General features: G+C 71.0%; 40 protein-coding genes (1 of these 40 only partly in view). 8 read left to right on the forward strand and 32 right to left on the reverse strand.

Annotation, left to right across the window (positions count from 1 at the left end; translation table 11 throughout):
• From FF100_RS02030 to FF100_RS02060, 7 genes are all read right to left on the reverse strand, one after another.
• Positions 1-771 carry the 5' portion of a CobW family GTP-binding protein gene (locus FF100_RS02030; protein ID WP_139033884.1) on the reverse strand. 270 nt of this gene lie to the left of the window's left edge, so only the first 771 of its 1,041 coding nucleotides appear in the window; it begins with the start codon at positions 769-771; the stop codon falls past the left edge of the window.
• A complete protein-coding gene (locus FF100_RS02035) occupies positions 768-2,378 on the reverse strand; it encodes an amidohydrolase family protein (RefSeq protein ID WP_139033885.1) in 1,611 nt (536 codons plus the stop codon). The genes FF100_RS02030 and FF100_RS02035 overlap by 4 nt, the downstream gene beginning before the upstream one ends.
• 90 nt (positions 2,379-2,468) lie before the next feature.
• On the reverse strand, positions 2,469-3,296 hold the full coding sequence (locus FF100_RS02040; RefSeq protein ID WP_139033886.1) for an ABC transporter permease: 828 nt from the start codon (positions 3,294-3,296) through the stop codon (positions 2,469-2,471).
• Positions 3,297-3,447: 151 nt separating this feature from the next.
• Positions 3,448-4,473 (reverse strand): extracellular solute-binding protein, encoded by a 1,026-nt coding sequence (locus FF100_RS02045; protein WP_139033887.1) that lies wholly within the window; start codon positions 4,471-4,473, stop codon positions 3,448-3,450.
• The gene (locus FF100_RS02050; protein WP_139033888.1) at positions 4,470-5,531 is read right to left on the reverse strand and encodes an ABC transporter ATP-binding protein; all 1,062 of its coding nucleotides are present in this window, start codon (positions 5,529-5,531) and stop codon (positions 4,470-4,472) included. The genes FF100_RS02045 and FF100_RS02050 overlap by 4 nt, the downstream gene beginning before the upstream one ends.
• The gene (locus tag FF100_RS02055; protein ID WP_139033889.1) at positions 5,531-6,394 is read right to left on the reverse strand and encodes an ABC transporter permease; all 864 of its coding nucleotides are present in this window, start codon (positions 6,392-6,394) and stop codon (positions 5,531-5,533) included. The genes FF100_RS02050 and FF100_RS02055 overlap by 1 nt, the downstream gene beginning before the upstream one ends.
• Before the next feature lie 136 nt (positions 6,395-6,530).
• The gene (locus FF100_RS02060; protein ID WP_139033890.1) at positions 6,531-7,184 is read right to left on the reverse strand and encodes a TetR/AcrR family transcriptional regulator; all 654 of its coding nucleotides are present in this window, start codon (positions 7,182-7,184) and stop codon (positions 6,531-6,533) included.
• A 231-nt stretch (positions 7,185-7,415) separates the two neighbouring features.
• Here FF100_RS02060 and FF100_RS02065 point away from each other — a divergent pair, with 231 nt between their 5' ends.
• Positions 7,416-8,660, forward strand: coding sequence for a metal-dependent hydrolase family protein (locus FF100_RS02065; RefSeq protein WP_139033891.1), 1,245 nt, complete (start codon positions 7,416-7,418; stop codon positions 8,658-8,660).
• 176 nt (positions 8,661-8,836) lie between these two features.
• Here the strand turns inward: FF100_RS02065 and FF100_RS36855 are convergent, their stop codons facing one another.
• From FF100_RS36855 to FF100_RS02110, 10 genes are all read right to left on the reverse strand, one after another.
• Positions 8,837-8,980 (reverse strand): hypothetical protein, encoded by a 144-nt coding sequence (locus FF100_RS36855; RefSeq protein ID WP_171070015.1) that lies wholly within the window; start codon positions 8,978-8,980, stop codon positions 8,837-8,839.
• A 423-nt stretch (positions 8,981-9,403) separates the two neighbouring features.
• Entirely contained in the window at positions 9,404-9,721 is a 318-nt protein-coding gene (locus FF100_RS02070) for a winged helix-turn-helix domain-containing protein (RefSeq protein WP_246101871.1), read from the reverse strand.
• The gene (locus FF100_RS02075; RefSeq protein ID WP_139033892.1) at positions 9,721-10,305 is read right to left on the reverse strand and encodes a hypothetical protein; all 585 of its coding nucleotides are present in this window, start codon (positions 10,303-10,305) and stop codon (positions 9,721-9,723) included. Before FF100_RS02075 ends, FF100_RS02070 begins: the two co-directional genes overlap by 1 nt.
• A gap of 179 nt (positions 10,306-10,484) precedes the next feature.
• The gene (locus FF100_RS02080; protein WP_139033893.1) at positions 10,485-11,264 is read right to left on the reverse strand and encodes a DeoR/GlpR family DNA-binding transcription regulator; all 780 of its coding nucleotides are present in this window, start codon (positions 11,262-11,264) and stop codon (positions 10,485-10,487) included.
• Positions 11,265-11,269: 5 nt separating this feature from the next.
• Positions 11,270-12,268 (reverse strand): 4-hydroxythreonine-4-phosphate dehydrogenase PdxA, encoded by a 999-nt coding sequence (gene pdxA / locus FF100_RS02085; protein WP_139033894.1) that lies wholly within the window; start codon positions 12,266-12,268, stop codon positions 11,270-11,272.
• On the reverse strand, positions 12,265-13,533 hold the full coding sequence (locus tag FF100_RS02090; protein WP_139033895.1) for a four-carbon acid sugar kinase family protein: 1,269 nt from the start codon (positions 13,531-13,533) through the stop codon (positions 12,265-12,267). The genes pdxA and FF100_RS02090 overlap by 4 nt, the downstream gene beginning before the upstream one ends.
• A 3-nt stretch (positions 13,534-13,536) precedes the next feature.
• Positions 13,537-14,550 carry a 2-keto-3-deoxygluconate permease gene (locus tag FF100_RS02095; protein WP_139033896.1) on the reverse strand — a complete coding sequence of 338 codons (1,014 nt, stop codon included), beginning with the start codon at positions 14,548-14,550 and terminating at the stop codon, positions 13,537-13,539.
• A gap of 308 nt (positions 14,551-14,858) precedes the next feature.
• Positions 14,859-17,186 (reverse strand): TonB-dependent receptor family protein, encoded by a 2,328-nt coding sequence (locus FF100_RS02100; RefSeq protein ID WP_139033897.1) that lies wholly within the window; start codon positions 17,184-17,186, stop codon positions 14,859-14,861.
• Positions 17,187-17,247: 61 nt separating this feature from the next.
• Positions 17,248-18,618 (reverse strand): PepSY-associated TM helix domain-containing protein, encoded by a 1,371-nt coding sequence (locus tag FF100_RS02105; RefSeq protein WP_139033898.1) that lies wholly within the window; start codon positions 18,616-18,618, stop codon positions 17,248-17,250.
• A 45-nt stretch (positions 18,619-18,663) separates the two neighbouring features.
• Complete coding sequence (locus FF100_RS02110) at positions 18,664-19,029, reverse strand: hypothetical protein (RefSeq protein ID WP_139033899.1); 366 nt, start codon at positions 19,027-19,029, stop codon at positions 18,664-18,666.
• Between the two features lie 569 nt (positions 19,030-19,598).
• On the opposite strand from FF100_RS02110, the gene FF100_RS02115 reads away from it, so the two are divergent.
• Positions 19,599-20,243 carry a hypothetical protein gene (locus FF100_RS02115; protein ID WP_139033900.1) on the forward strand — a complete coding sequence of 215 codons (645 nt, stop codon included), beginning with the start codon at positions 19,599-19,601 and terminating at the stop codon, positions 20,241-20,243.
• Positions 20,244-20,267: 24 nt separating this feature from the next.
• Here the strand turns inward: FF100_RS02115 and FF100_RS02120 are convergent, their stop codons facing one another.
• Both FF100_RS02120 and FF100_RS02125 read right to left on the reverse strand, forming a co-directional pair.
• Positions 20,268-21,215 (reverse strand): 2-hydroxyacid dehydrogenase, encoded by a 948-nt coding sequence (locus FF100_RS02120; RefSeq protein ID WP_139033901.1) that lies wholly within the window; start codon positions 21,213-21,215, stop codon positions 20,268-20,270.
• Between the two features lie 140 nt (positions 21,216-21,355).
• Positions 21,356-22,564: a pyridoxal phosphate-dependent aminotransferase gene (locus FF100_RS02125; RefSeq protein WP_139033902.1), complete on the reverse strand. Its 1,209-nt coding sequence runs from the start codon at positions 22,562-22,564 to the stop codon at positions 21,356-21,358.
• Positions 22,565-22,762: 198 nt separating this feature from the next.
• Between FF100_RS02125 and FF100_RS02130 the strand changes: the two genes are divergently transcribed.
• A complete protein-coding gene (locus tag FF100_RS02130; RefSeq protein WP_246101872.1) occupies positions 22,763-23,572 on the forward strand; it encodes an alpha/beta hydrolase in 810 nt (269 codons plus the stop codon).
• 244 nt (positions 23,573-23,816) lie between these two features.
• Here the strand turns inward: FF100_RS02130 and FF100_RS02135 are convergent, their stop codons facing one another.
• From FF100_RS02135 to carB, 8 genes are all read right to left on the reverse strand, one after another.
• Positions 23,817-25,145: a dicarboxylate/amino acid:cation symporter gene (locus tag FF100_RS02135; RefSeq protein WP_139033903.1), complete on the reverse strand. Its 1,329-nt coding sequence runs from the start codon at positions 25,143-25,145 to the stop codon at positions 23,817-23,819.
• A gap of 117 nt (positions 25,146-25,262) precedes the next feature.
• Positions 25,263-26,678 carry an aspartate ammonia-lyase gene (gene aspA, locus FF100_RS02140; protein WP_139033904.1) on the reverse strand — a complete coding sequence of 472 codons (1,416 nt, stop codon included), beginning with the start codon at positions 26,676-26,678 and terminating at the stop codon, positions 25,263-25,265.
• A 183-nt stretch (positions 26,679-26,861) separates the two neighbouring features.
• Positions 26,862-27,761 (reverse strand): LysR substrate-binding domain-containing protein, encoded by a 900-nt coding sequence (locus tag FF100_RS02145; protein WP_139033905.1) that lies wholly within the window; start codon positions 27,759-27,761, stop codon positions 26,862-26,864.
• A 141-nt stretch (positions 27,762-27,902) separates the two neighbouring features.
• The gene (locus FF100_RS02150; RefSeq protein ID WP_139033906.1) at positions 27,903-28,178 is read right to left on the reverse strand and encodes a P-loop nucleotide/nucleoside kinase family protein; all 276 of its coding nucleotides are present in this window, start codon (positions 28,176-28,178) and stop codon (positions 27,903-27,905) included.
• A 70-nt stretch (positions 28,179-28,248) separates the two neighbouring features.
• On the reverse strand, positions 28,249-28,893 hold the full coding sequence (locus tag FF100_RS02155; RefSeq protein ID WP_139033907.1) for a glutathione S-transferase family protein: 645 nt from the start codon (positions 28,891-28,893) through the stop codon (positions 28,249-28,251).
• A 136-nt stretch (positions 28,894-29,029) separates the two neighbouring features.
• Positions 29,030-29,533 (reverse strand): hypothetical protein, encoded by a 504-nt coding sequence (locus tag FF100_RS02160; RefSeq protein ID WP_139033908.1) that lies wholly within the window; start codon positions 29,531-29,533, stop codon positions 29,030-29,032.
• Between the two features lie 86 nt (positions 29,534-29,619).
• Entirely contained in the window at positions 29,620-30,096 is a 477-nt protein-coding gene (gene greA / locus FF100_RS02165; protein WP_139033909.1) for a transcription elongation factor GreA, read from the reverse strand.
• A 124-nt stretch (positions 30,097-30,220) separates the two neighbouring features.
• Positions 30,221-33,694 carry a carbamoyl-phosphate synthase large subunit gene (gene carB, locus FF100_RS02170; protein ID WP_139033910.1) on the reverse strand — a complete coding sequence of 1,158 codons (3,474 nt, stop codon included), beginning with the start codon at positions 33,692-33,694 and terminating at the stop codon, positions 30,221-30,223.
• Between the two features lie 193 nt (positions 33,695-33,887).
• Here carB and FF100_RS02175 point away from each other — a divergent pair, with 193 nt between their 5' ends.
• Both FF100_RS02175 and FF100_RS02180 read left to right on the forward strand, forming a co-directional pair.
• Positions 33,888-34,661 carry an SDR family NAD(P)-dependent oxidoreductase gene (locus tag FF100_RS02175; protein WP_139033911.1) on the forward strand — a complete coding sequence of 258 codons (774 nt, stop codon included), beginning with the start codon at positions 33,888-33,890 and terminating at the stop codon, positions 34,659-34,661.
• 95 nt (positions 34,662-34,756) lie between these two features.
• Positions 34,757-35,221 carry a GtrA family protein gene (locus FF100_RS02180; RefSeq protein WP_246101873.1) on the forward strand — a complete coding sequence of 155 codons (465 nt, stop codon included), beginning with the start codon at positions 34,757-34,759 and terminating at the stop codon, positions 35,219-35,221.
• Positions 35,222-35,350: 129 nt separating this feature from the next.
• Here FF100_RS02180 and FF100_RS02185 read toward each other — a convergent pair whose 3' ends face one another.
• Positions 35,351-36,712, reverse strand: coding sequence for a glycosyltransferase family 4 protein (locus FF100_RS02185; RefSeq protein WP_205824733.1), 1,362 nt, complete (start codon positions 36,710-36,712; stop codon positions 35,351-35,353).
• 276 nt (positions 36,713-36,988) lie between these two features.
• On the opposite strand from FF100_RS02185, the gene FF100_RS02190 reads away from it, so the two are divergent.
• The 3 genes from FF100_RS02190 to FF100_RS02200 are packed head-to-tail and all read left to right on the forward strand — an operon-like array spanning position 36,989 to position 40,075.
• On the forward strand, positions 36,989-37,651 hold the full coding sequence (locus FF100_RS02190; protein WP_139033913.1) for a NeuD/PglB/VioB family sugar acetyltransferase: 663 nt from the start codon (positions 36,989-36,991) through the stop codon (positions 37,649-37,651).
• 5 nt (positions 37,652-37,656) lie between these two features.
• Positions 37,657-38,550 (forward strand): glycosyltransferase family 2 protein, encoded by an 894-nt coding sequence (locus tag FF100_RS37540; protein WP_139033914.1) that lies wholly within the window; start codon positions 37,657-37,659, stop codon positions 38,548-38,550.
• A 49-nt stretch (positions 38,551-38,599) separates the two neighbouring features.
• Positions 38,600-40,075, forward strand: coding sequence for an oligosaccharide flippase family protein (locus FF100_RS02200; protein WP_171070016.1), 1,476 nt, complete (start codon positions 38,600-38,602; stop codon positions 40,073-40,075).
• Positions 40,076-40,386: 311 nt separating this feature from the next.
• Here FF100_RS02200 and FF100_RS02205 read toward each other — a convergent pair whose 3' ends face one another.
• From FF100_RS02205 to FF100_RS02220, 4 genes are all read right to left on the reverse strand, one after another.
• Complete coding sequence (locus FF100_RS02205) at positions 40,387-41,841, reverse strand: HlyD family type I secretion periplasmic adaptor subunit (RefSeq protein WP_246101874.1); 1,455 nt, start codon at positions 41,839-41,841, stop codon at positions 40,387-40,389.
• The gene (locus FF100_RS02210; RefSeq protein ID WP_139033916.1) at positions 41,838-43,988 is read right to left on the reverse strand and encodes a peptidase domain-containing ABC transporter; all 2,151 of its coding nucleotides are present in this window, start codon (positions 43,986-43,988) and stop codon (positions 41,838-41,840) included. Before FF100_RS02210 ends, FF100_RS02205 begins: the two co-directional genes overlap by 4 nt.
• A gap of 12 nt (positions 43,989-44,000) precedes the next feature.
• Positions 44,001-44,315 carry a hypothetical protein gene (locus tag FF100_RS02215; RefSeq protein ID WP_139033917.1) on the reverse strand — a complete coding sequence of 105 codons (315 nt, stop codon included), beginning with the start codon at positions 44,313-44,315 and terminating at the stop codon, positions 44,001-44,003.
• Positions 44,316-44,416: 101 nt separating this feature from the next.
• Positions 44,417-45,859 (reverse strand): DUF4082 domain-containing protein (locus FF100_RS02220; RefSeq protein ID WP_171070017.1); only part of this gene is annotated, 1,443 nt, incomplete at its 5' end.

Genomic DNA, 45,859 nt, shown 5'->3' on the forward strand with positions numbered 1-45,859 from the left:
GAGCCGCTCGCCGAGATGGCCGGCGAGGTTGTCGAGCCAGGCCGCCAGATCGTCGTAGGGGAGGGCGGTGGTCGGCCGGGCGAGCCAGACCGCGACGCGGGGATGGGCGCCGCCGGGTTCCGAGGCCAGCAGGGCTGGATCGAGGCCGGCGCCTGAGAGCGGCGCGAAGGCCGCCGCGACCGCGCGTCTGCGGTCGGGGTCTGCCACCGTCTCGGCGAGCGGGTTGAGGCCCGCCACCGCCGCCCGGGCCTCCGCGAGCCGGCCCGGCGGCGCGGCGTCGAGCTTGGTGAGCACGATGCGGTGGGCGGCGGCCCACTGCGCCGCGGCCTCCTCGAACCCAGCCGTCTCGGGTCCGCGGAGCGCATCGTAGGTGGCGACGACCGAGACCCGCATCGGGAACCCGGCGAGGCTCGCGAGCTGGCGCAGGACCGGGCCGGGCTTCGACAGGCCGCTCGTCTCCAGCACGATCCTTCGCAGCGGGCCCGAGGCCTCCGGCCGCTCGGCGGCGAGCAGCGCCTCGACGGTGCGGGCGAGATCGCTGGTCATCTGGCAGCAGACGCAGCCATTCGCCAGCATCGTCATCGGCACGTCGAGTGTGACCTGATCTGTGCTCTCGCGCAGGATCAGCCCGTCGAGGCCGATCTCGCCGGCCTCGTTGACGATGATCGCGGTGTCGGCCGCCTCCGGCCGCGTGAGGTAATCGCGCAGGAGCGTCGTTTTCCCTGAGCCGAGGAAGCCGGTCAGGACGACGAAGTCGAGGATGTCGGTCACGGCGCCGCCTGATCGGTCTTGGCGTATTGGCTCGGCACCGCCTCGTCCCAGGTCGCCTTCACCAGCGCGCGCACGTCGGCGAGCAGCTCGGCGGTGTCGTAGATCACCCCGTCCTTGATCGTGTACTTGAGCCCGCGGTGCCAGGTGGCGCCGTTCGTCGCCTCGTCGAGGCGCAAGGCGCCCGTGCCGTAGAGCAGCTTGAAGTCGGTGAGCGGGTTGTGATCGTGGACCAGGAGGTCGGCGCGCTTGCCGACCTCGACGGTGCCGATCTCGTCCTCGAGCCCGCACAGGGCGGCGCCCTGCGAGGTCGCGGCGCGCACCACTTCGAGCGGGTGGAAGCCCGCCTCCTGCAGCAGTTCCAGCTCGCGGATATAGCCGAAGCCGAAGATCTGATAGATGAAGCCGGAATCCGAGCCCGCGCAGACCCGGCCGCCGCGGTTCTTGTACTCGTTGATGAACGCCATCCAGAGCCGGTAGTTCTCCTTCCACTCGATCTCGTTCTGGGTCGACCAGCGATACCAGTACGAGCCGTGGCCGCCGCGCTGCGGCGTGAAGTAATCCCACATCGACTTCCAGGTATACTCCTTGTGCCAGTCGGCCTGGCGCGCCCGCATCAGGTCGCGGTTGGCGTCGTAGATCGTGAAGGTCGGCACGAAGGTGAAGCCGAGTTCCAGGAACCGCTCCAGGGTCTCGTTCCACTTCTTCGAGCCGGGCTCCGCGCCCTGGCGGAACATCTGGCCGGAGACCGAGAAGCGGAAATACTCGTCATTGTAGTCATAATCGAGCGGGAAGTTCTGCACCACCCGGTCCTCGAACAGCGCCTCGGGCAGCCCGTAATAGTGCTCGGCACTGGTGAGGCCCCAGCCGGCGGTGGTGAGCGCGTTCATCCGCGTCACCGCCATCTGGGCGTGGTGGCAGCCCGACTTCAGCCCGAGCTTCGCGCACTCGTCGAGGGCGGCCTCCATGATGGCGGGCGGTGCCCCGAAGAACTTCACCCCGTCGGCGCCGCGCTCCTTGAGCTTGCGCAGCCACGCCCGCCCTTCATCCGGGGTGTGGATCAGCTTCAGCATGTCGTTGACGGCCGGGAAGTAGCTGTAGGCCAGGAGCCGCGGCGCCGCGATCTCGTTGGCGTCCGCGCGCTTCTTCTGGTCGAGCATCCAGTCGAGGCCGTTGAACGAGCCCATCTCGCGCACCGTGGTCACGCCGTGGGCGAGCCAGAGCTTGTAGACGTACTCGACCGGCGGCACCCAGCCGTTGGCGGCGTGGTAGGCGACGCCGGCATGGGCGTGGCAATCGACGAAGCCGGGGGTCACCCACTTGCCGCGGCAATCGATCTCGTGGTCGCCGGGCGCGGGCCGGTTGGCATTCGTCGCGAGGTTGCCGGTGACCTTCTTGAGCTGAACGATGCGGCCGTTCTCGACCACGATGTCGGTCGGGCCGATCGGCGGCGCGCCGGTGCCGTCGATGACGGTGGCCGCCCGCAGCACCAGCCGCTTGTGCGGCCCGATCCCGCGGTCGCGGGAGGTCGAGGGCACCAGGGGCGGCTGGCCGGCCCTGGTCCGCTCGGCGGCGAGCTCGTTGCCGGCCGGGATAGGGGCGTCGCTCATGGTGGTCTCCCGTGCTTTTGTTAGATCTAATCGGCCTGCGCCGTGACGGTCACCGGTTCGGCGCCGGGCACGATGCGAGAGCGAGGCCGCTCAGCGGGCGTAGCGGCGGCCGAGGAGGGCGGTGCCGAGCACCGTCAGCAGCAGGGTCGCGGCGAGCAGGATGAAGGCCAGCGCAGCGCCGAACGGCCAGTTCATGCCCCGGGAGAACTGGTCGTAGACGGCGGGCGCCATCATCTTGAACTGCGAGCCGCCGAGCAGCACCGCGGTCGCGTAGGTGTTCATGCACAGGATGAAGACGAGGACGCAGCCCGCCACCGTGCCGGGCAGCGCCAGCGGCCATACCACGCGGCGAAACACCGTCAGCGCGCTCGCCCCGAGATTGGCCGCCGCCTCCTCGACCGCCCGCGGGATGCTCTCGATCACCGAGGACAGGGTCAGGATCATGTAGGGCAGCACCACCGCGATCGTGCCGACCGCCACCGCCCCGGGGGTGTAGATCAGTTGCAGCGGCTGCGAGATCAGGCCGAGGCCGCGCAAGGAGGCGTTGATGAACCCGTCATTGCCGAGCAGCCCGAGCCAGCCCGCCGCCCGCACGACGTTGCCGACGAGGAGCGGGATCAGGGTCATGACGGTGACGAGGCTCTTCCAGCGGCTCTCCATCCGGGCGAGCCGGTAGGCCGCCGGGAAGCCGAGCGCCAGGGTCAGGGCCGTGCAGGCGAAGGCCATGAGCAGCGTCGTGCCCATCACGCCGCGGTAATACGGGTCCGAGACGGCGTTGAGGTAGTTCTGCGCCGTCGTCGCCTCGATCATCAGCTGCGTCGGGCTGTACTGGTTGAGCGAGATGCGCGCGAGCAGCACCATCGGGCCGACCAGCAGCGCGGCGACGACGAGGAAGGCCGGCAGGATGAGGGCGAACACGGCGGACCTTTGGTTTCGAAGGATCGTCGATTGCCGGCGGAGGAGATGCGGTCATCACCCCTCCACCCCATAGGGTCATTCCGGGCTCCGCGACGCGGCCCCGGAATGACGCGGAGGATGGAATGCCTGTCGAGCAGGTCAATCCAACAGCTTACGCCTTGAATTCCTTGTTCCAGAAGTCAGAGAACGCCCCCTGCTGCGCTTGCATCGTCGCATAGTCGAGCGGGCGGAGCTTGGCCTGCTGGGCTTCCGTCAGGCTGATCTGCTTGGCCAGGTCCTCGGGCAGCTTGGCGTCCTTGACGGTCGGCACGTAGCCCATCTTGCGGGCGAAGGCGACCTGGGCCTGCGGGTCGAGCATGGCGTTCAGGTACTTGAAGGCGCCGTCCTTCGCCCGCGAGTTCTTCGGCACGCCGGCTTCGAACAGGATCGGCAGCGCGCCCTCCTCGGGAATCGCCATCTCGACCGGGATCCCGGCCTGCTTCCACATGAAGCCGCGGGCGAGCCACATCAGCGAGATCCACACCTCCTCGGACTTGAGCGCCGCGGCCAGGGTCTCGTTCGAGGGATAGACCTTGGGCTGGAGCGCCTTCAGGTCCATCAGGGCGGCCTTGCCCTTGGTGAAGTCGGTCGGCGTGCCGCCGGCCCCGATATTGGCGCCGGCCATGTTGAAGTTCCAGAGGATGTCGGAGAGGCCGACCCGGCCCTTGTATTTCGGGTCGAAGATGTCGGCGTAGCGGGTCGGCGGCGTCGTGACCTTGCTCGGGTTGTAGAGCACGACCAGCGCCGAGTAGATGTGCGGGATCGAGTGCGGCTTGCGGAAGACGTCGACCACCTGCGACAGCCGCGGCACCTCGGCGACCGGCACGGTCTCCAGCACGCCGAGCTGGCTCAGCATGTAGCTGTCGATGTCGTTGATGCAGGCGACGTCCATGCTGGAGCGGCGGCTGGTGCGCTCGGCGATCAGCTTGGTGCGGCGGGGATCCTGGTTGGCGATGTCCTGCGACACCTCGATGCCCTGCGGCTTCATCAGCGGGACGTCGATGTTCTGCTGCAGGAGCGCGCCGTAATCGCCGCCCCAGGTGCCGACGACGATCGACGAGGACTGCGCCCGGGCGGGGAGGGTGCCGGCGAGGCCGAGGGCGGCGGTGCCGGCGACCAGGGAGCGACGGGTGATCATCGGGCGGGGCTTTCTGCTGCGGGGATGACGCGGGCCGCATCGGCGGCCCAGGTGATGCGGACGGGATCGCCGGCGGCGAGGCGGCGCCGGGGATCGTCGCCCAAGGGGGTGGAGGTCACCGCGACGATCGCCTCGCCGGCGAGGTCCAGGTGATACTCGGTGCGGGCGCCGAGATAGGTCACGGCCCGCAGCCGGCCGGAGCCGGCGGGATCGGGCGCGACCTCGATCCGCTCGGGCCGGATCGCCAGCATGCCGTCCGGGGCGGCCGTGCCGGGCGCGCAGGGGACGGCGGCGCCGCTCGCCAGGCGGAACACCTCGGCGCCCTCGCGGGTGCCGCCGAGCAGGTTGCAGCGCCCGACGAAGCCGGCGACGAAGGTGTTGGCCGGGCGCTCGTAGAGGTCCTCGGCGCTGCCGACCTGGAGCACGCGGCCGTGCTCCATCACCACCAGCCGGTCGGCCATGGCGAGGGCTTCGTCCTGGTCGTGGGTGACCATCAGGGTGGTGAGGCCGAGGCGCGTCTGCAAGTCGCGGATCTCGAGCCCGACCTCGGAGCGCAGCTTGGCGTCGAGGTTCGACAGCGGCTCGTCGAGGAGGAACACCGCCGGGCTCACCACCAGCGCGCGGGCGAGCGCGACGCGCTGCTGCTGCCCGCCGGAGAGCTGGCGCGGCAGCCGGTCGGCGAGCGCGTCGAGGCGGACCAGCCGCAGGGCCTCGGCGATGCGCCGGTCGCGCTCGGCCTTGCCGACCTTCCGCATCTCGAGCCCGAAGCCGACATTGTCGGCGACGCTCATATGCGGGAACAGCGCGTAGGACTGGAACACCATGCCGGTGTCGCGGGCATAGGGCGGCAGCCGCGTCACGTCGCGCCCGCCGATCACGACGCGGCCGGCGGTCGGCTCGATGAAGCCCGCGACCATCCGCAACGTCGTGGTCTTGCCGCAGCCGGAGGGGCCGAGGAGCGCCACGAGTTCGCCCTGGCGGATGTCGAGGTCGACGCCGGCGACGGCGGTCGCCTCGCCGTAGCGCTTGGTGACGCCGTCGAGGAGGAGCGTGCCCATCAGACGATCCGCGAAAGCTTCACGAACCGGTCGGTGACCAGCATCAGGATCGTCACCATCAGGATCTGCGCGGTCGCGACGGCGGCCAGGGTCGGGTCCATTCGGAATTCCAGGTAGCTCAGCATGGCGACGGGCAGCGTGGTGCGACCCGGGCCGACGAGGAGGAGGTTGAGTTCGAGGTTCTCGAAGCTCGCCACGAAGGAGAACAGGGCCGCCGCGACGATGCCGGGCCGCAGCATCGGCAGGGTGATGCGCCGGAACACCGTGAGCGGACGGGCGCCGAGATTGGCCGCCGCCTCCTCCGCCGCGCGGTCGAGGCCGGACAGGCTCGCGGTGACGAGGCGCACCGTCCAGGGGATCGTGATCAGCACGTTGGCGGCGACGAGGCCGCCCAGCGTCGCCTTGATGTCCAGGTCGAGCCAGTCCTCGGCCCGGAGGTAGAACATGTAGAGGGCCGAGCCGGCGACGATCGCCGGCACCGCGAGCGGCGCCAGCAGGAAGGTGCTGATGATACCGCGGCCCGGGATGTTGCCCCGCACCAGCGCCAAGGCCGCGGCCGTGCCGAGCGGCACCCCGATCGCGGTCGCGGCGAGCGCGATCTGGAGCGAGGTGAGGAAGCCGCGGGCGAAGTCGCGCTGCGCCCAGGCGTTGAGGTACCAGCGCCAGGTCAGGCCCTCCGGCGGGAAGGTGACGATCTCCTGGTCGAAGAACGAGGTGACGATCACCATCACGATCGGCGCGAAGACGATCGCGTAGGCGAGGACGAGAGCGGCGGAGACGGCGAGGCGGCCGAGCCGGACCGACAGGCCGGGACCGGCCGCGGCCGGGGCTGTCGCGGCGGAGGAGAGGGAGGCGACGCTCATGCGGTTCACGGTTTGAGGTCGGAAGGCTGCGGCGCAGCTGACCTATTTGTAAGACAGGTGCCGGGCCTGCTGGCAAGACAGGCGTTGGCCTCGTTGGCAAGACGGATGCCAAGCGGCGGCCCGGGATCCGGCCTGCTCACGCCACCGCCTCGCGGAAGCGCGGGCCGGCGAAGGCGGCGTCGCCCGCCGGGCCGGCGATCAGTTGCGGCAGCACCGCCTTCCAGGCCTCGACCAGGTCGCGGTAATAGTCGGGATCGGGGCGCAGCACCGTCTGCACGCCCATGCCGCGCATCAGGTTCACCGTGAGGTTCAGGATGATCCGGGCCTCCCGGGGCGGCCGCGCGTCGGCATCGCAGAACTCGGCCCAGATCGCGTCGAGGGCGGCGTGGAAATGCTGCACCACCGGGATCAGCGATTCCCGCAGCGCGACGTCCGTGCGCGCCTCGTTGATCAGTTCCAGCGAGAGATGGAAGAACCGGCCGGAGAAGAGCGGCCACAGGAAGTCGAGGAAATCGGCGAGCGGCAGCGTCCCTGAGCGCACGTCCCGCGACACCGACCGGATTTCGGCGGTGCCGTCGTCGAGCAGGGTCTCGAGCGCCGCCCGCACGAGGTCGGCCCGGGTCGGGAAATGGTGCAGCAGCGCCCCGCGCGAGACCTGCGCCCGCGCGGCGATCGCCTGGGTCGTCGCCGCGTGGTAGCCGACGGCGTGGATCTCGTCGATCGTCGCGCGCACCACCCGCTCGCGGGTGGCGAGGCTGCGCGCCTGCGGTGGCCGTCCGGTCCGCGTCACCGATCCTCCGGGCATGGGCGCCTGCGAAAAAAACAAGCTTGCCTGTTTTTTTCGCTCTGTCCAGTGTGTCGCCGGGCGTCGCGCGCCCTCATCCCCCGGTCGCGCCGTACCGGAGCACGACCCGACCGCGCTGCGAGCGGGCGGTGCTCCAAGCTTCCGATTGTCCCGCATGTTCTGCGACGAACCGGTATCCACGTCGTCGGACAATGCTCTGGAGAAGAGACCGCCCGCATGAGCGCCGACCTCGTCCTGTTCAGCAACGCCCGGATCCTCGACGGCACCCACGACACCGCGCTGGAGGGCCAGGACGTGCTGGTCGAGGGCGGTACGATCCGCGAGGTGTCGGACCGGCCGCTGACCGCATCCACGGCCCGGGTGATCGACCTCGCCGGCCGCACGCTGATGCCGGGCCTGATCGACTGCCACGTCCACGTCATCGCGACGATCCCCGATCTCGGCGCCAATGCCGACCTGCCGGACTCGCTCGTGGCTCTGCGCACCGCCAAGATCATGCGCGGGATGCTGATGCGCGGCTTCACCACCGTGCGCGATCTCGGCGGGGCCGATCACGGCCTGGTGATGGCGGTGCGCGAAGGCCTGATCGACGGCCCGCGTCTCGTGATCTGCGGCAAGGCCCTGTCGCAGACCGGCGGCCACACCGACTATCGCGGCCGCTACCATGCCCGCGACGTGAGCCATTACGGCACCAAGCTCGGCGCGATGGGGCGGGTCTGCGACGGGGTCGACGCCGTGCGCCGGGTGGCGCGCGAGGAGATCAAGGCCGGGGCGGACTTCATCAAGATCATGGCCAATGGCGGCGTCTCCTCGCCGACCGACCCGATCGCCTTCCTGGGCTACTCGGTGGACGAATTGCGGGCGATCGTCGAGGAGGCCAACAACGCCCAGACCTATGTCGCGGCCCATCTCTACACCGACGAGGCGATCCGCCGGGCGGTGGAGAACGGGGTGATCTCGGTCGAGCACGGCAACCTGGTGCGCCCTGAGACCGCCCGGCTGATCCGCGAGAAGGGCGCCTACGTGGTGCCGACCAATGTCACCTTCGACGCGCTCGCCAAGGAGGGCGCGTCCCTCGGCTTGCCGCCGGCCTCGGTCGCCAAGATCGAGGACGTGCGCGAGGCGGGCCTTGCCGCCCTCGAGACCCTGCGCGACGCCGGCGTGATGATGGCCTACGGCACCGACCTCCTCGGCGAGATGCACCGCCACCAGTCGGAGGAGTTCGTGATCCGCGGCCGCTGCCTGCCGGCGATCGAGGTGATCCGCTCGGCCACGATCAACGCCGCCAAGGTCGTGCGCCTGGAGGGCAAGGCCGGGCTGGTGGCGCCCGGCGCCTTCGCCGACCTGATCGTGGTCGACGGCGATCCCCTCGCCGACCTCTCGCTGCTGACCGGCCAGGGCCGGCACATGCGGGCGATCATGATCGACGGGCGCTTCGTGAAGGACGATCTGGCCGCCTGACCGGCGCGAGGGCCGCTCGCCCTCCGCAGGGGTGTCCGGGGGAGGTGACGGGCGCGGGATCCTCCTCCGACGGCCTTCCCGCCGGCGGTAAGGGGAAGATCCCGCGCTTCGTCCGGCGATGATGGCGTGCCGTCCCGCCGCGCAGAGGGTCCTGCGCGCTCGGACGGCCCGCGGTCTCAGCAGCAGCCCGACTTGACGCTGCCGCAGGTATGGGCCGGCGGCGGGCAGACCGGCGCCGGCGGCGGGCAGGGCGGGGGGCAGGCCGGCTTGCAGCAGCCGCCGGCGATGGAACCGAGGGACTTGGCGTCGAGCGTCTTCATGATGCCATTCTCTGTTGTCGGCAGATCTCAGGTCGCTGCCGTGGTTAAAAATTCCTTGATTTGACGAAATATGTCCAGGCCTTCCCGAATGCCGTTACATACAGAAAACATTGGAAACATGAGAATGATAAGCTGCGCAATGGCTTGATCTGTTAGATCTTTGCGTACGTAGGTATTCTTTCCCGCGGGGTCGGGCGCACCGCCCGCACCGGCGCCCGTTCGGGCTTGCCTTGCGCCTTCGAACGGATCCGTCCGAAGGCGCGGCGGTATGAGAGCCTTTTCCGACGAGACGGATGCCGGACCGTTGCGGACAATGCGCCACAATCAGGGGCATGCAGCCAGAACACCAGCCGCTTGACCGTGCGGAGGGCCGTCGAGGGAGGCGAGTGCTCCCGCCTCCGGAGGCGTAAGCCGCCGGCGAGGTCAGCCGATATCGCTTCCGTCGAGGATGGCGCGCAGAGCCGCGACATGCGCCAGGTAGGCCGCATAGCCCGCCTTTGTCACGGCGACCCGTGTTCGTGGACGCTTCCCCTCGAAATCCTTGGTCACCGCGACGTAGCCCGCGCCTTCGAGTGTGGCGATATGGGCACCGAGGTTGCCGTCCGTCAGGCCGAGCAGAGCCCGCAGGCGCTTGAACTCCAGCAAGCTCCCCTCAGGACTCGCGGCGAGGGCTGCCATGATCCGCAGCCGTGCCGGCGTATGAATGATCGCGTCGAGATCGCCAGGCATCTGTCCAGACATCAGGTTGGGTCACGCCGCGCCAACAGCAGGCCGGCAGCAACCAGGCCGCCGCCGCCGAGCAGGCCGGCATAGAGCAGGAACCCCGTGGGCGGCATCGCGAAACCCGCGAGGAACAAGGCTGTCAAGGCGCCGCCCAGGACCGCGAGCAACGGCCCGCGCCAGAGTCCGGCGACGAGGTAGGCGAAGCCCGTGACGGTGCCCGCATAGATGCCGACGGCATTCGCATGCCCCGAGAGCAGGACGAAGGCCCAGAGCGCGGCATAGGCGCTCATGAGCATCGCCGAGACGCTGTAGCGAGCGCCGAGCCCGACGCGCCGCTCCCGGCCGGTGCGGCGCTGCACGAGAGCGAGAAGAAGCGTCGTTGCCCAACCCAGGGCGGTCACGGCCAGCCAGATGGTGCCCGTGCGCTCGGGCGCGAGAAAGGTGCCGACGAATCCCGCCATCCAGGCGAGACCCCAGAGCATGAGGTAGGGGCTGGCCCGACCGTAGGTGATGGCGGCAAGCAGGCGGCTCTCGCCGTCATCCGCCGCGGCCAGAGCGAGACGTGCGTCGTCGCGCGCTTGGGCCGAGTTCGGGGTCGTCATGGGATGTCTCCTATCTACAGATAACTCTGTAATACAGAGTGTTCTGCCGCTCAAGATGTCTCGCGACCGACATGGCGGGGGCGTCGCCTGCGAGGCCCGCGCGGCTCTCCGGGGCGACCGGTCAGGGCGGGATGCGCGAACCGCCCGCCTACCCGGATCAGGACGGATCTCTCGGGCGGTCAGGCGGGCGCCCGCACCACCCGCGCCCCCGCCTCCTCGGCCTCCGCGCATTGCGCCTCCGTCGCGCCGGCATCGGTCACCAGGGTCCAGCGCCGCGGCAGCGGCGCCCAGGCGCCTTGCGTCGCGCGGCCGAGCTTGGACGAATCCATCAGCACCACGACCTCGGCCGCCTGCTCCATCATCAGCGACTTGAGCGAGACCTGCTCGATCGCCGCCTCGCACAGGCCGCGGCCGGCGACGAAGCCGTCGCCGCTCACCACCGCCTTGTCGGCGGTGAGACGGCGCAGGGAGGCTTCCGCCAGTGGGCCCAGCGTGCTCATGCTGCCGGGGCGCACCGCGCCGCCGAGCACCGTGAGCGCGAGGCCGGGCATGCCGGCGAGCACGCCCACCAGCGACAGGTTGTTGGTGATGATCGCGTGGCGGCGCCCCACAGCCCCGGCCCCGGCCACGAGCCCCGCCCCGAAGGCCGCCACCGTCGAGCCGCCGTCGAGGACCAGGATGTCGTCCTCGGCCAGCAGGGCCAGGGCGGCCTTCGCGATCGCGGCCTTCTCGGGCCGGGCCTGCGCCTCGCGCTCCGGCAGGCTGGTCTCGGGAAGGGGGTGTGCGATCACCGCGCCGCCATAGGTGCGCCGGATCGTCTTCTCGCTCGCCAGCTGCTGCAGGTCGCGCCGGATCGTCGAGGCGGAGACGCCGAAGCGTTCCGCCAGCTCCTCGACCACGACCTCGCCGGCCTGAAGCGCCTCCAGCAGCAGCGGGTGACGGTGCCGGCCGCGGGTCATGGGCGTCAGACCGCCCGGCGCGGGGCGAGGTCGACCGCCTGGCGCAGGGCCTCGACCAGCGAGCCCTCGTCGGCAATGCCCTTGCCGGCGATGTCGAAGGCGGTGCCGTGATCGACCGAGGTGCGGATCACCGGCAGGCCGACGGTGATGTTCACCCCCGCCTCCAGCCCCAGCACCTTGATCGGGCCGTGGCCCTGGTCGTGGTACATCGCCACCACGATGTCGTAGTCGCCCCGGCCGGCGAGGAAGAACAGCGTGTCGGCGGGCAAGGGTCCCTCGACCCGCCAGCCCTTCGCGCGGCAGGCCTCCACGGCTGGCGTAATCTTCTCCGCCTCCTCGCCGCGGCCGAACAGGCCGTTCTCACCGGCATGGGGGTTGATCGCGCAGACGCCGATCCGCGGATTCGCGATGCCGGCCTTGACCAGGGTGTCGTGCCCCCGGGCGATCACCCGCTCGACCAGCCCCGGCTCGATCCGCGCGATGGCGTCGATCAGCCCGATATGCGTCGTGACGTGGATCACCCGGAGCTTGGGCGAGACCAGCATCATCGAGACCTCCGGCGTGCCGGTGAGCTCGGCCAGCAGCTCGGTATGGCCCGGATACTTGTGGCCGGCGGCGTGCAGGGCCTCCTTGCTCAAGGGGGCCGTGCAGATCGCGGCGGCCTGGCCGGCCTGGACGACCTGGACGGCGCGCTCGATGTAGCGGAACGCCCCCTCGCCGGAGACCGGCGAGACCTGGCCGAACGGATGCCCCGGCGGGATCAGCCCGAGATCGACGCACTCGACGGTGCCGGGGGCGTGGACCGCCTCCCCGGGCGAGGCGATCGGCCGGACCGTGAGGGAGGTCCCGACGATGGCGCCGGCCTCGCGCAGGCGCTCCGCATCGCCGATCACCACCGCCCGGCAGAGCGCCGCGATGTCGGGCCGGGCGAGCGCCTTCATGATGATCTCGGGCCCGATGCCGGAGGCATCGCCCATGGTGATCGCGACGGTCGGTCGGCTCATGTCGGAGACCCTTCGTGTCTGATGGCCCGGAGGTGATGGATAGCGCGCGCGAGCGTGTCCTCGCTGCCGAAGGCGCCGGCCTTGGTGACGATCGGCACCGTGATGCGCCCCCGCGTCACGCCGAGGGAGACACCGGGCTCGATCTCGTCGATCAGCACCAGGCCCTCGACCCCGAAATGGGCCAGCAAAGCCGCCGCGGTCTCGCCGCCGGTGGCCACGAGGCCGCCGAGATGGCGGGCGGTCGGGGCGAGCAGCGCGCCGAGGGACGCGGCGAGGCGCGATCCGACGCGCAGATCCGGCGCCTCGCCCATCGCGACCTCGACCAGCACGTCGTCCCCGACCGCGAGGCGCGCCGCCACGGTCGCGCACCAGCCTCGGCGCTCGTCTTCGTCGGCGCCGAGCAGCCAGTCGGGCGCGACCGGGACGTGGCGCATGCGCGGCTCCGCCGCGAGCTTGCGGGCCGCCGCGCGGGAGATCGCCGCCAGGCTCCCCACGACCACGAGCGTGCCGCCCGGGCCGCTCGCGACGGAAGGGGCCGGGGCGGGCGGTGCCGGCTCGGCCGCCGCGAGGGCGTGGGCGAGGCCGGCGCTGCCGATCCAGAGCGGGCCCTTGCCCAGGGTCTCGTGCGTGCCGAGGGCGAGGCCGGCGGCGGCGATGCGCGCGAGGTCGTCGTCCCGCGCCGCGTCGACCACCGCGACCGCCGAGTCCCGGGCGGCAGCGGCGAGGGCCGCGCGCAACGCGTCGTCCCCGGCCCGCACGGTGTCGAGAGCGATCAGCGTGCTCGCGAGGCCGGCCGCGTCCAGCATCGCGGCGAGTGCGCCGGTCGGGTAGGTGTGGTCGCGGCGCCAGAGCTCGGTCTCCTCGAGCGGACGGCCCGCGACCAGGATCCGCCCGTCCCTCGTGGTGCGCCCGGTCGCCGGGAAGGCCGGCGCCAGGATGCCGAAGGCCGCGCCCGCGTGCTCGCGCACCACCGCCAGGGTGGCGGCGAGTTCCGCCGCCGGCTGCCCGCGCAGGGTCGAGTCGATCTTCTTGAACACCCGCACGTCCGGGCGGTGCAGCCGACCGGCGAGGGCGGCGTGGCGCGAGGCGGCTGCCGCCGCGCCGAGCTGCCGGCTGTCGGCGTCATGGGACACGACGTCCTCCTCCGCCGCGCCGCCGGCCTCGCCCCATTGCACGACCGCCGAGCGGCCGCGCCGGGCGAAGGCGATGGCGCAATCGGCCGCGCCGGTGAGGTCGTCGGCGAGAATGAGCCAGCGGGACGCCATGGCTCAGGCCCGCTCCGGCACCGGCGGAGCCGCGTCCAGCTCGGCCGCGGCCTCGGGCTCGACCGGCTCGCCGAAGTGCCGGGCGGTCCAGGCGGTGGCGAGCGGCGTCAGGATCGCGGTGACCACCACGGTCGCGGCCACCAGCACCGTCGCGGGCGCTGCGGCCTCGGCATAGGCCGGGTTGGCGGCGGCGATGATCGCCGGCACCGCGGCGGCATTGCCGGCGGTCGAGCAGGCGGCGACGCCGGCCACCCCGGTGCCGCCGGTGAGCCGGTCGGCGAAGAACAGCGGGATGCCGGTCACCACCACCACGGCGACGCCGAGCCCGAGGCCGAGCAGCCCCGCCTGCCAGATCTTGGTCAGGTCGAGCCCGGTGCCGAGGGCGAAGGCGAAGAACGGGATCATCACCGGCACGGCGCGGCCGAGGAAGGCGCGCATCTCGCGGTCGAGGTTCCCGAGGATCATGCCGACGACCAGCGGCAGGATGCTGCCGACCATCGTCTGCCAGGGAAACGCCGACAGGCCGGCGACACCGAGGGTCAGCATGGTGAGGAAGGGCCCGGATTCGAGGCACATGATCGTATAGGCGCCGACATCCCGCGGCCGGCCGTACTGGCCCATCAGCGCCATGTAGAGCCCGCCATTGGTGTCGTTCATGGCGGCCACGATCGCCAGCGTCGAGAGCCCGGCGAACACGCCGGCCCCGATCGGCGCCTCGCCGAGCAGCCGGCCGAAGATCACCCCGAGGATCATCGCGACCCCGACCTTCACGACGAGCAGCGTGCCGCCCTTCTTCACGATGTAGGGCGTGGCGCGGAAATCGATGCTCGCGCCCATGCAGACGTAGAACACCGCGAGGATCGGCAGCGCCCCGGTGAACAGGGCCCCGGTGAACGAGCCGAACACCTTCGGGGTGGTCGGGAACAGGGTGGCGATCACCGCGCCGACGAGCAGCGGCACCACCATCATCCCGCCCGGCACGCGCTCGATCGCGCGCTTGATCCGTACCTCGCCCATGCGTTCCTCCTTTGCGCGGATCGCGCATGAAGTGCGCGATAGGCTGCTGTTAGCGCCTGATGGGCGCAATAGCGGAGAGGAGTCAACCCGCATGGTGCGTGATATGCGCGAAATGCGCAGAGGGCCAGGGGTGTGCGACGATCGATGCGCAGTGGCGGATGGTGGGCGGAGGTCCGGCCATCGGCCGATCCGCTCAACGAGCCATGCCACCCTCGGTGTCATTCCGGGGCCGCGCAGCGGAGCCCGGAATGACGCGGAGGATGCGATGACTCGAGGTGACTGGACGTCGCCCGCCGAGGGAACTCACCTCAGAACGCCAGCTTCATCCCCCCGACGACGCTCCGCGGTGCGCCGGCGAAGATCGAGCCGGTGGTGGTGGCGAGCACGCCCGCGCCGTTCTGCAGCCCGGTCACCGCGCTGATCGAGTTCGCCAGCGGCTGGGCCGAGGCGATGTAGGTCGTATTGAGCACGTTGCGCACCTCGACGTAGAGGCTGAGGCGCTTGGCGTACGAGCCGATCAGGTCGGTGTCGTAGTGGATGTTGGCATTGACGATCGTGTAGCCCGGGGCTTTCAGCAGGTTGGCGTTGTCGAGGAAGAAGCCGTCCTGGTAGACCGCCTCGACGAAGGCGCCGGCGCCTTTGAGCGGGCCGGAGGGCTGGTCGTAGCCGATGCGGGCGAGGAGCTGGTGGGCCGGCACGCCGGGGATCAGCCGCCCGGCCCGGTCGAACCGCGCGGTGAGGCTGCCGGCGCTCAATTGCTCGACGTAGCGGGTGTAGAACTGGTCGTTGAGGCCGTAGGCCGCGGTGGCGCGCCAGCCGGGCGAGAACGCCCATTCGGCGCCGGCCTCGATGCCGCGATGCTCCGAGGCCGGGGCGTTGAATGTGTAGCTGAGCAGGCCCGCCCCCGGCGACTGGGTGACGAGCTCGTTGCGGAAGAACTCGTAGAAGCCGGTGAGGCTCAGGCGTAAGTTCGGCAGGGGCGACCAGTCGGCGCCGAGATCGAAGCCGAGATTGGTCTGGGTGCGCAGGTCGGTGTTGTTGCCCGGCACGCCGGCGGGCGTGACGAACAGGTTGCTCGCTGCCGGCGTCGCATATCCGGTGGCGACCCGGCCGCGGAAGGCCCAGGCCTCGTCGGGCCGGTAGACCAGCGCCAGTTCCGGCGCGACGTTGAGGAAGCTGCGGTCGATGTCGGCGAGCGTCGTGCGCGTGCCGGCGGCGGAATAGCTGTAGGTGAAGGTGCGGCCCTTGAGCCAGGTATTCTCGGCCGAGACGCCGAGCACCCCGGTCCATCGGTCCGACAGCGCGATCTCGCCCTGGGCCCGGCCGCCGAGATTCGACTGCACCGCCTCCTGGTTGCTGGTGAGCGCGCCGAGGCGCGGCCCGCCATAGGGCGCGCGGTTGTAGAGCGCGATATGGCTGTCGATGGCGTTGTAGGACAAAGCCGCGTAACCGACCGCCGGCAGGCCGAACACCTCGCCGCGATGGGTGACGTCTGTCAGGACATTGTACGACGGATAGCTGCCGCGCGAGGACGTGGTGTAGAACGGCTGGTCGAAGTTGCGCTCGTCGAAGCCGACCTGCGTGCGCCAGGTCGTGTGGGCGTCGATGTCGTGCTCCCAGCGTCCGGCGATGATCGTGCGCCGGTCGTTGCGGCCGAAGGCGCCCTCGCTCGCCGTCACCGGCACGGTGGCGCCGAAGGCGCCGTTGCGGAACAGGTTGAAGGTGGTGCAGCCCGCGGCCGCGTTGGCGGCGGTGGCGCAGCCGCGCTGGTAGGGGTTGATCCGGTACTGCGCCAGCGACGAGCGGGCGGCCAAGTCGACGTCGACGAGGTTGTTGATCACCTTCAGGGTGAAGCGGTTGTCCGGACTGGGGGTATAGCTCGCCAGCAGGTTGACCGTCTGGGTGTTGGCGCTGGCATGGTCCTGGAAGCCGTTGAGGCGGAAATCGCTGGCGAACAGGCTGATCTCGGTGGGACCGCTCACCCCACCGACGGCAAGGTAATGGTTGAGGTGACCGAAGCTGCCGGCATCGACGCCGATCTCGTAGCCGTCGATCTCGCGGCCGGTGCGGGTGCGGAACGCCAAGGCTCCACCGGTGGCGTAGTTGCCGAACAGGGGGGATTGCGGCCCGCGGAAGACGTCGATGCGGGAATAGGCGCGCGGATCGGTCAGGTCGAAGCGCGAGGCGCCGTCGGCTTGCGTGAGCGGGAAGCCGTCCTCCAGCACCACCATGTTCTTGGTCACGCCGGTCGAGCGGGCGTTGTTGCCGCGGATCGACACCACCACGTCGCGGGGTCCGTTGCCCTGGCGCACGGTCACGCCGGGGCTGTTGACGAGCACCTGACCAATCGTGGTGGCCGGGCGGTCGGCGATCGTGTCCCGCCGGCCGATCGCCGTCACGATCTCGCCGACCGGGTGTTCGATCACGCTCGGGGCCGAGCCCGGCGGGGCGGCGACGCCGAAGGCGGGGCCGGGCGGGCTCGCGCCGGCGACGGAGATCTCGTCGAGGGCGATGGTGTCCGGGGAGCCGGTGCCTTGGGCGAGGGCAGGACCTTGGGCGAGGGCAGGGCCTTGGGCGAGGGTCAGCAGGAGGGCGAGCGCGCGGGGTCGCACGCCGGAACCGGGGAGGCGCGGCATCGGGGAAGTCTCGTCGAGAACAGGACGGAGAGCGGCCGTCGGCCGCCCGCAAAGGGTGGCGTCAGGCCGTCGCCGGCCGCCGGAGGCCGCGCCGCAGGCCGAGGAGGGCCGCGTCGGTCGCGATCATCGCCAGGATCGCCAGCCCGGTCAGCGGGAAGGCGACGCCCATGGCGAGGACCAGGCCGGTGACCCCGGCAACCGCCCGACGGTCGTCCGGCCAGGCCGGCACGCCGAGGCGGCCCTTCGGCCGGCGCTTCCACCACATCACCGCGGCGGAGACCGCGAGCAGGATCGTGGCAAGGCAGAAGGCCAGCATCAGGAGCTGGTTGGGCCGACCCAGATACTCTCCCTTGTGCAGCCCGATCCCGTACTGGATCCCGCGCCCGACGAGGCCGATCTCGCCGAACGAGACGTTGACCAGCGGCCGGCCGGTATATTGGTCGAGGGAGATCATCCGCTGGCGGGTGACGTCGCGCGGATAGGCGGCGGCGGCGTAGACGCCGGTCGGCCCCTCCGGCAGCGCCAGCTCGTAGCCCGGCGGCATGCCGAGCCTGGTCAGGATCTCGGCCGCCCGGTCGATGCCGATCGGCACGCCGTCCTGACCCTGCGAGCGCGGCACCGGCGCGGTCTCGAGAGCCCACCCGGTGGTGTCGAGCACCTCGCCCATCGGCACCGCCGAGGCCGGCACGCCGGCCCAGAGCGCGTTCGGCAAGCCGAGGCCGGCGCGGTTCGAGACCGCCCGGAGCTGATCGCCCCAGACGATCGACCACGGCAACCCGGTGGCGGCGAGGAAGAACAGGCCGGCCCCGGCGACGAAGCCGGTGACGGCGTGCAGGTCGCGCCACCACACCCGCTTGCCCGGATTGCCCCGCACCGAGACCACGCCGCCCGTCTGGCGCCGCGGCCACCACAGGTAGATCCCGCTGAGCACCAGGATCAGGGTGAAGCCGGCCACGACCTCGATCAGCCCGTTCGCCACCGGACCGAAGAACGACAGGCTGTGCAGCCGGCGCACCACCCGCATCGCTTCCGCGTCGCGTCCGACGCGGTCGAGAACGGCGCCGTCATAGGGGTCGAGATAGACCAGGGTCTTCCCCGACGGGCCCGCCATGGTGACGATGGCGCTGCGGTCGGGCGCCTCGGGGCTGGCATAGGTGGTCGGCCGGGCCTCGGGCACTGCGTCGGCGGCGATGAAGACCAGCCGCTCCGGCGACAGGGGCGGCGTCGCCGGCACCGCCACGACGGTGCGGGACGCGAACAGCGTCCGGTCGATCTCGTCCTTGAACAGGTAGAGCGAGCCGGTGACGGAGAGCAGGATCAGGAACGGCAGGCAGAGCAGGCCGGCATAGAAATGCCAGCGCCACACCGCGCGATAGAGGGCGTCGCGCAAGCGCGCGGCCCCCTCGGCGGGGGCGTGAGACGGGACGGGCATGAGACGGGATCCGGGAGGCGGCTGATCGATGGCGACGAGGATCGATCAGGCCTGCGGCGGACCCCGTGGGCTGGTATTGGTATCGGGCGGAGCCCGCGCCGGGCTCTCGTCGGCGGCGGGCGGGAAGCGGTCGGCCGGGCTCGGGCCGTCCCAGGCGAGCCGGGTGAAGGCGAGGAGCACCGGGGCCACGAAGGGCAGGTGGTGGGCCGCGACGCAGCAGGGCAGGGCGCAATGTGCCCCATTCCCTGCCGGATCGCCCGCCTGGTCGGAGTGGCAGATCACCGGGCCGGCGGCGGCCTGGGCGGGCAACGGGGCCAGGGCGCCGAGCAGGAGCTGCAGGCACAGCGCGTAGAGCGCGACCACCGCGATGGTCGCGCGACCGATCGACCATGTCGGCGGGCTGGCGCGCATGGCCTTGGGTAGGCCGGCCGGCCCGGAGCCGTCAACGGCAGAAGCAGGGGTTTGCGGCGGATTCCCGGCGGCCGTGTCGTGATGGCGGATCTCTGCCTCGGGAGGCAGTATGCCGGGGGCCGTCGCCTTCGACACTCCGCGGGTCGTCCGGCCTGTGCGCGATGCGGCCGCGATGTCGCCGGCGCCGGCCGAGCGGCTGCCGAGGCGATCCGGAGCGATCTCGCCACCCGGTTCGATATCGAAGACCTCGCATCCGACACCGAGACAGTCACGATCGCGACGCCGTCGGAGTCGCGTGAGCCGCCCCAGGGCTTCTCATCCTGCTCCGGTCGAATGCCCGGCCGGCGGCGCTCCGTGATGTTAGCTCATTGGCGGTTCTCCGCCGCTTGTCCGCATGCTCTGTACATGTATTGCAGGCTCGTGGAAGGCCGCGTAAAGATCCTGTTTACTTGCCGTGACGCCTTCGCTGCCGCAGTGCCGATCGACTGTTAATGCATTTTTAACCATAATGGAGTAAATATTTCTATATCAGAAATCACCCGACTCGTGGAATTGGTAGGCCATCCGTCATGGGACTCGATGTCTTCGACAACATTCGGGCGCGCCGACCGGGCGACGACAGCGATTGGTTCGAGCAGAGTTTCATCGCGAATCTCGGGGACGTGATTCGCTCGGTCGGCGTGCTGACCGCCCGCGAGGGGCTGCCGCCGGTCGATGGAACATCCCCGGCCCGGGACTGGGACGCATTGATCGCCCAGGTCCGGAGCGTCGCCCAGGACACCCGGCAGGGGGGAGGGCAGGGCAGGCGGCCAGCGTCGCAGCAGGATACCGGGCAAGCCTTGCAGCCGAGGTCGGGCGAGATCGAGATGGGCCTGCGCCAGCGCGAGATGCAGGCTCAGAACCTGCTGCGCAGCGCGCATCGACGGCTCGACGAGGCCGCCGCGCGCATGACCGAGGCCGACGAGAAGGTGCGGGCGGCCGAGGATCGCGCGCGGGCCGCAGAGGCGCGGGCGGCGGCGATGATCGAGGCGGCGGAGCGGCGCGCGGCCCAGGCCGAGGAAGCCGCGCGCAGCGCCCTCGACTGGCTTCAGCGCCTGCGGCAGGCCGCCCCGGCGCCCTTCGCCGCTCAGCCGGCACCCTTCCCCGCCCAGCCGGCGCGCGGGCCCGCCGAGCCGCAGGGAGTGGCGTCGCGTCTGTTCCGGCGCGTCGCCTGACCGGGCGGCCGGAACCCGGCGCCGTCAGTACCCGCGCGCCCGGTCCACCGCCGCCGGGATCCGGCCCGAGGCGCGATAGGCCCGCACGTTGCCGGCGACGACCGCGGCGCTGCTCGCCGGGGTGGTCGGGCCGGAGATGTGCGGCAGCACCGTCACGCCGGGATGGCGCCAGAGGGCCGACTCCGCCGGCAGCGGCTCGACCTCGAACACGTCCAGCACCGCGTGCGACAGCTGCCCCGCATCGAGGGCGGCCAGCAGCGCGTCGGCGACGACGATCGGCCCGCGGCCGAAATTGATCAGGCCGGCCCCCGGCTTCATCGCGGCGAGCTGCCCGGCATCGAGGAGGCCGCGGGTCTCGGGGGTGAGCGGCAGCAGGCAGACGACGATGTCGCTGACGCCCAAAAGTCCGGCAAGACCCTCGGGCCCGGAGAAGCCCGTCACGCCCGGCGCCACGGCCTTCTCCGAGCGGCTCCAGGCCGCGATCCGGAAGCCGGCCTGCGCCAGGCGGTCGGCCGCCGCGCTTCCCAGTGCCCCGAGGCCGAGCAGCCCCACCGTCGTCGTGCCCGGGGGGCGATAGGGAAGCTGGCGCCAGGTTGCCGTCTCCTGCTGGCGGCGATAGGCCGGCATGTCGCGCTGGAGATAATACGTCCAGGCCAGCACCGCCTCGGCCATGGTGCGGGCGAGCTCGGGGTCGATCAAGCGGACGATCGGCGCGGATCCAGGCCCGAGATCGCGCACCAGCCGCTCGACCCCGGCCCACAGGCTCTGGATCCAGGCGAGGTTCGGCAGCTGCGCGACCTCGGCCGGGTCGGGATTGGCGACGATCGCGATCCCGACGCCGCTTCGCTCCGCCTCGCTCAAGGTCCGGAACGGCCGGACGGTCTCCTCCGGCATGGCATGGGCGAGGGCTGCCAGGAACTCGGCCTCCTCGTCGGCGTCGAGGTTGCCCAGGAAGGCGATCGGCTCGGACATCGGGGTCTCGCTTCAGAGCATCCTCCGACGAAGCGGATGCCGGTTCGTCGAAGAAAATGCGACAAATCAAGGATTCGGATCAGGGACCTGGATCAGGGGCCTTGGAGCATCGCCCGACCGCAGCGCGATCGGGCGCTGCGCTAGCGGCCGAGGACGGGGGTGAGGCGCGCCACCGCCTCCCGGGCGAGGTCCGGGCTGATGGCGAAGCACAGCCGGATGAAGCCCTCGCCCTCCGGCCCGAAGGCGGTGCCGGGCGCGACGCCGACTTTCGCCTCGTCGAGGAGCCGGAAGGCGATCTCGAGGCTGGTCTCGTCCGGGCGGGGCGTTCCGGGGCCCGCAACCCGGGCCATCAGGTAGAACGCCCCCTCCGGCACCGACACGGTGACGCCGGGCAGGCGAGACAGCCCCGCGACCAGGATCTCGCGGCTCTCGGCGCAGCGCGCCACCATCTGGCGGATGAAGCCGTCGCCTTCCTCCAGCGCCGTGATGGCGGCGTGCTGGATGAAGGTCGGGATCGAGGTGGTGTTGTACTGGCCGAGCTTGGCGAAGGTGGGGGCCAGGCCGCGCGGGGCGATCAGCCAGCCGGCGCGCCAGCCGGTCATCGCCCAGTTCTTCGAGAAGGTGTTGGTGACGATCAGCCGGTCGTCCTCGGTGCAGATCTGCTGGAAGGACGGCGCGATGGCGTTGCCGTAGGTGAAGTGGGCGTAGACCTCGTCCGACAGGATCCACAGCCCCCGCGCCCGGGCGAGGTCGCGCAGCGCCGTCATCTCGTCGAGCGGCATGGTCCAGCCGGTCGGGTTCGACGGCGAATTCACCACGATCACCCGGGTGCGCGGGCTGATCGCCGCCGCGATGTCGGCGAGCGGCAGGGCGAAGCGCCCATCCGCTTGCACCCGGTAGGGCACCGTCACCGGCACGCCGCCGGTGATCCGCACGGCCTCCGCCAGGTTCGGCCAGGCCGGGGAAGGGATGATGATCTCGTCGCCTGGCTCCAGCAGGGCCTGCGCCGCCTGCATGATGGCGTTCATGCCGCCAGCCGTGACGGCGAAGCGCTCCGGCGGGATTTCCACGCCCCAGTGCCGGGCGTGGTAGGCGCTCAACGCCTCGCGCAGCCGCGGCACGCCCAGCGACGTGGCGTAACGGGTATGGCCCGCCAGCATCGCCCGGTGCGCCGCCTCGACGATGAAGGGCGGCGTCGGCAGGTCGCCCTCGCCGATCCACAGCTTGACCACCTCGGGGTCGTCCCGGCCGCGATCGGCGACGAGGCCGATCTGGCTCGTGCCGATGCCCTGCATCCGCGGCGAGAGTCCGGCGGCGAGGTCCGGTGTGGCGGTCTCCGCGTGGGTCATCGGTGGCTCGTGCCCTCGTGTGATGCCCGGCCAGGGGCAAGCGTGTCGGCAAGCGTGTCGTTGGGTTCCTCCATAGCACCGGCCGTGCCGTGCGCGAGCCGCAACCCGCGCATACGTCGCGGCGAAGCCTCGCCGCTGGATCCGGGCCGGTCGGCCGCTACAACGGGTTCAAGAACGAACAAACGGAGGAAACAGCACGTGACGGTCAACCGCAGAACCGCCCTGGCGGGCGCCACCGCCCTCGCCGCCCTCTCGACGGGCGCCGCGCAGGCGCAGGGCGGACCCAAGCCCCAGGACTCGAAGACCTACGTCCTGGTACACGGCGCCTATGGCGGCGGCTGGATCTGGCGTGACGTCGCCGCGTCCTTGCGGGGCCAGGGTCACCGGGTCTTCACGCCGACCCAGACCGGGCTCGGCGAGCGGAGCCACCTGCTCTCGCGCCAGATCACCGTCGATACCCATATCGACGACGTGGCGGGCGTGATCGCCTTCGAGGACCTGCGCGACGTCGTGCTGGTCGGGCATTCCTACGGCGGCATGGCGGTGACCGGGGTCGCCGACCGCCTGACCGACCGGATCCGCCGCATCGTCTATCTCGACGCGCTGATTCCCGAGGCCGGCGACACCGCCTTCACGATCCTGCCCGCCGGCATGGCGGAGGCCCGGCGCAAGACGGCCCTGGAGCAGGGCGCGGGCGTCGCCCTGCCGGTGCCGGGCCCGGAGGCCTTCCCGATCCCGGCCGGGCCGGCCAAGGACTGGTTCATGCAGCGCCTGCGCCCGCACCCGATCGGCACCTACGAGAGTCCGGTGCGGCTTTCGAAACCCGCCGGTGCCGGCCTGCCGGTGACCTACGTCGCCTACACCGCCCCGGCGCTCGCCTCGATCGAGCCGAGCCGGCAGCGGGCCAAGGCCAAGGCCGGGTGGGAGTACCGCGAGCTCGCCGTGCCGCACGATGTCGAGGTGCCGAATCCCGAGAGGGTGGTCGAGGTGCTGGCGGGGGTGGGCTAGGACGTGCGCGTGCCCTGGCTCCGCGGCCTGCCGCTGCGCTCCTGAAATCCTCCGCGTCATTCCGGGGCCGCGACGCGAAGCCCGGAATCCAGACGCTCGGGACGAGCAGAACGGAGCGGAACGCGGTCCGCTTCCCTCCCGATCTCCTGCGGTTCCGGATCCCGGGCTCCGCTGCACGGCCCCGGGATGCTGGGAGGGGATGTCGGGGAGGGGATGAGATCGCGTCGTTCGCAACGACCCGATCTCACGCCGCCTTGCCGGTCGGCAGGGAAGCGGCGGCGGGCGCCACCGCGACGGTCTCGTCCTCGCCCTCGCCCTCACCCTCCTGCATCTCCCCCTGCCAGCGGGCGACCGCCGCGGTGGCGAGCCCGTTGCCGAGCACATTGGTGACGGTGCGGCCCATGTCGAGGATCTGGTCGACGCCCATGATCAGCAGGATGCCGGCGGCGGGCAGGCCGAACATCGGCACGGTCGCGGCCACCACCACCAGCGAGGCGCGCGGCACGCCGGCGATGCCCTTGCTGGTCACCATCATGACGAGCAGCATGGTCAGCTGCTCGGTGATGCCGAGATGGATGCCGAAGGCCTGGGCGATGAACAGCGAGGCCAGAGCCTGGTACATCATCGAGCCGTCGAGGTTGAACGAATAGCCGAGCGGCAGCACGAAGCCGGTGACCCGCGGCCGCACGCCGAACCGCTCCAGCACCTCGACGGTGCGCGGGAAGGCGGCCTCGCTGCTCGCGGTCGAGAAGGCGACGATCATCGGGGTGCGCAGCAGGCGCAGGAGCCGCACGACGCTGGTGCCGAGCACCAGCCAGCCGGCGCCGATCAGGAGCGCCCACAGGATGGCGAGTCCGAGATAGAACACGGCGATGAACTTGCCGTAATCGACCAGCACGCCGAGGCCCTGGATGGTGACGACCGAGGCCATGGCCGCGAAGACGGCGAGGGGGGCCACCTGCATCACCGCATCGGTGACCTTGAACATCACCTGGGCGAGACCGTTCAGCATGTGGACCATCGGGTCGGCGTAACGGCGGTCGATCGCGCTGAGGCCGAAGCCGAAGAACAGCGAGAAGACCAGGATCTGCAGCACCTCGTTCGTCGCCATCGCCGAGACGATGCTGGTCGGGAAGACGTGGGTGATGAACTCGCGCAGGTCGATCGAGGCGGCCTTCAGGCCGGTCTGCGCGCCGGCGTCCGGCAGCGGCAGGCCGAGGCTGGCGCCGGGCTGGAAGAGGTTGGCGACGAGGAAGCCGAGCGACAGCGAGACGATCGACGCGGTCAGGAACCAGCCCATGGCAAAGCCCGCGACGCGACCGACCGCCCTGGTGTCGCCGAAGCTCGCGATGCCCGACACGATGGTGGCGAAGACCAGAGGCGCAATGATCATCTTGATCAGCCGCAGGAAGATGTCGGTGCCGATGGTGAAATAGCCGGCGATCTCCTTCGCTTCGGCGGGGCTTCCCGCCATGCCGTGCAACACCGCGCCGACGGCGACGCCGAGGGCGAGGCCGATCCCGGTATAGAGCGTCAGCCGGCCCGAGCGTCCGGTCGATTCCACCTGTGCCATGTCTATGGTCCTCCCGAGGGTGAACGGATGTGCGGCAAGGCCCCCGGGCGCGACTGCGCGCGCCCGAGGTTTCCCGCGGATGTCTGGCGTTTCCGTCCGTGACTAAGTGGCGAGGGATCAGATCGCCGTGAGGGCCTGCGGGCGCGTCAGCCGGTCGGGTTGCAGCACCCTGTCGAGCTGGTCGCGGGCCATCAATCGCTTCTCGAGCACGAGGTCGTAGACGCCCCGGCCCGTGGCATGTGCCTCCATAGCGATCGCTGTGGCGTTGCGATAGCCAATATAGGGGTTGAGCGCCGTCACGATGCCTATCGATTGTTCAACGCTGGCTCGCAGCCGCTCGCGATTGGCGGTGATGCCGCGCACGCAATGGAGGTCCAGGGTACGGCAGGCCGCCTCCAGATGGGCGAGGCTGCGGAACAGGCTGTAGGCGATCACCGGCTCGAAGGCGTTGAGCTGGAGCTGGCCTCCTTCCGCCGCAAAGGAGATCGTCACGTCGTTGCCGATCACCTCGAACGCCACCTGGTTGACGACCTCCGGGATCACCGGGTTGACCTTGCCGGGCATGATCGAAGACCCGGCCTGGCGCGCCGGCAGGGTGATCTCGCAGAAGCCCGCCCGCGGGCCGCTCGACAGCAGGCGCAGGTCGTTGCAGGTCTTCGACAGCTTGACGGCGACGCGCTTGAGCACCCCGGACACCTGCACGAAGGCGCCGCAATCCTGCGTCGCCTCCACCAGGTCTTCCGCGGTCACCAGGGGAATCCCGGTGATGGCCGAGAGCCGCTCGCGCACCAGCCCGGCATAGAGCGGGTGGGCGGTGATGCCGGTGCCGATCGCGGTCGCGCCCATGTTGATCTCGCGGATCAGCAATTCGGCCTCGCCCAGCCGCGCCTCGTCCTCGGCCAGCATCCGGGCGAAGGCGCCGAATTCCTGGCCCAAGGTCATCGGCACCGCGTCCTGGAGCTGGGTGCGGCCCATCTTGAGGATGTCGCGGAACTCGTCCGACTTCGCCGCGAAGCTCGCCCGCAAGCCGGCCATCGCCGCGACGAGGCGCCGGATCGCCCCGATCCCGGCGATCTTGAGCGCCGTCGGGTACACGTCGTTGGTGCTTTGGCCCATGTTGACGTGCTCGTTGGGGTGGAGCCGGCCGTAATCACCGCGCGCGGCGCCGAGCAGTTCGAGCGCCCGGTTGGCGATCACCTCGTTGGCGTTCATGTTGGTCGAGGTGCCGGCCCCGCCCTGGATCTGGTCGACGACGAACTGGTCGTGCAAGGCGCCGCCGCGGATCTCCAGGCAGGCTGCCACGATGGCGTCGCAGCGTTCCGCATCGAGAAGCCCGAGCTCGCGGTTGGCCAGCGCCGCCGCCTGCTTGATCGCCGCGAGCGCCTGGATCAGGTCGGGGCAGGTCGCGAGGGTCGTGCCGGTGATCGAGAAATTCTCGACGGCGCGCAGGGTGTGGATGCCGTAATAGGCGGAGGCCGGTACCTCGCGGTCGCCGAGAAGATCGTGCTCGATGCGGGTCGAAACGTCGGACAAGGGACTCTCCTGGCATGCGGCCGCGATCCGGCCTGCCGGATGGCGGGCGGGGCTGAGGCCGCGTCGACGGAATGATCGGGGCCGGGATCGCGCTGGCCGGCTCGAAGACGAGCGGCGGCGTCACCGGATGGCGGTGGGATAAGCCCAGGCGCCGCACCGCGCCAATGCTATGTTTGCCGGCAACTATTCCGGATCCGAATAGTTTGGCGGATCCTCTGCGGCGACTGCCCAGACCTCGTCGAGGAAGGGGCGATGGCGCTCGGCGCTGCGATAGAGCCGGATGTCCATCGGCAGCTCGCGGCCGAGCACCGTCAGGGCGCCGGCGCGGATCTCGGCCTCGATCAGGCTGCGCGGCAGCCAGGCGATGCCGTGGCCGCCGAGCGCCATCGAGCGCAGGGCCTCGGCCATCGAGTTCTCGTTGGTATGGACCGGGTAGGTCGCCGGCGCGTCCTCACCGGATTGCGCGATGGCGGCCAGCCGCCCGAGGAACGAGCCGCGGGAATATTGCAGCAACGGCAGGCGGCCCCTCGCATCCGGCACCAGCCCGCGGGGGGAGACCACCGCCGCCAGGCTGTCGCGGCCGACGATGCGGCAGGGATAGCGCTCGGGATCGAGCGGGATCGGGATGCCCGGATGGTGATAGGTCAGGAGCAGGTCGTAGCCGCCCTCGACCAGCGCCTGAACGCAGATGTTGAAGTTGTCGGGCAGCACCCGGCTCGCCACCGGCCCGAGGGCGTCGCGGATCCGGCCGAGCCAAGCCGGCAGGAACGACAGGCAGAGCGAGTGGAGCGCCGTGATCGTCACCACCGGCAGCCCGGCGCCGTCGCTGCGGGCCCGGAAGTCGGCGCGGCTCAGGGTGAGGAGCCGCACCACCTCCTCGGCGGTCTCGAGGAACTGGCGCCCGTCGGCGGTCAGCGTGATCGGGTAGGTGCTGCGGTCGAGGAGCGCGGTGCCGAGCCAGACTTCGAGCGAGCGGATGCGCCGGCTGAACGCCGACTGGGTGACGGCGCGGGCTTCCGCCGAGCGCGAGAAGCTGCGGGTCTCGGCGAGGCTCAGGAAGTCCTCGATCCACTTGAGTTCCATTGCGGGTCGTCCAGGTGAGCGGGGCTGGCGTTTCCCGCGCCGCCCCACACTACGAGAGCCAGCGAGGCAAGACACCAATCCGCGCCCCAACACCCACCGGGTCATTCCGCGGCCGCGCAGCGGAGCCAAGAAACCGGAATCTCAGATGGACAGGACGAGGCGGAACGCTCGCGACTCATCCGCCATGATCAGCGGTTCTGGATCCCGGGCTCGGCTGCGCGGCCCCGGGATGACCCTGTGAGGCGGGCAGGCGAGACGTCGTTCCGATAAGGAGTCGGCGGGCGGATCCTCGCCGAACAGGCGCGCCATCCACACGTCGGGCGTGAAGCGCACGGCACGGTGGCGCTGCTCCAAGTCTCGCGCCAGGGTCGTCTTGCCCGAGCCCAGGAAGCCGAACAGGAGGTGGGCGGTCGGCATGATCTTCGGGGACGCAGTCAGGTTGCACCATATCCGATACGTCCGCAGCGCGCGCTATCCGCGCCGAGGTTCACTCACGGGCCCTGAGCTCTTCGTACGAGACCATCACGTGCTCGCGAAAAGCCGGCCGCTTCGAAAGCATATCGTAGTATCGACGAAGCGCCGGCCGATCCTGACGGTCGATCGGGATGTCGAAGTAGCGGTAGAGCACGTGCCCAAATTGGATGTCGGCCAAGGTAAATTCGTCGCCGGCCAAGTAGGTTTTGCGCGAGAGTTGTGCCTCCGCGATACTCAAGAGATTGTCCAGCTTTGTCACCGCGTGGCGGATGGCGGTGGGGTCCTGCCTGGAGGGCGGCGTTCGAACGACCTGCCAGAAAATCGGGACCGTGAAGCCGAGGGTGACGTTGATCTTGGACCATTCGGCCCACTGATCGATTCGGGCCCGCACAACGCTGTCCGTCGGCCAGAACGGCGCCGCGCCGTACCGCCCAGCGAGATACCGCAGGAGGGCGCCCGTTTCCCACAGCGGTTCGCCGCCTCCGTCGCGGAGGACGGGTACGGTTCCGTTCGGGTTCATCGCCAGGAAGGCCGGCGTATCGGTGCCGCCGTAGATGTGCCCTGCGTCGTGCCGCTCATAAGGGAGGCCGAGTTCCCCGATGCACCACATGAGCGCCTGAACGTTGGACGACGTCTTCCGTCCCCAGACCGTCAACATCGGTATCTTCCCTGAAGACGGGCCGGCTCGCACGAGCACATCATGCCGACGGGATGGTCGTCTGGACAGGGCGGCGGGTCGGGATTTTCGTCATCGGCTGTCGGTCGGCTCGTTCGACAGCCGCGCAGCGGGATGGCTAATCCAGCCCCAACCCCTTCTTCAACCACGCCGCGTAATGCCCGGCGATATACGTCACCCGCCGACGCTCCGAAGCCGGATCGTACCACGCGCCGCCCGAACTCGCATTGGTGGCCGAGAGCTGCGGATGGCGCAGCAGCACGGTGCCGGCGCGGTCGACCACCAGGGCCTCGCCCTCGAGATAGTCGGTGTTGGTGGCGTTGCCGCCGCCGAAGCGGGTCTCGCTGCCGGCATAGGGATTGAGCGAGACGCCGGTGACCCGCACGACGAGCGTCGGGCCCGGGCCGCCGACGCGATCGGCGAAGGTTCTGGCGAGGGCAGCCTGCAACTCTCCCCGGACATTCTCGGCATAGGGGCCGAGGCCGCGGGCGAGAAGGGGGCGGACATCGACCTGGATGCCTGAGAACCGTGTCGCGGGCGGCAGGGTCGCGTCCTGCGCCAGAGCCGGCGCGGCGACCGCCATCAGGGCGGCCGCGATCAGGGACTGGCTCCAGCGCAGCATCGGCGTCGTCTCCACGGCGGCCGACGGGGCCACCTCGTGCGAGACGAGATAGCCCTAGGCTACCGTTCCGGCAACGCTTCGGCGGGTCAGGCGCCGAACTGGATGCCGACGACCTCGTAGGACTTGCCGCCGCCCGGGGTGACGACCTCGACGGTGTCGCCGACGCCCTTGCCGATCAGCGCGCGGGCGATCGGCGAGGTGATCGAGACCCGACCGGCATGCACGTCGGCCTCGGGCTCGCCGACGATCTGGTAGGTCTTCTCCTCCTCAGTGTCCTCGTCGATCAGCTTGACGGTGGCGCCGAACTTGACCTTGGTGCCCGAGAGCTTGGCGACGTCGATGACCTCGGCGCGGGAGATCAGGCTCTCCAGCTCCAGCACCCGGCCCTCGTTGTGGGACTGGGCCTCCTTGGCGGCGTGGTACTCGGCATTCTCCGACAGGTCGCCGAGCGCGCGGGCTTCCGAGATCGCCTGGATGATCCGCGGACGCTCCTCCTGCTGGCGGCGCTTCAGCTCCGCTTCCAGAGCCGCGAACCCCCGTACCGTGATCGGAACCTTGTCCATCGTCGTCGTCTCGCGTCACAAATAATCGGCCCGGCGGGAGGGTGAGCCTCCCGACCGGGCCTGTTTCCGATTGTCTCGCGCGGGCGCGAGGGGATGAGATAGGCCGCTTCCGCGGTCTTTCGACTTAAGCCGCGAAATATTCCTGCAGGGCCCGGACCTCGAGATCACCCCCGAGATAGGCCTTGATCCCCTCGGCGGCCGCCATCGCTCCCGCGAGAGTGGTGTAGTACGGCACTTTATGCAAGAGGGCGGCCCGGCGCAGGGACCGGGAGTCGGAGAGCGCGCCCGCCCCTTCCGTGGTGTTGAACACCAGGTGGATCTCGCCGTTCTTGATCGCGTCGACCACGTGCGGCCGGCCCTCCAGCACCTTGTTGATGCGGGCGCAGGGAACGCCGTTCTCGGCGAGGTAGCGCTGGGTGCCGGCGGTGGCGAGCACCGTGAAGCCGAGCTCGGCGAGGAGCTGGATCGCCGGCAGGATGCGCGCCTTGTCGTCGTCGCGCACCGAGACGAAGACCGTGCCGGCCTTCGGCACCTGGGTGCCGGAGCCGAGCTGGCTCTTGGCGAAGGCGACGCCGAAGCCGCGGTCGAGGCCGATCACCTCGCCGGTCGAGCGCATCTCCGGCCCGAGCAGCACGTCGACCCCGGGGAAGCGGGCGAACGGGAACACCGCCTCCTTGACCGCGATGTGCGGCAGCGTCTTGGGCTTGAGGCCGAAGGTGGCGAGGGGCTCGCCCGCCATCACCCGGGCGGCGATCTTGGCGATCGGCTCGCCGATCACCTTGGCGACGAACGGCACGGTGCGCGAGGCCCGCGGGTTGACCTCCAGGACGTAGATCTCGCCGTCCTTGATCGCGTATTGCACGTTCATCAGGCCGCCGACTTCCAGCGCCAACGCGAGGCCGCGGGTCTGGCGCTCCAGCTCGGCGATGGTCTCCGGCGACAGCGAGCGCGGCGGCAGCGAGCAGGCGGAATCGCCCGAGTGGATGCCCGCCTCCTCGATGTGCTCCATGATGCCGGCGATGAACACGTCCTTGCCGTCCGAGACGGCGTCAACGTCGACCTCGATCGCGTCCGACAGGTAGCGGTCGAACAGGAGCGGGTTCTTGCCCAGCACCGTGTTGATCTGGCCGGTCTTGTCGTTGGGGTAGCGCGCCTTGACGTCCGACGGGATCAGGCTCGGCAGGGTGTCGAGCAGGTAGTCGGCGAACTGGGTCTCGTCGCGGATGATCGCCATCGCGCGCCCGCCGAGGACGTAGGAGGGGCGCACCACGAAGGGCAGGCCGAGATCGGCGGCGATCAGCCGGCTCTGCTCCACCGAGTAGGCGATGCCGTTCTTCGGCTGCTTGAGGTGCAGCTTGTCGAGCAGGCGCTTGAAGCGGTCGCGGTCCTCGGCGAGGTCGATCGCATCGGGCGAGGTGCCGAGGATCGGCACGCCGGCCTCCTCGAGGGCGCGGGCGAGCTTCAGCGGGGTCTGGCCGCCGAACTGCACGATCACGCCGTGCAGCGTGCCGGCCTGGCGCTCGGTCTCGATGATCTCCAGCACGTCCTCGGCGGTCAGCGGCTCGAAGTAGAGCCGGTCCGAGGTGTCGTAGTCGGTCGATACCGTCTCCGGGTTGCAGTTGACCATGATGGTCTCGTAGCCCGCATCGGTGAGCGCGAAGCAGGCGTGGCAGCAGCAATAGTCGAACTCGATGCCCTGGCCGATCCGGTTCGGGCCGCCGCCGAGGATGATGACCTTCTTGGCGTCCGAGGGCTGCGCCTCGTCGGCCACGGTCCCCGCGAAGGGGGCGACGTAGGTCGAGTACATGTAGGCGGTCGGCGACTTGAACTCGGCCGCGCAGGTATCGATCCGCTTGAAGACCGGCCGCACCGACAGGGCCCGGCGGGCGGCGCGCACGGCGCCCTCGTCCATGCCGGCGAGCACGGCGATGCGCGAGTCGGAGAAGCCCGCCGCCTTGAGCTGGCGGAAGGCGCCCGGGGTCTTCGGCAGGCCGAAGCGCTTCACCTTGGTCTCGAGGTCGATGATGCCCTGGAGCTGCTCCAGGAACCACGGGTCGATCTTGCACGAGGCGTGGACCTCCTCGTGGCTGACGCCGAGGCGCAGGGCCTGCGCCACCTTGAGGAGGCGATCCGGGGTCGGGGTGCCGATCGCCGCCTTGATGGCGTTGCGGTCGTCGCCCTTGCCCAGCCCCTCGATCTCGATGTCGTCGAGGCCGGTGAGACCCGTCTCCAGCGAGCGCAGGGCCTTCTGGAGCGACTCGGCGAAGGTCCGGCCGATCGCCATCGCCTCGCCGACCGACTTCATGGCGGTGGTCAGCGTCGGCTCGGCGCCCGGGAACTTCTCGAAGGCGAAGCGCGGGATCTTGGTGACGACGTAGTCGATCGTCGGCTCGAACGAGGCCGGGGTGGCCCCGCCCGTGATGTCGTTGGCGATCTCGTCGAGGGTGTAGCCCACCGCGAGCTTCGCCGCGACCTTGGCGATCGGGAAGCCGGTCGCCTTCGAGGCGAGCGCCGAGGAGCGCGAGACGCGCGGGTTCATCTCGATGACGATCATCCGGCCGGTGGCCGGGTCGACGGCGAACTGCACGTTCGAGCCGCCGGTCTCGACGCCGATCTCGCGGAGCACCGCGAGCGAGGCGTCGCGCATGCGCTGGTATTCCTTGTCGGTCAGCGTCAGCGCCGGGGCCACGGTGATCGAGTCGCCGGTGTGCACCCCCATCGGGTCGACGTTCTCGATCGAGCAGACGATGATGCAGTTGTCCGCGCGATCGCGGACGACCTCCATCTCGTACTCCTTCCAGCCCAGAACCGATTCCTCGATCAGGACCTCGTTGGTCGGCGAGGCGTCGATGCCGCGCTCGACGATGTCGAGGAATTCCTCGCGGTTATAGGCGATGCCGCCGCCGGTGCCGCCCATCGTGAAGGACGGCCGGATGATCGCCGGCAGGCCGACCTCGGCGAGCGCGACGAGCGCCTGGCCGAGCGCATGCTCGCCGTAGCGCTTGCGCCGGTCGTTCTCGGCCGAGGCCCACTTCTTCTCGAACGCCGCGAGCGCCGCCTTGCGGGAGGCCTCGTCGCCCTCGGTCGCCTCGATGCGGGCCACCTCGGCGAGGTACTTCTCGCGGTCGGCCTTCTTGGCGGCCGAGGCGTTGGCGAGCGCCGATTTCGGCGTCTCCAGGCCGATCTTGGTCATGGCGTCGCGGAAGAGGCTGCGGTCCTCCGCCTTGTCGATCGCCTCGGCGGTGGCGCCGATCATCTGGACGCCGAACTTCTCCAGCACGCCCATCCGCTTGAGCGAGAGGGCGCAGTTCAGCGCGGTCTGGCCGCCCATGGTCGGCAGGAGGGCATCGGGCCGCTCCTTCTCGATGATGCGGGCGACGATCTCCGGGGTGATCGGCTCGACGTAGGTGGCATCGGCGAGATCCGGATCGGTCATGATCGTCGCCGGATTCGAGTTGACCAGGATGATCCGGTAGCCTTCCTCGCGCAGGGCCTTGCAGGCCTGCGTCCCGGAATAGTCGAACTCGCATGCCTGCCCGATGACGATCGGGCCCGCGCCGATGATGAGGATGGAGGAGAGATCGGTGCGCTTGGGCATCGGACGCTTCAGACTCGTGCGGCGCGCTGCCTCGTTCCTCGGAACCGGCCTCTCAACCTGGTCAGGGCGGCGGGGCGGGAGCGGAACGGAAGGAGGCGGCGGGGATTGCGTTGGGCGCCCTTAGCATAGGCGTACAGATCAGGGGAAGGGCGTGCCCGAGCCCAGGGATGGAGGAGACATGGACGAAACGGACATGGACCCAGGGGCAGATGCGCGCTGGACGCTGGTCACCGGCGCGTCGAGCGGAATCGGTGTGGCGATCGCCCGGGCCTTCGCCGCGCGGGGCCGCCCGCTGGTGCTGAGCGCCCGGCGCGCGGAGTGGCTGGAGGCGCTGGCTGCCGCACTGCCGGTGCCGGTCGTCGTGGTGCCGGCCGATCTCGCGCGGCCGGACGGGCCTGAGTCCCTGCTCGCTTCGGTCGGGGCGCGGGGGATCGCCCTCCATACCCTCGTCAACAATGCGGGCTTCGGCCTGCGCGGCCGGTTCGCGACCCTGCCGGAGCGGGACCAGGCCGAGATGGTGGCGGTGAACGTCGCGGCGCCGACGGTCCTCACCCGTCGGGTCCTGCCGGGCCTGATCGCGCGGCGAAGCGGCGGCATCCTCAACGTCGCCTCGGTGGTGGGCTACCTGCCCGGGCCCAACATGGCGGCCTACTACGCCACCAAGGCCTACCTGCTCTCGCTCTCGGAAGCCCTGTACGAGGAGGCGCGGCCCCACGGCGTGACCGTCACGGCCGTCTGTCCCGGCGCCACCGCGACGGAGTTTTCGGCGAGGGCCGATGTCGGCGGCACCAAGCGCTTCACCGGGAACGTGATGACGGCGGAGGCCGTGGCCGAGGCGGCGGTCGCCGGGTACCTCGCCGGGCGGGCGGTCGTGATCCCGGGCGCGGCCAACCGGGCGGCGGTGCTCGGCGCCCGCCTGATGCCGCGCTGGCTCAGCCGAAAGGTGGCGGCTCGCCTGCAAGGATGAACGGATTCCGCCGTTTTCGGGTCATCTTCGGTTCAGTGCTCGGGGCTAGACAGGGGCGATGCGGGTTTCCCCGCCCGTTCTCACCGGGTTGCGTCGTGGCGAGAGAACAGACATCGAATCCCCGGGCCGGCGACGTGCTGGCGGTCCTTGCGCGGCAATTCCTCGCTTACGTCGGCGTGAGCCTCGCGGCGCTTGCCGTCCACTACGCCCTGCTCGCCGCCCTGGTCGAGACCGGCCGCGCCGAGCCGGTACCGGCGGCGCTGGCCGGCTACCTCGCCGGGGCAGTGGTGTCGTACGGGCTCAACCGTCGCCTGACCTATGCCAGCGATCGGCCCCATGCCGAGGCGACCTGGCGCTTCGGCGTGGTGGCGGCGATCGGCTTCGGGCTGACCTGGCTGATCATGGCCGGGCTGACCCGCGGCTTCGGCCTGCCCTACCTGGCGGCGCAGGGGCTGGCGACCGGGGTGGTGGTGTTCTGGAACTTCCTCGGCCACCGGGTCTGGACCTTCGCAGGCCGGCCGGTGGCGGTGCTGTCGGAAGAAGCGACGGGGATGCGGTGAGGCGTCGTCCGCGATTTGCCGACAGACCGGATGACGGTGTCCCGTAAGCCCCCCCGTCCCGGACGACGGAAGCGGAGCGGGAAGGCGATCCGGGACAGCGAAGGGTCGAACGACGGTTCCGCCTTCCCGTCACATCTCCATCTCCGCCGCCTCCCGCCCGACCCCTGCCCGCCCTGCCCGAACGTCCACCTGCCCCTCCCGGGCGATCGCCGCCGCGAACAGGGCGCGCAGGGTCGTCGCCAGGGTCCGGAGGTCATGGTGACGCGCGACGCGGGCGCGGCCGGTGCGGCCCATCGCGGCGAGCGTCGCGTCGTCGGCCCGCAGGATGTCGCGCAGAGCGCCGACCAGCGCCGCCCCGTCCCCCGGGGGCACGATGCGACCACAGGCGTCGTCCACCAGTTCCGGGATGCCCGCGACCGTCGTGGTCACCACCGGCCGCTCCAGGGCCAGCGCCTCGAGCAGCACGATCGGAAGCCCCTCGGCGAAGCTCGGAAGCACCAGGGCGCGGGATGCGGCGATCGCGGCGCGCACCGTCTCGCTGCTCTGCCAGCCCCTCAGCTCGATCAGGTCGCCGACGCCGTTGCGGGCGATCTCGGCCTCGATCGCCGGGCGGCTCTCGCCGTCGCCGATCAGCACGAGGCGGAACGGCGCCTCGGTGGTGCGCAGGGCCGCCACCGCCGCCGGCAGGAACACCTGCCCCTTCTGCGGGCAGAGCCGGCCGACGCAGACCAGGGTCCGGCTCATCGAGGCCGGCCGGACGGACGGCACGAATTCCGCGAGGTCGAGGCCGCAGCGCGCCACCGCGATCCGGTCGCGATACTGCGTCCCCCCGAAGCGCAGGAGCTGGGCGCGGCAGAAATGCGAGATCGCCACCGCGAAGGCGGCGCCCGAGAGCTTGACGGCGAGGCCGTCCTCCGCCGCGGTCAGGAACTCGTCGGGGCCGTGGGCGGTGAAGCTGTAGCTGGGCCCCCCCATGGTCCGGGCGATCAGCGCCACCGCGGTGGCGTTCGACGAGAAGTGGACGTGGGTGTGGGCGATGCCCTCGCGGCGCAGGGCGCGCAGGAAGTACGTTGCCTCCAGGAGATAGGCCGCGTGGCGCACCGCGCCGCCGCCGGAGCGGGCGAGCCGCGCCGCGAGCCAGGCGCCGCGAAACAACGCCGCCGGATCGGTCCCCGCCTGCCGCAGGGCCGCGAAGGCCAGCCCGAGCAGGTTGCCGCTGAGGATGTAGTGGGTGCGGGCCTGGTCGGCGATGTCGAGGGGGTCGACGAGGGGCAGGTGCCAGCGCCGGAGCGCGAACCGCCGCACCGTCACGCCCTGCGCCTCGAGGGCCGCCATCTCGCGCCGGATGAAGGTCGAGCTCGTCACCGGGGCGGTGTTGACGAGGTAGGCGACCGTCATGGCGGGCGTCATGGCAGGCGTCATGGCGTGTGGCGTGCCGGCGGTCGTGCCCACCGTCTCATGGGCGGCGGTCTCCTTCGGGACGGTCTTCATGGGCCGGCGCTCTCCCGCGTGCCGTCTCGCGCGCGGGTGGCGTCCCGCGCCGCGCGATCATGGGCTGGAAATCATGGCCAGCAGCCTAGGGGCTGCCTTCCCGCACGTGAGCGGTGGAATTCGGCGGCGGCCCCGCCCCGAAGGGCGGCCGGGTTTACGTCTTTCGGAGATCCCGGCGCCGACGATTGCGACGCTTACCCTGCGGGCGGGGGCGGATAGCCTGGATGTCGAGGCCGCCCGGTGCGGCGAAGACGTGGGTCGAGACCCGGCACGGCCATGCAGCGCCCCCTGATCATCCTCGGCACCGGCGGCAACGCCCTCGACATCCTGGACCTCGTCGAGAGCCGGCCCGGCCACGCGCCGTCGCCCTGGCGGGTGGCGGGCTTCCTCGACGATGCCCGGCCGGAGGGTGAGCGGGTCGCCGGATTGCCGGTGCTCGGACCGCTGGCGGCGGCGAGGCGCCTTGCCGAGACCGGCGACGGTGCCTTCGTCAATGCCATCGGCAGCGATGCCAGCCACCGCGAGCGGCTGCGGATCATCGCCGGGACCGGGCTCGACCGCCCGCATTTCGCCACGCTGGTTCATCCCGGCGCCGCGGTCTCGTCCCGGGTGATCGTCGGTCCCGGCAGCTGCATTCATTACGGCGCCAGCATCGGCGGCAACGTCGTGATCGGCGCGCATGTCACCATCGGGCCGGGCGCGACCGTCGGGCACGACACGGTGATCGGCGACGGGGCGGTGCTGGCGCCGGGCTGCATCGTCAGCGGCTTCGTGCGGATCGGACGGTCCTGCTACGTCGGGGCGGGCAGCGCGGTGCGCCAGCGGGTGACGATCGGCGAGCGGGCGCTCGTCGGGCTCGGGGCGGTCGTCCTGCGCGACGTGCCGGCGGGCGCGACCGTGGTCGGCAACCCCGCCCGCACCCTGCGGGCCGGAGCGTGAGCCCGATGCGCGCCCCCCGCGTCTCGGTCGTGCTGCCGCTCCGGGCGGGCTTCCCCGCCGAGCCGGCCCTCGCCTCCGTGAGGGCCCAGACCTTCGGCGATTACGAGGTCCTGGCGGTCGGGGAGGGGGCGGCCGAGGCCGCCGCCGACACCGCCGATCCGCGGGTGCGGGCGTTGCGCCTCGAGGAGGCGGGACGCAGTGCCGCCCGCAACCGCGGCGTGACCGCGGCCCGGGCCGAATGGGTGGCGTTCCTCGATCCCGGCGATGCCTGGCGGCCCGACCACCTCGCCGAGCTCGTCGCCGCGACCCGCTTCGGCGACGCCGTCGCGGTGTTCGGCAACCCGATCCGCCGGGACGGCGGCCGGCCGCTCTTACCAATGAGCGTGCCGGCTTGCCGCGTCTCCGATCCGTTCGACTTCGCGCTCCGGCTCGGCGCCGCGCCCTTCCGGGCGAGCGCCATCCTGATCGAGCGGGCGGCGGCGATCGAGGCCGGGTTGTTTCCCGCCCGCAGCGGCGGCGGTCCGGAGCTCGACCTGTGGGGCCGCCTCGCCCTGCAGGGGGACTTCCGCTACGTCGCCCGGCCGACGGTGGTGCTGGGACCGGTGGTGCCGTCGCGGGCCATGCCGGCCCCGCCGCTGCTCGCCGCGACCTTGGGCACGCTCCTCGCCGAGGGCGCGGTGCCGGCCGAGCTGGCACCCTCCGCCCGGCGCTGCCGCAACCGGCTGATGCTCGACCATGCCCGCCGCCTCGCCGATCTCGGCCGCCCGGCCGAGGCGCGGGCGGTGCTGGCGCGCGACTGCGTCCCGGGCCTCGATCCGGCGCGCTACTGCGCGGCCCTCGTCCGCACCTGGCGGGCCGGCCCCTGGCCGGCGCCGGGGGCGCTCGCCGGCTCGCCCTGACCCTTCGGCCTCGCGATCGTCCCAGCCAATCCCCAGCAAGGGTTTCTTGATGAGCCTCGTCAAGCGCGCCGTCCTGCTCGTCTCGGGCGAGCGCTACCTCGTCCTGTCGATCACCCTGGGCCAGACCGCCCTGGTCTCGCGCCTGCTCACCCCGGAGCAGGTCGGCCTGTCGATGCTCGGGGTCGCGCTGGTGCAGGTCGTCGACGGCGTGCGCGATTTCGGCACCACCAACTACATCATCCACGAGCCGACCACCTCGCAGCAGAGCGCCCGCACCGCCTTCACGGTGCTGCTCGCCCTGTCGCTGGTCTTCGCGGTCGGGCTGTTCGCCTCCGCGGGCCTGTGGGCCGATCTCTACGGCCAGCCGCTGCTCGCCTCCTACCTGCGGGTGCTGTCCTTGAGCTTCCTGCTCGTGCCGTTCTCCGGCCCGCTGATGGCGCTGATGCGCCGGGACTTCCAGTTCGCCGCCCTGATGTGGGTCAATGTCGGCACCTGCCTGACCTACGCCCTGGTGCTCGTCGCGCTGGCCGTCCTCGGCTTCGGGGCGATGAGCTTCGCCTGGGCGATGGTGGCGAGCGCCGCCGCCGCCGTCGCCTTGAGCCTCGCGGTCCGGCCGGAGCCGGGAGTGTACCGGCCGAGCCTCCAGGGCTGGCGCACGGCGCTCGCGATCGGCGGCTGCTCCAGCCTGACGACGCTGCTCAACCGCGCCTACGACCTCCTGCCGATCTTCCTGCTCGGGCGTTTCGGCGGCCCCGACCTCGTCGGCCTCTACGGCCGGGCGCAGGTCGTGAGCCAGCTTCCCGACAAGATGATCCTCGGCAGCCTCGGGGCGGTGATCCTGCCGATGTTCGCCGCCGACCGGCGCGACGGCCGCGCCCTGGCACCGGGCTACCTCGCCTCGATCGGCAACATCACCGGGGTGCTGTGGCCGGTGGCGCTGCTCCTGGCGCTCATCGCCCATCCGGTGGTGCTGGTCCTGCTCGGGTCGCAATGGCTCGCCAGCGTGCCGATCGTCCAGGTCCTGGCGCTCGCCTCGATGCTGACCTTCCCGGCGATGCTGACCTACCCGGTGCTGCTGGCGAGCGGGGGCCTGCGCGACACCCTGACGGCGAGCCTGATCGGCCTGCCGCCGAGCGCCGCCATCCTGTTCGTCTCGGCCTCCGGCGGCCCACTGGCGGTGGCGCTGAGCCAGTTCGTCACCGTGCCGCTCCAGGCCGGAATCGCCCTCTGGTTCATCCGCCGCCGGGTGCCGTTCCGCCTCACCGATTTCGCCGGCGCGCTGCGGATCAGCGCCCTCGTCACCGTCGCCACCGCCCTGCCGCCGCTCGCCGTCCTTGCGCTCTCCGGCCGGGGCTTCGTGCTCACGATCCCGGAAGGCGTGCTCGCCGGGTTCGGCGGCGCCACGGCCTGGCTCGTCGCGATGCTGGTCCTCGACCACCCGGTCGCCAGCCATGTCCGCGAGACGATCCGGCCGGTGGTGCTGGGCGTGCGGGCAAGGACGCGGGCGGTGTGGGCGGGACGGTGAGGCGTGCGCCGTCGAGCCGTCATGGACCGGCGGCAGGCCGGCGTCCCGGGACTATCGGATGACGGGACGATCGGCGCAAGGCGACGCGGACCAGCGGCAACGACGACCTCGCCCAACTCGCGCTCAGGCTGCGTGAGCGCGAGCAGGCGATGGCGAGGGCTGCCGACGCCGCGTGGGCCACCCACCCTTGCCCGGACGACGCGAACGGAGTGGAGGGAGATCCGGGAAGGGGTGGCTCACGGGAGGAATCCGGGTGCGGGCCGGAACTGATCGGACTGCAGGCGGCGCACCCGAAGACCGGCATGCCGTCCTCACGGCTCCCGGATCCCCTCATCCGCCACCTGCATCAGCGGGTACAGGAAATACGCGATCACCCGTTTCTGACCCACCCGGACCTCGCCGGCCACCGCCATGCCGGGGATCAGGCCGGCACCGTGGGGCAGCGCGCGCAACGCCGTGTCGTCGAGGCTGATGCGGGCGCGGTAGAACAGAGCCGGCGGCTGGCCTGGGCCGGGATTGCCGCGCCCCTCCGCGTCGGACGGGAAGGCGTCGCGGCTCACCGTGCGGACATGGCCCGAGACCGTGCCGTGCTTCTGGAACGGGAAGGCGTCGAGCTTGACGCGGGCGGGCTGCCCCGCCGCGACGTGGCCGATGTCGCGGGGGTGGACCATCACCTCGGCCTCCAGCGGGCTGCCCGCCGGCACCAGGGTGAACAATGGCTCGGCCTGCTTCGCCACCGAGCCGGCGCCGCGCTGGGCGATGTCGAGGACGATGCCGTCGGCCGGCGCCGTCAGCGTCACGAGCTGGCGGCGCAGGGTCGCCTTGCGCAGCTCTTCCGCCGCCACCGTGCGCTTCTCGCGGGCCTCGACCAGCGCTTCGAGCACGGTGCGGCCGGTCTCGTCGAGGAAGGCCTGGCGCTGGGCGGTGGCCTTGGCGAGGTCGTGGCGCGCTTCCACCTGCGCGCCACGGGTGCGCACCAGCGAGGATTCGACGTCGAGGCGGGCGTCGCGGGTCTGGAGCAGGTTGAGCTTCGAGCCGATCTGCTGTTCGAGCAGCGTCGTGCGCATGCCCTCGATCTCGCGCAAGCCATCGAGGCGGGCGAGCAGCACGCTCTCCTCGCGGCGGTTGCGGTCGAGGCTCGACTGCGCCCGGGCCAGCTCCTCGTCGAGGCCGCGCAGGCGGCTCTCGCGCAGGGCCTTGCGCTGGCGGGCGAGGCGGGATTCGAGCGCCTGTTCCGGCCGGGCCATGTCGAAGGCGGCCTCGCGCTCGTCGAACTCGGCCTCGAGCCGGGCCACCAGGGCCTCCGCCGCGGCGAGCCGGGCGGTGAGCTGCTGCACGTCGGCCTCGCTGAAGGTCGGGTCGAGGACGGCCAATGTCTCGCCGGCCTTGACCGACTGGCCGACCGCGACGGCGATCGCGCGGATCGAGGCCGTCTCCAGCGGCTGGACGACGATGTTCGGCACCGTGGTCACGAGCCGGCCCCGCGCGCTCGCGATCTCGTCGATCTCCGACAGGCACGACCAGGCCACCCCGGTCGCCAGCAGGGCGGCGACGGCATAGAGCGTCGCCCGGGCGACCCGCGGCGGTGCCCGCTCCTCGACCGCCAGCGCGTCGGGCTGGAACTCCGAGACCACGGCCGGCCGGCGCCGGGAAGGCAGGACCACGACCTCGCCGCGGGGCGGGGCCTTGGGGGCGGCGGCCGGGTCCGAGCCCGGCACGGAGGCGAGGGGCGGCCGGGCCGCGTCGTCAGGCTTTGGGGCGCTCATGCGGCCTGCCTCGTCTGCTGGTTCCACAGGTGGCGGTAGGTCGTGCACGAGGTCAGCAGCTGGTCGTGGCGCCCGGTCGCGACGAGGCGCCCGCCGTCGATCACCAGGATCGCGTGGGCATCGACCAGGGTGGCGAGGCGGTGCGAAACGATCAGCACCGTGCGGCCCCGGGCGATGCGGCGCAGGTTGCGCCGGATGATCGCTTCGCTGTCGGGATCGAGGGCGCTCGTCGCCTCGTCGAGGATCAGCAGCCGCGGATCCGTCACGAGCGCCCGCGCGATGGCGAGGCGCTGGCGCTGGCCGCCCGAGAGATTGGAGGCGTTCTCCTCCAGCATCGTCTCGAAGCCGCGCGGCAGGCGCTCGATGAACTCGTCGGCTCCGGCGGCGCGGGCGGCCTCGGCGATCTCCTCGAAGCTCGCCGAGGGCTTGGCCGCCGCGATGTTCTCCCGCACCGTGCCGCGGAACAGGAAGCTGTCCTGGAGCACCACGCCGACCTGGCGGCGCAGATGAGCGAGGTCGATCTCGCGGATGTCGTGCCCATCGATCCGCACCAGTCCCTGCTGGACCGAATAGAGGCGCTGGATCAGCCGGGTGATGGTGGTCTTGCCCGAGCCGCTGCGCCCCACCACCCCGACGATGCTGCCGGCCTCGAGCGTGAACGACACCGCATCGAGGGCGGGCGGCCGGTCCGGCCCGTAGGCGAAGCGCACGTCCTCGAAGGTGATCTCGCCGCGCAGCGGCGGGCACAGGCCGCGGGAGGGCCCCTCGGATTCGGGTGCCCGGTTCATCACCTCGCCGAGCATCCGCACCGAGAGCGCGACCTCCTGGTACTCGTGCGCCATGGTGAGCATCTGGACGAGCGGGCCCGAGACCCGGCCGGCCAGCATGTTGAAGGCGACGAGGGCGCCGACGGTCATCGAGCGGTCGAACACGTCGAGCGCGCCGAGGCCGATGATCGCGACGGATGTGAGCTTCTCCAGCAGCCCCGTGACGGCCTGCGCGATGGCCGAGATCCGCTCGACGCCGTAGCGCATCTGCACGGCCTGCGCCGAGGCATCCTCCCACTGGCGGCCCTGCAGCGGCTCCATCGCCAGGGACTTGATCGTGCGCATGCCCTGGACCGATTCGACGAGCAGGGCCTGGCGCTCGCCCTCGGCGTCGTAGAGCGCCTGGAGCCGGCGCCGGAACGGCCCGATCAGCCCGGCGATGGTGAGGGCGACGAGGCCGGTGAAGGCCAGCACCACCAGCGTCAGCTTCGGGCTGTAGAGCAGCAGCACCGGCACGAAGACCAGGAGCGAGCAGGCGTCGAGCGCCGTGGTGAGCAGCCGCCCGGTCAGGAACTCGCGCACCCGCGAGGCCTGCTGCATGTGCTTGACCAGGATGCCCGCCGGCACCTGCTCGAAATGCGCGAGCGGCAGGCCGAGAAGGTGGGCGAAGGTCTTCACCGCGACCCGGATGTCGATGCGGTTCGAGGCGTAGAGCAGCAGGTAGCGCCGCAGGTAAGTGAAGCAGGCCTCGAACACCAGGGCCAGCACCACGCCGCCGGCGAGCACGGTGAGCGTCGCGTAGGATTCGTGGGTCAGCACCCGGTCGATGACGAGCTGCGAGAACAGCGGCACCGCGAGGCCCACCGCGTAGAGCGCGAGCGCCGCCACGATCACGTCGGAGAACAGCCGGCGCTGGCGCAGGATCTCCGGCACGAACCACAGGAGCCCGAACGGCCGGCGGCCGTCGGCGGTGCGGCGCCGGGCCGTCGGCCGCAGCAGCAGCATCTCGCCGGCCCAGGCGGCGCAGAAGGCCGGCTCGTCGAGCAGGAACGGTTCGAGCCGCGCGGCCTTGGGGTCGAACACGATCAGGCGCGGCGCCTCCGCCTGCCGGTCGGCGCCCGTGACGACGACCCAGTTGCCGTTCCGCAGGCGCGCGAGCGCCGGGAAGGCACCGCCGAGATCGGTGAGGCTCGCGAAGGACAGGCGGGTCCGGCCGGCCCGCAGGCCGACCTCCCGCGCCATCCGGGTCAGCCGCGACGGCGAGACCGCCTCGTCCCCGGTCGCGTAGGCATGGGCGAGGCGATCGGGGTCGAGGTCGACGCCGTGGTGGCGCGCGACGGCGACGAGGCAGTGCAGTCCGGTGTCCACGGCGGCGCCCAAGGTCTTCAGGGTTCAGGAGAAGTTCGGCGAGGTGTTGCGCCCCGGGCGGGCGCCGGCGAAGGGCACCGCCTCTCGCGGGGCGAGACCCGGCCCGGCCTGCCCCGGGCTGATGACGCCGGATTCGATCAGGCTGTTCTTGACCTGCTGCATCAGGTCGGCGGCGTTGGCGAAGGCGTCGGCCGGCAGGATCAGGCGCTGGCGCACCACCGGCACCGGGTTGCCGTGGGCGTCGCGCTCGGAGGGCGACAGGCTCATCAGGTCGACCCGGACGATCGAGCCGGTGACGGTGATCTCGCTGATGCCGTCGGTGTAGGATTCGTGGATCATTGTCTATCTCCCCTGTGCGATGGTCATGCCTGGCTGTCGTCTTGTCCCGCCAATTTCCAGCCGTGGTCTCAGGATGAGTTGCGGGTGGGATGACGACGTGGTTACGCGGCCGCCGACGGATTGAACACGACATCCACCCAGTAATTCGTCTTGTTGTAGGTGTTGGTCGGGAACAGGCTGGTGCTGCCATAGGCATAGACGCCATTGGCCGTGGACGGCGCAGTCAGCGGCCCGCTCGTCACCGCGTTGGCGAAGCCGTTGGCGGTCTGCGAGTAGCGGCCGGCATTGGTGTGGTAGGACGCCGTGTAGGTCGCGCCCGGGGTCAGCGTGACCGGGTTCGAGAAGGTGGCGGTCTGCCAGCCGCTGGCAGATTCGTTGGTGAAGGTCGCGGTCGCGAGCTTCTGGCCGCTGCTCGACCACAGCGTCCCGGTATGGGTGCCGGTATCCTGCGTGCCCTTGTAGAACTTGACCGCGCTCACCGAGCCGGCGGTCGAGGCCTGGAACTGCACCCCGAGTTCGACCGCGTTCGGGTCGTTGGTGTTGGTCGCCGCCGGGGTCGCCGAGGACGAGAACAGGCTGAAGGCGCTGGTGCTCGGCGCCGAAACCGTCAGCGCCACGCTGGCCGACGACGTGCCGCCGCGCCCGTCCGAGATCGCGTAGGTGAAGCCGGCCGCGCCCGTGTAGTTGGCGGTCGGCGTGAAGGTGATGGTGGAGTTGGTGGTGTTGAGCGCGACGGTGCCGTTGGTGGCGCCGCTCACGCCCGTCACCGTCAGGGTGTCGCCGTTCGGGTCGGTGTCGTTGGCCAGCAGCGTCGCGGTGGCGAAGGTCACGGCACTGTTGCGAGTCACCGCCGGGCCGGTGTCGTTGACCGCATTCGGCGCCTGGTTGGCGGCGCTGCCGTTGGGATTGAAGACGACGTCGACCCAGTAATTGGTGTTCTGGTAGGTGCTGGTGGGGAACAGGCTGGCACTGCCATAGGCGTAGACGCCGTTGCCGGAGGATGGCGCGGTCAGCGGCCCGTTCGTCACCGCGGTCGAGAAGCCGTTGGCGGTCGTCGAATAGCGGCCGGTATTGCTGTGGTAGGACGCCGTGTAGGTCGCCCCCGGCGTGAGCGTGACCGGGTTCGAGAAGGTGGCGGTCTGCCAGCCGCTAGCGGTCTCGTTGGTGAAGGTCGCGGTCGCCAGCGCCTGGCCGCTGCTCGACCACAGCGTCCCGGTATGGGTGCCGGTATCCTGCGTGCCCTTGTAGAACTTGATCGCGCTCACCGTGCCGGCGGACGAGCTCTGGAACTTCACCCCGAGTTCGGCCGAGTTGCCGTCATTGGCATTGGTCGCGGCCGGGGTCGCCGAGGACGAGAACAGGCTGACCGGGCCGGTGCCGGGGGCCGAGACGGTGAGGGCCACGGTGGCCGAGGCGGTGCCGCCGCGCCCGTCCGAGATCGCGTAGGTGAAGCCGGCCGCGCCCGTGTAGTTGGCGGTCGGCGTGAAGGTGATGGTGGAGTTGGTGGTGTTGAGCGCGACGGTGCCGTTGGTGGCGCCGCTCAC

It is taken from the genome of Methylobacterium terricola (assembly GCF_006151805.1).
In the GTDB taxonomy this organism is placed as follows: Bacteria; Pseudomonadota; Alphaproteobacteria; order Rhizobiales; family Beijerinckiaceae; genus Methylobacterium; species Methylobacterium terricola.

Bases quoted from the DNA above. Each gene is read 5' to 3' on its own strand.
- FF100_RS02120 (WP_139033901.1), bottom strand. From the start codon at position 21,215: ATGTCCGAGCCGATCGCCTTCCTGGGCAACCTCGACGCCGACGAGGAG.
- pdxA (WP_139033894.1), bottom strand. From the start codon at position 12,268: ATGAGCCGACCGACCGTCGCGATCACCATGGGCGATGCCTCCGGCATC.
- greA (WP_139033909.1), bottom strand. From the start codon at position 30,096: ATGGACAAGGTTCCGATCACGGTACGGGGGTTCGCGGCTCTGGAAGCG.
- FF100_RS02035 (WP_139033885.1), bottom strand. From the start codon at position 2,378: ATGAGCGACGCCCCTATCCCGGCCGGCAACGAGCTCGCCGCCGAGCGG.
- FF100_RS02045 (WP_139033887.1), bottom strand. From the start codon at position 4,473: ATGATCACCCGTCGCTCCCTGGTCGCCGGCACCGCCGCCCTCGGCCTC.
- FF100_RS02090 (WP_139033895.1), bottom strand. From the start codon at position 13,533: ATGGCGTCCCGCTGGCTCATTCTCGCCGACGACCTCACCGGCGCGGCC.
- FF100_RS02055 (WP_139033889.1), bottom strand. From the start codon at position 6,394: ATGAGCGTCGCCTCCCTCTCCTCCGCCGCGACAGCCCCGGCCGCGGCC.
- FF100_RS02150 (WP_139033906.1), bottom strand. From the start codon at position 28,178: ATGCCGACCGCCCACCTCCTGTTCGGCTTCCTGGGCTCGGGCAAGACG.
- FF100_RS02115 (WP_139033900.1), top strand. From the start codon at position 19,599: ATGGGACTCGATGTCTTCGACAACATTCGGGCGCGCCGACCGGGCGAC.
- FF100_RS02205 (WP_246101874.1), bottom strand. From the start codon at position 41,841: ATGAGCGCCCCAAAGCCTGACGACGCGGCCCGGCCGCCCCTCGCCTCC.
- FF100_RS02080 (WP_139033893.1), bottom strand. From the start codon at position 11,264: ATGACCCGCGGCCGGCACCGTCACCCGCTGCTGCTGGAGGCGCTTCAG.
- FF100_RS02190 (WP_139033913.1), top strand. From the start codon at position 36,989: ATGCAGCGCCCCCTGATCATCCTCGGCACCGGCGGCAACGCCCTCGAC.
- FF100_RS37540 (WP_139033914.1), top strand. From the start codon at position 37,657: ATGCGCGCCCCCCGCGTCTCGGTCGTGCTGCCGCTCCGGGCGGGCTTC.
- FF100_RS02065 (WP_139033891.1), top strand. From the start codon at position 7,416: ATGAGCGCCGACCTCGTCCTGTTCAGCAACGCCCGGATCCTCGACGGC.
- FF100_RS02200 (WP_171070016.1), top strand. From the start codon at position 38,600: ATGAGCCTCGTCAAGCGCGCCGTCCTGCTCGTCTCGGGCGAGCGCTAC.
- FF100_RS02145 (WP_139033905.1), bottom strand. From the start codon at position 27,761: ATGGAACTCAAGTGGATCGAGGACTTCCTGAGCCTCGCCGAGACCCGC.
- FF100_RS02135 (WP_139033903.1), bottom strand. From the start codon at position 25,145: ATGGCACAGGTGGAATCGACCGGACGCTCGGGCCGGCTGACGCTCTAT.
- FF100_RS02095 (WP_139033896.1), bottom strand. From the start codon at position 14,550: ATGGGCGAGGTACGGATCAAGCGCGCGATCGAGCGCGTGCCGGGCGGG.
- FF100_RS02160 (WP_139033908.1), bottom strand. From the start codon at position 29,533: ATGCTGCGCTGGAGCCAGTCCCTGATCGCGGCCGCCCTGATGGCGGTC.
- FF100_RS02175 (WP_139033911.1), top strand. From the start codon at position 33,888: ATGGACCCAGGGGCAGATGCGCGCTGGACGCTGGTCACCGGCGCGTCG.
- FF100_RS02070 (WP_246101871.1), bottom strand. From the start codon at position 9,721: ATGTCTGGACAGATGCCTGGCGATCTCGACGCGATCATTCATACGCCG.
- FF100_RS02155 (WP_139033907.1), bottom strand. From the start codon at position 28,893: ATGTTGACGGTCTGGGGACGGAAGACGTCGTCCAACGTTCAGGCGCTC.
- FF100_RS02105 (WP_139033898.1), bottom strand. From the start codon at position 18,618: ATGCCCGTCCCGTCTCACGCCCCCGCCGAGGGGGCCGCGCGCTTGCGC.
- carB (WP_139033910.1), bottom strand. From the start codon at position 33,694: ATGCCCAAGCGCACCGATCTCTCCTCCATCCTCATCATCGGCGCGGGC.
- FF100_RS02185 (WP_205824733.1), bottom strand. From the start codon at position 36,712: ATGAAGACCGTCCCGAAGGAGACCGCCGCCCATGAGACGGTGGGCACG.
- FF100_RS02110 (WP_139033899.1), bottom strand. From the start codon at position 19,029: ATGCGCGCCAGCCCGCCGACATGGTCGATCGGTCGCGCGACCATCGCG.
- FF100_RS02125 (WP_139033902.1), bottom strand. From the start codon at position 22,564: ATGACCCACGCGGAGACCGCCACACCGGACCTCGCCGCCGGACTCTCG.
- FF100_RS02215 (WP_139033917.1), bottom strand. From the start codon at position 44,315: ATGATCCACGAATCCTACACCGACGGCATCAGCGAGATCACCGTCACC.
- FF100_RS02050 (WP_139033888.1), bottom strand. From the start codon at position 5,531: ATGGGCACGCTCCTCCTCGACGGCGTCACCAAGCGCTACGGCGAGGCG.
- FF100_RS36855 (WP_171070015.1), bottom strand. From the start codon at position 8,980: ATGAAGACGCTCGACGCCAAGTCCCTCGGTTCCATCGCCGGCGGCTGC.
- FF100_RS02100 (WP_139033897.1), bottom strand. From the start codon at position 17,186: ATGCCGCGCCTCCCCGGTTCCGGCGTGCGACCCCGCGCGCTCGCCCTC.
- FF100_RS02075 (WP_139033892.1), bottom strand. From the start codon at position 10,305: ATGACGACCCCGAACTCGGCCCAAGCGCGCGACGACGCACGTCTCGCT.